We start from the raw sequence: 56,302 nt of genomic DNA on the forward strand, positions 1-56,302 counted from the left end.
CGAGCACCAGCAGCCGGTCGAGCCGCACCTCGCTGGGCCGGCCGCGGCCGTCCCACCCGCCGGTGCCCACGTCCATCCAGGACCGGCCGTGCCGCGCCTCGTCCCCGGCGTCGCGGTCGTGGTCCTTGCTGGTCAGCGCGAGCCCGACCAGCTCCTCGCCGCGGCGGCCGAGCACCAGCACCGGGCGGTCCTTGCCGCGCCCGTCGCCCTCCTCGTAGGGCACCCAGGTCCACACCACCTCGCCGGGGTCGGGGCGGCCGTCGGCGCGCGCCCGGTAGGCGGTGTCGATGCCCGGGGTCGCCCGCGGTGCCCGGCCTGCGCGCGCGGCGCGCGGGCGCGCGGGTGCCGCCACCCGGCGGACGACGGGGGCGGCGGCGGACACCAGCCGGGTGAGGACGTCGGCGAGTCGGCGGGCCATGCGGGCACCGTACGGACCGGGGTCGTCGTCGTCCCTGCCGTCTCGTTCGTCACACCTGTACCAATCCGAGCCGGTTCTGGTTGCGGAGCGTCCGGAGCGGGCACCATCGGGTCACGGGGCCGAAGCCGCCCGGCCCCGGGAGAGGGGGGCTCCCATGACCTCGGCCCAGCCCGTGATCCCTGCCGCGCCGCGCTCGCGCGAGGTGCGCGCCAGCGTCCTCGCGGCGTTCCAGCTCGTCGAGGACGCCCGCTACCTCGGCACCGAGCGCCGTCCCCGGCGCACGCGGGTCCGCCGGATCGCCGAGCGCACCGTGGTCAGCCGCCGCCTGGCGCGCGACGTCGAGCGCGCCTGACCCTCCTCGGCGCACGGCAGCTAGGCCACGCAGAACTCGTTGCCCTCGGGATCGGCGAGCGTCGCCCACTCCATGGGGCCGATCGAGGCCCGGTGCAGCTCCCGCGCGCCGAGGCCCACCAGCCGGGCGACCTCCGCCTCCCGCCGCTCCGCGCCCACGTGCAGGTCGAGGTGCACGCGGTTCTTGACCGTCTTGGGCTCGGGCACCCGCTGGAAGAGCACCCGTGGCCGCCCGGGGTCGGGCGAGGTGAGCGCCGCGCCGACCGCCCAGACCAGCGTGCCGCGGTGCGTCGTGGTGTCGGCCTCGGTGGCCTGCCCCTGCTCCACCATCCGCCGGATGAAGGCCTCGTCCTGGGGCTCCACCTGCCAGCCGAGCGCCTCGGCCCACCAGTCGGCGAGGGGGTGCGGGTCGGTGGAGTCGATCGTCACCTGGAACTCGGTCGCCATGCGCGGAGCCTGGCAGCAGCCGGTGACAGGACCACAGCTCGAGGACTACAGCTCCAGGGCGAGCCCCGCGCGGATGGTGGCGTCGTCGGGCAGCGGGGTCTCCAGCCCGCAGTGGTCGCGGATCATCGTGCCGAACGGCGGCAGGGAGCTGCGGTCGATCCGGCTCGCCGGGTCCCACAGGCCCGAGCGCATGACGGCCTTGGCGCAGTGCAGGTAGGCCCGCTGCACGGTCACCACCATGACCGAGCGCGGCTCCCGGCCGAACTCGGTGAGGTCGAGGCCGAGGGCGTCGGCGGGCAGCAGCTCGGCGGTGCCGAACACCTTGAGCGTCTCCTCGAGGCCGGGCACGAAGAACAGCAGCGCCACCCGAGGGTTCACCGCCACCTTGCGCAGGCTGTCGAGCCGGTTGTTGCCCTGCCGGTCGGGCAGCACCAGCCGGTGCTCGTCGAGCACCCGGACGAAGCCCGGGTCGCCGCCGCGCGGGGAGACCTCCGGCCAGCCGTCGGCGTCCGCCGTGGCCAGCGTGAGGAACGGCGACAGCCCGATCAGGGCCCGGCAGTGGACGTCGAGGTGGTCGATCTCCTTGTCCCGCACCAGCTGCGAGGGCGGGCGGTAGGAGGCGAGGACCGGGTCGGGCTGCACGCGACGACGGTAGCGGCCGCTAGCGTCGCGCCGTGCCGGTCACGTGGAGCTCCCCGGTCCGCTTCGTCGAGTGCGACCAGCAGGGCGTGGTGTTCAACGCCCACTACCTGGTCTGGGCCGACGAGGCCTCGATGGTGTGGTGGGCCGCGGTCGGGCTGCCGTGGGACGAGCTGGTGCCGCGCGCCGACCCGGTGGTCAAGGCCAGCTCCCTGGAGTGGTCCTCCGCGGCGCGCTGGGGGGACACGGTCACCGTCGACGCCGAGCCCGAGCGGCTCGGGCGCAGCAGCCTGACCGTGCGCTTCACCGTCCGCGTGGGGGAGCGCGTCTGCTGCGCCGTCCGCACCACCTACGTGGCCGTCGCCGACGGCGTCGCCACGCCCTGGCCCGACGACGTCCGCGCCCGGCTGGCGGACGCGCTCAGCGCGGGCTGAGCGCCCCCGGCGGCAGCAACGGCAGGTCCGCCGGCGGCCCCTCCTCGACCAGCCGCCACAGGGCGCCGGTGTCGGCGTGCTCGGCCACCAGGTCGCCGAGGGTGTCCAGGCGTGCCTCGCGCACCGCGGCGAACGAGGTGTCCGGCAACGGGAGGAACCGCCGCCCGCTCGCCCGGGCCACCTCGGCGAGGAAGGCGCGGCGGAAGCCGTCGTTCTCCATCGCCCCGTGCCAGGTGGTTCCCCACACCGACCCCGCGCGGCCGCCGTCGAGGAACGGCTCGGCGCCGCCCTCGTCGTAGGTCACCTGCCCGTGGTGGATCTCGTAGCCGTGCACCGGGTGCCCGAGCGCGTGGCCGGCCGGGCGGCCCAGGGTCTTCTCCCGCGCGAAGCGGACGTCGGCGGGCAGCAGTCCCAGCCCGGCGACCGTCCCGGCCCGCGACTCGACGTCGTCGGTGATGGTGCGGGCGAGCATCTGGTGGCCCCCGCAGATGCCCAGCACCGGGCGGCCCGCGGCGGCGTGGCGGGCCACCGCGTCGGCCAGCCCGCTCGCGCGCAGCCACGCGAGGTCGGGAACGGTGGCGCGGGTGCCGGGCAGCACCACGAGGTCGGCGTCGGCGAGCTCCTCGGGCCGGGTGACGAAGCGGACCAGCACGCCGGGCTCGGCGGCCAGCGCGTCGAGGTCGGTGGAGTTCGACAGCCGCGGCAGCCGGGCGACCGACACCCGGAGGACGTCCTCGCCGTGCGGCGGGCCGGCCGAGGAGACACCGGTGGGGATGCCGAGGGAGTCCTCGACGTCGAGCGCGGCGCCGGGCAGCCACGGCAGCACGCCCAGCGTCGGCCGCCCGGTGAGCTCGGCGAGCCGGTCGAGCCCGGGTCGGAGCAGCCGGACGTCGCCGCGGAACTTGTTGACCAGGAACCCGGCGACCAGCCGCTGGTCGGCCGGGGGCATGAGCGCGACCGTGCCGTAGAGGGCGGGGAAGACGCCGCCGCGGTCGATGTCACCGACGACGACCACCGGCAGGCCCGCGGCGGTGGCCAGACCCATGTTGGCGATGTCGTCGGCGCGCAGGTTGATCTCGGTGGGGGAGCCGGCGCCCTCGCAGACGACGACGTCGAAGCGCGACCGCAGGTCCGCCAGGCAGCCGAGCACCTGCTCGAGCAGCGCCGCCTTCATCGGCCGGTAGGACAGCGCGGTCACCTCGGCCACCGGCCGGCCCAGGACGACGACCTGGCTGGCGTCCTCCCCGCCGGGCTTGAGCAGCACCGGGTTCATCGCCGCCTCGGGGGGCACGCCGGCGGCGGCGGCCTGCACCACCTGCGCCCGGCCGATCTCGGCGCCGTCCGGGGTGACCACCGAGTTGTTGCTCATGTTCTGCGCCTTGAACGGCGCCACCCGCACGCCCTGGCGGGCCAGCCAGCGGCAGATGCCGGCGGTGACCACCGACTTGCCGGCGTCCGAGGTGGTGCCGGCGACGAGCAGGGCGCCGCTCACCCGACCTCGCGGGGCACGCCCCAGCCCGCCTTCTCCTGGCCGGAGAGGTCGGCGATCGCCTCCATGATCCGGTCGGTGACCTCCCGGCGGGCGCGGCCGTTGCCGGCCCGCCCGGCGTGCTCGGGGAAGGTCAGCGGCTCGCCGAAGACCACGGAGAACCGGTGGGGGCGCGGCCAGCGCGACCCCACCGGCTGGATGCGGTCGGTGCCGGTGACGGCGACCGGCACGACCGGGCAGCCGGCGGTGAGGGCCAGCCAGGCCACCCCGGTCTTGCCGCGGGCCAGCCGGCCGTCGCGGGAGCGGGTGCCCTCGGGGTAGATGCCGAAGCCCTCGCCCTGGCGCAGCACGCCGAGCGCGGTGTCGAGCGCGGCCTGCGCGGCGCGGTGCGTCTCGCGCTCGACGGGCATGGCGCCCAGCGCACCGAACAGGGTGCGGGTCAGCCAGCCGCCGACCCCGGACCCGGTGAAGTACTCCGCCTTGGCCAGGTAGTGCACGCGGCGCGGCGCGGAGAGGGGGATGACCATGCTGTCGATGAACGACAGGTGGTTGCTGGCGATGATGAACGCCCCCTCGGCCGGGACGTTGCCCCGGCCGCGCACCCGCGGCCGGAACACGAGCCAGAACAGCGGCCGCAGCACGAAGCGCGCCACGAGGTAGAACACGCCGGTCTCCCCTCCTCGGGCCGCGGGCCGGCGTCCGTCCCACCGGTCCGCGCCCCGGGCATCCTCCCCCGTCGCACCGCCCGCCGAGGAGGCAGGGCGCCGGGGGAGGCGGGGTCACCCGCGTGGCGCGGTCAGGGCACGCGGCGGTCGGGCGGGCAGGCGTCGCGCAGGATCGACCGCACGTCGGCGGGCAGCGGGCCCTGCCCCGACGCCGAGGCCACCAGCTCGAGGGCGACCTCGCGGACCTTGCGGTGGGTGTGGCTGGAGATGTGCGCCAGCAGGTCGAAGGCCACCTGGTCGCCGCAGCCGGTGAGCAGCATGAGCACGCCCTTGGCCTGCTCGATCGGTGCCCGGCTGGCCATCGCGGTGCGCAGCTGCGCCACCTCGGTCTCCAGTGCCCGCACCCGCTCCTCCGCCGTGGGGGAGCCGGCCGAGGGCGCCTCGACGACCAGCCCCTCGACCGCGGTCACCGCGCCGTCGTCGTCGAGCTGCGGCTCGCCGAGGAAGACGACGGGGCGCTCCCGGCCGCCGGTGGTCAGCCGGACCTCCAGGCAGAACGCCTGGGCGCCGGTGACGGCGGCCGACAGGGCGTCGATGGTGCGCGGGCGGTCGTCGGGGTGCTGGGCGGCGACGAGCACCTCGGTGCAGGGCCCGGGGGAACCGTCCGTCAGCCCGTGCAGCGCGGCCATCTCCTCCGACCACTCCCACGTGCCGCCGAGCCGGTCGTAGCGCCAGCGCCCGGCGAGGCGGGTGCGCCGCGTGGTCAGCGGGGAGGGGGCCGGGGGCCGGGGCAGCTGCGGGGCGGCCGGACGTGGCTCGGGGGCGGCGTGCCGGTGGACGGTGCGGGACATGGTCGACGTCATGGCGTGCTCCGGAGGACGCGCGCCGGGCGGGGCCCGGGGAGAGCGCCGCTCAGCCGTGGGTTCGACCTCAGGCGGTATGCCGGCTGGGCCGGCCGCTCGTGGCCTCCCTGACCTTAGTCGTCCCGGGCCCCGGGCGCGAGCTTTCGGGACGACCTGGTTCCTGCTCTCCGCCGGGCGGTGCCCGAGGGAGCACCCGCCCGGCGGCCGCGGACCAGCCGGGCGGTCGCGGCCAGGGCGGCCGCGGCCAGCCAGACGGCGCGGGAGAGCCGCACGGCGCGGACGACGTCGCCGCTGCCGGGAGCGCGGCCGTCCCCGAGCACCGGCCGGTCCTCGACCCGGGTGCCGTAGACGTTGCGCCCGCCCAGCCGCAGCCCCAGCGCGCCGGCCGCCGCTGCCTCGCAGCGCCCGGCGTTGGGGCTGGGGTGCGCGGCGCCGTCGCGGCGCCACACGCGCAGCGCCTCACGGGCCGAGCCGCCGACCAGCGGGGCGCCGGCCACGGTGAGGGCGGCGGTCAGCCGGGCGGGCAGCCAGTTGGCGACGTCGTCGGCGCGGGCGGCGGCCCAACCGAACCGGGCGTACCGGGGAGAGCGGTGGCCGACCATCGCGTCGAGGGTGTTGACCGCGCGGTACCCGAGCAGGCCGGGCAGCCCGGCGAGCGCACCCCAGACCAGCGGCGCGACGGCGGCGTCGGAGGTGTTCTCCGCGACCGACTCCACGGTGGCCCGGGCCAGCTCCCCCGCGTCGAGCGTGGACGGGTCCCGCCCGGCCAGGGTGGGCAGCAGCGCGCGGGCGGCGGGCAGGTCGCCGGCGTCCAGGACGCCGGCCATCGCGGTGGCGGCGCGGCCCAGCGAGGTGCCCCCGAGCACCGCCCAGGTGGCCAGGGCGACGACGGTCGTGCGGGCCGCCGGCCGCCGGCGGGTGGCCCGGTCCAGCCCCGCGCCGAGCCCGGCCGCCGCGGCCACGAGGACGGCCGCGTACCCGGCGCCGGCCGGCCGCGCGTCCCGCCAGACGCGCCGCTCCAGCGCCCCGGCGACCGTGCCGAAGCCGGCGACCGGGTGCCGGCGCCGCGGGTCGGCGAGCAGGAGGTCGGCGGCCGCGCCGAGGGCCAGGCCCACGGCGGTGGGGACGTCTCGGCGGGGCGGCACGGCGTCCATCCTGCCGAGGCCGGTTCCTAGGATCGCGGCCATGCGCCTGCCCGGCCGTTACGACGGCGTCGCCCGGCCGATCGTCACCTACGGCAGCAACGAGGTGCTGCACCGGCCGACCGCGCCGGTCACCGAGTTCGACGAGCGGCTGCGCCGGCTGGTGCTGGACATGTTCGCCTCGATGCGCGAGGCCGACGGCGTGGGGCTGGCGGCCAACCAGATCGGCGTCGACGCGCGGGTGTTCGTCATCGACTGCCCCGACGCGCGTGGCGCCGACGTCGTCGGCTACGTCGTCAACCCCTCGCTCACCCTGCTGGGACCTGCCGACGGCGAGCCCGCCGAGGAGGTCACCGAGGAGGGCTGCCTGTCCGTGCCCGGCCCCTACGCCGAGCTGCCGCGTGCCTTCCGCGCCCGGGTCGACGGCGTCGACGTCACGGGCAAGGCGGTGTCGATCGAGGCGACCGGGATGGCGGCGCGCTGCCTGCAGCACGAGGTCGACCACCTCGACGGCGTGGTCTACGTCGACCGGCTGCCCGCGGAGCTGCGGGAGCGGCTGCTGGCCGAGGCGGCCGGGCCCGAGGGCGAGCTCCCGGCGTGACCGGCACCGCGGACACGGCGGTCGCGCCGGTCGTCGTCGTCGGCATCGGCGCCGACGGCTGGGACGGGCTGCCCCCCGCCTCGCGCGCCGAGGTGGAGCGCGCCGAGGTGCTGATGGGCAGCGCCCGCCAGCTGGACCTGGTGCCGGCCGGCGTCGCCGCCCAGCGGGTGCCCTGGCCCTCGCCGCTCACCGAGGCGCTGCCCGGGCTGGTCGCGGAGCACGCCGGCCGGGCCGTGGTGGTGCTGGCCAGCGGCGACCCGATGCTGTCGGGGATCGGCACCACGCTCACCCGGCTGCTGGGCGCCGAGCGGGTGCGGGTGCTGCCGGCGCCGTCGTCGGTCTCGCTGGCCTGCGCCCGGCTGGGCTGGGCGGTCGAGGACACGGAGGTGGTCACGCTGGTGGGCCGCCCGATCGAGCTGCTGCACCCGCACGTGCAGCCCGGGCGGCGGCTGCTGGTGCTCGGGTCCGACGGGGAGACCCCCGCCCAGGTGGCGCGGCTCCTGGCCGAGCGGGGCTACGGGCAGAGCCTGGTCACCGTGCTCGGCGGGCTGGGCGGCCCCGACGAGGAGGTGCGCACCGGCACCGCGGCCACCTGGTCGCAGCCGGCGCCGGCGCTGGTGGTCACCGCCGTCGAGTGCCGGGCCGAGCGCGGCACCATGCCGCTGCCCACCACGCCGGGCCTGCCCGACGGCGCCTACGAGTCCGACGGGCAGCTGACGAAGGCGGAGGTGCGGGCGGTCACCCTGTCCCGGCTCGCCGCCGTCCCCGGGCAGCTGCTGTGGGACGTGGGCGCGGGCGCGGGCTCCATCGGCATCGAGTGGATGCGCGCGCACCCCACCTGCCGCGCCGTCGCCGTCGAGGCCTCCGCCGAGCGCGCCGAGCGGATCGCCCGCAACGCCGCGCGGCTCGGCGTCCCCTACCTGCGCGTGGTGCACGGCCACGCGCCGGACGTGCTGGCGCGGCTGGGCGCCCCCGACGCGGTGTTCGTCGGCGGCGGGCTGACCACGCCGCTGCTGGTGGAGACCTGCTGGGACGCGCTGCCGGTGGGCGGCCGGATGGTGGCCAACGCCGTCACGGTGGAGAGCGAGGCGGTGCTCGCCCGGTGGCACGCGGAGGTGGGCGGCGACCTGGTGCGGGTGGAGGTGTCGCGCGCGGAGCCGGTCGGGTCGTTCACCGGCTGGAAGCCCGCGATGCCGGTGACGATCTGGTCGGTGACCCGGTGGTGATGGGGCAACTCCGCGGAAGTGCCCCGTGCACTCCCGCGGAGTCGCACGGGGAGGTCGGCCCGTGACGGTGTTCTTCGTCGGGGCCGGCCCGGGCGCCGCGGACCTCGTCACGCTGCGGGCGGCGCGGGTCATCGCGAGCGCCCCCGTCTGCCTCTACGCCGGCGCGCTGGTGCCCCGCGAGCTGCTCGACACCGCCCCGCCGGGCGCCCGGCTGGTCGACACCGCCGACCTCGACCTCGACCGGATCACCGCCGAGCTGGTGGCCGCGCACGAGGCCGGGCTGGACGTCGCCCGGCTGCACTCCGGCGACCCGTCGGTGTACAGCGCGATGGCCGAGCAGATGCGCCGGCTCGACGCCGCCGGGGTGCCCTACGAGGTCGTCCCCGGGGTGCCGGCGTTCGCCGCGGCGGCCGCGTCGCTCAAGCGCGAGCTGACCGTGCCCGGGGTGGGCCAGACGGTGGTGCTCACCCGCACCAGCGCCCGGTCGACACCGATGCCGCGGGGGGAGGAGCTGGCCGCCTACGCCGCCACCGGCGCCACGCTGGTGCTGCACCTGGCCGTGCAGCGGATGGCCGAGCTCGCCCCGCAGCTGGCCGAGCACTACGGCCCCGACGGCCCGGTCGCCGTCGTGGCCCGGGCCAGCCGGGACGACGAGCTGGTGCTGCGCGGCACGCTCGCCGACATCGCCGGCCAGGTCGAGGCCGCGGGGGTCAGGCGGACGGCGGTCGTCGTCGTCGGCCCGGTGCTCACCGCCGCCGAGTTCCCCGACAGCCACCTCTACTCGACGACGCGATGCAGGTCTCAGGCCTGACCGACGATCGTCCCCGCGCGGTCGACCACCACGACGTCGACCGCGACGGGCGCCCCGCGCAGCACGCCGAGCGCCGTCTCCCGGGCGCCCGCGGCGACCAGGTCACCCAGCGGCAGCCCGGCGGCCTGGCACTGTCGCAGCGCGTCGAGCGCGGTGTTCGCCCCGCGCACGCCCGCGACCAGCTCGGGCGAGCCGCCCGCGCCGGCCACCCGCGTCGCGAGGGAGTCGAAGGAGACCTGCGAGCGGCCCGAGTGCAGGTCGAGGTGGCCGTCGGCGAGCTTGGCCAGCTTGCCGATGCCGCCGGCCACGGTCAGCCGTGGCACCGGGTGGCGGCGCAGGTACTTCAGCACCGCGCCGGCGAAGTCGCCCATGTCCAGCAGCGCGTCCTCGGGCAGGCCGTACAGCTCCTGCACCGTCCTCTCGCTGGTGGAGCCGGTGCACCCGGCCACGTGCTCGCGCCCCGCGGCGCGGGCGACGTCGATGCCGCGGCGGATCGAGTCGATCCACGACGAGCACGAGTACGGGACGACGACGCCGGTCGTGCCCAGCACCGACAGCCCGCCGAGGATGCCCAGCCGCGGGTTCCACGTCTTCCGGGCCAGCTCCGCGCCGTTCTCGATGGACACCTCGACGACGACGTCGCCGCTGCCGCCGTGCCGCGCCGCCACCGCCGCCACGTGCTCCCGCACGAACTGCCGCGGCATGGGGTTGATCGCCGGCTCCCCGACGGCCAGCGGCAGCCCGGGCTTGGTCACCGTGCCCACGCCCTCCCCGGCGCGGAACGTCACGCCGCTGCCCGGCCCGCCGTGCGTCACCCGGACGCCGACCAGCGCGCCGTGGGTGACGTCGGGGTCGTCGCCGGCGTCCTTGACGACGGCGGCGCTCGCGGCACCCGGCTCCAGCGACTCGCGGGCCAGGGCGAAGGCCGGGTGCCGGTCGCCCGGCAGGTCGATGGTCACCGGGTCGGGGAACTCGCCGGTGAGCAGCGCGGTGTAGGCCGCGGTGGTGGCCGCCGTCGCGCACGCGCCGGTGGTCCAGCCGTGCCGCAGCCCCGCGGCGCCGTCCCTGCTCACGGGCCCATGATCCCCGGCGCTCCGGCGTGAGCGGCCGGGTGCTGGTCCTCGGCGGCACGGGCGAGGCCCGGCGGCTCGCGGCGGCGCTGGTGACGGCCGGCGTCGACGTCCTGTCCAGCCTCGCCGGGCGGGTGGCCGACCCGGTGCTGCCCGAGGGCGGCGTGCGGGTGGGCGGCTTCGGCGGCGCCGACGGGCTGGCCGCGTGGCTGGCCACCCACCGGCCGCGGGCCGTCGTCGACGCCACCCACCCCTTCGCCGCGCGGATCACCGCGTCGGCCGCCGCGGCCGCGGCCCGCACCGGGGTGCCCCTGCTGCGGCTGCAGCGCCCCGGCTGGACGCCCGGGCCCGGCGACCGGTGGACGTGGGTGGACTCCCTCGCCGACGCGGCCGATGCGGTCCGGGACGCCGGCACCGTCTTCCTCACCACCGGCCGGCAGGGGGTGGGCGCGTTCGCCGGCCTCACCGGCCGGGTGCTGGTCCGCTCGGTGGACCCGCCCGACGGGCCGCTGCCGGTCGGGGCGGAGCTGCTGCTGGCCCGCGGCCCGTTCACGGTGCAGGCGGAGGTCGCGCTGCTGCGGGAGCACGGCGTCGACGTCGTCGTCAGCAAGGACTCCGGCGGGGCGATGACCGAGGCCAAGCTCGTGGCGGCGCGGGAGCTCGGGCTGCCGGTGGTGCTGGTCCGCCGCCCGCCGCTGCCCGCCGGGGTGCCGGTCGTGGCGACGGTCGAGGAGGCGGTGTCCTGGACAAACCGGTTGAGACGCACCCGTGCCGGAACGGAGGATCGCCCCTCGTGGAACCGATGACCGAGCAGCAGGTGCGGCGCTCCTTCGTGAACTGCTCGAAGGGCGAGGCCGGCGCCGCCACCCTCCCGCGCGACCTCGCCGACCTGCCGTGGGACGAGCTCGAGGTGCTCGGCTGGCGCGACCCGAAGGCGCCGCTGCGCGGGTACCTCGTCGTCCAGCGGGAGCACGGGCCGGTCGGCATCGCGCTGCGCGCCGCGGAGTCGCGGATGTCGGCCCGCCGCAGCGTCATGTGCCTGCTCTGCCGCTCGACGCACCCCGGCGACGCCGTCTCGCTGTTCACCGCGCGCCGCGCCGGGGCGGCCGGTCGCAACGGCGACACGGTGGGCACCTACGTGTGCGCCGACCTCGGCTGCGCCACCCGCGCCCGCACCGAGATCCCGCCGTGGCTGCGCGACCGCGACCCCGTCGAGGTGGGCGAGGAGCGGGTCGCCGAGCTGCGGGGGCGCGTGGCGGAGTTCGTCGACGCCGTGCTGCGGTGACCCCGCTGGTCCTGTTCGACCTCGACGGCACGCTGGTCGACTCGACGCCGGGCATCGCCGCCTCGGTGCGGGTCGCCGCGGCCGCCGTCGGCCTGCCCGAGCCGACGCCGGCGCAGCTGCGCGACCTCGTCGGCCCGCCGCTGCCGGACGGCTTCGCCACCGTCCTCGGCGTCCCGCCGGCCGACGTCGACCGCGCGGTCGCCGCCTACCGGGCGCACTACTCGGCCGGGGCGCTGTTCGACGTCACCGTGTACGAGGGCGTCCCCGACCTGCTGCGGACCCTGCGCGCCGCCGGCTCCGTGCTCGCGGTGGCCACCAGCAAGCCGGAGGCCTTCGCCGTCCGGGTGCTGGGGCACGTGGGCCTGCTGCGCGCCTTCGCCAGCGTGCACGGCGCCACGTTCGACGGGACGGTGCGGCACGAGGACCAGGTGGTGGCCGCGGCGCTGGCCGCCCACCCCGGCCGTCGGCCCGCCGTGCTGGTGGGCGACCGCGCGCACGACGTCCTGGGCGCGGCCGCGCACGGGCTGCCCTGCGTCGGCGCCGGCTGGGGTCCCGGTGGCGCGGACGAGCTGGCCGGGGCGGGGGCCGCGGCCGTCGCCGCGGTGCCCGGGGAGGTGCCCGCTGCACTGGCACGGGTAACGGGGCCCGCGACGGGCTAGACACCGGTCGTGACCGCGCCCCCGCTGACCGACGCGCTGCAGGAGCTGCACGACGCCGTCGCCGCCGCACCCCTGGGCCTGGCGACCCCGTCGCGCGACGCGACCCTGCGCACCGCCCGGGCGGTGGTCGACCAGGTCGACGACTACCTGCTGCCGCGGCTGCGCGACCTCGACGCGCCGCTGCTCGCCGTGGTCGGCGGCTCCACCGGCGCGGGCAAGTCCACGCTGGTCAACAGCGTGCTCGGCGCCCGGGTCACCACCCCCGGCGTGCTGCGGCCGACCACGCGCGCCCCCGTGCTGGTCTGCTCACCGGCCGACCGCGCCGCCTTCTCCGGCGACCGGGTGCTGCCCGGGCTGGCCCGCACCACGGGGGAGGGGGACGTCGCCGGCGGGCTGCGGCTGGTGGCCTCGGAGGCGCTGCCGGCCGGGCTGGCGCTGGTCGACGCCCCGGACGTCGACTCGGTGGTGGAGACCAACCGCGACCTCGCCGGCCAGCTGCTGTCGGCGGCGGACCTGTGGGTGTTCGTGACGACGGCGGCCCGCTACGCCGACGCCGTCCCCTGGGACCTGCTGCGGACGGCGCAGGAGCGGGGCACCGCCCTGGCCGTGGTCCTCGACCGGGTGCCGCCCGAGGCCGTCGACGAGGTGGCCGCCGACCTCGCCGGGATGCTGCAGCGCGGCGGGCTGGGCGCGGCCCGGCTGTTCGTCGTCGAGGAGCGGCCCCTGACCGACGGCTTCCTGCCCGAGGACCAGGTGGCCCCGCTGCGCGGCTGGCTGCGGGGCCTGGCCGCCGACCAGGAGCAGCGCGCCGCCGTCGTCCGGCAGACGCTGGCCGGGGCCCTGGAGAGCCTCGACGGCCGGGTGGCGGCGGTGGCGGCGGGCGTCGACGAGCAGGCCGCCGCCGCGGGGGCGCTGCGGTCGGCCGCCGACGCCGCCTACGACGGCGCCCGCGACGCGGTCAGCGAGGGCGTGAGCAACGGCAGCCTGCTGCGCGGCGAGGTGCTGGCCCGCTGGCAGGACTTCGTCGGCACCGGCGAGTGGATGCGCTCACTGCAGAACCAGGTGGGCCGGCTGCGCGACCGGCTCGCCGCGGCGCTGACCGGCCGGCCGACCTCGCCGGACTCGCTGCAGGGCGCGCTGGAGTCCGGCGTCGAGACCCTGCTGCGCGCCGAGGCCGACCGCGCCGCCGACCGCACGGTCACCGCCTGGCGGGCGCTGCCCGGCGGCCCGGGGCTGCTGGCCGGCCGGGAGGAGGAGCTCTCGGGCGTCTCACCGGACTTCGCGCCGGTGGCCGCCGAGGAGGTCCGCGACTGGCAGGGGTACGTGCTCGGCCTGGTGCGCGAGGAGGGGCGGGACAAGCGCTCGCAGGCCCGGCTGCTGTCGTGGGGCGTCAACGGCGCCGGCGCGGTGGTGATGGTCGCCGTCTTCGCCTCGACGGCGGGGCTGTCCGGCGCGGAGCTCGCCATCGCCGGCGGGACGACGGCGGTCGGCCAGCGGGTGCTCGAGGCGGTGTTCGGCGACGCCGCGGTGCGCGCGCTGGCCACCCGGGCCCGCGCCGACCTCGACGCCCGCGCCGACCGGCTGCTGCGCTGGGAGGAGGACCGCTTCGAGGAGCTGCTGGCCGACACCGCGGTCGCCGACGACGCCGCGGACCGGTTGCGGGCCGCCGTCGCCGCCCTGGCCGCCGCTCGCGGGGCCGCCGCGTGAGGGCGCGCGAGCTGTCGCTGGCCGACCGGCTGGCCGCGCTGCGGGAGGCGGTCGGCGTCGCGGAGGGCCGGCTGGAGGTGCCCGAGGTCGGCACCGCGCGGTCGCTGCTGGCCAAGGCCGGCGCCCGCGAGGCGCTCGGCGACGCCACGGTGGTGGCGCTGGCCGGGGCCACCGGCAGCGGCAAGTCCACGCTGTTCAACGCGCTGTCCGGCGCCGAGGTGAGCACGCCGGGGGTGCGGCGGCCGACCACCGGCGTGGCGCACGCCAGCGTCTGGGGCGAGCCCTCCTCCGGTGCCCACGGCGCCGACCGGTTGCTCGACTGGCTGGAGGTGCCGCGCCGGCACCGGGTGGCCGACCCCGACCCCGCGCTCGACGGGCTGGTGCTGCTGGACCTGCCCGACCACGACAGCGTGCGGCTGGAGAACCGGCTGGAGGTCGACCGGCTGGTGCAGCTGGTCGACGTCCTGGTGTGGGTGCTCGACCCGCAGAAGTACGCCGACGACGCCGTGCACACCCGTTACCTCGCGCCGCTGGCCGGGCACGCCGGGGTGCTGCTGGTGGTGCTCAACCAGGTGGACCGGCTCGACGAGGCCGCGGCCGTGGCCTGCCTGACCGACCTGCGCCGGCTGCTCGACGAGGAGGGCCTGGCCGGCACGCCGGTGCTGGCCACCGCGGCGCGCACCGGCGTCGGGCTGCCGGAGCTGCGCGCCGAGCTGGCCCGCCGGGTGGGGGCGCGCAAGGCGGCCACCGACCGGCTCACCGCCGACGCCCGCGCCGCCGCGGGCGCCCTGGCCGGGCACTGCGCGCCCGACCTCGGCCCCGACCGCGGACCCGGCCGGGCCGCCCGCGACGAGCTCACCGGCGCGCTGGCCGACGCCGCCGGGGTGCCGGCCGTGGTGGCCGCCGTGGAGCGCTCGGCCCGGCGCAGCGGCACCGCGCACACCGGCTGGCCGGTGCTGCGCTGGACGGCGAAGCTGCGCGGCGACCCGCTGGACCGGCTGCACCTGGGCGACGAGCGGGTGCGCACCTCGCTCCCGCAGGCCGGCGCGGTGCAGCGGGCCGGGATGGACGCCGCGCTGCGCCGCGCCCGCGACGACGCCGGCCGCGGGCTGCCGACCGCCTGGCGCGACGAGCTGCGCCGGACGTCGGAGGACACCGAGGAGCGGCTGGCCGACCGGCTCGACCGCGCGGTGGCCGGGACCGACCTCGGCCCGGACCGGACGCCGCTGTGGCAGCGCGCCGCCGGTGGCCTGCAGTGGCTGCTGGTGCTGACCGCGCTGGTGGGCGCGCTGTGGCTGCTGGCGCTGGCCGGACTCGGGTTGCTGCAGCTGGACGACGTCGTGCCGCTGCCGCGGGTGCAGGGCATCCCGCTGCCCACGCTGCTGCTGGTGGGCGGGCTGCTCGCCGGGCTGTTGCTGGCGCTGGTCTGCCGGCCGCTGGTCGCGGCGGGGGCCAGACGCCGGGCGCGGACGGCGCAGCGGCGGCTGGCCGCGCGGGTGGCCGAGGTGGCCGACGAGGAGGTGCTGGCGCCGCTGGCCGAGGCCCGCGCCGACCACGACCGGTTCTGCGCCGCGGTGGGTCGCGCACGATCCTGAGGTCGCCGTTCGGGGGCGACGGTGGGCGCGCGTGCGCGGTTTGGGGGCTGGAACGGTGCGTCGGCGCACACCGTCGCCGGCGGGCAGCCGCGACGTCAGGCGGCCAGCGGCTCGGCGGGCTCCTCGGCGAGGGCGGCGGCGGGCCGGCGGCCGGAGACCCGCAGGCCCACCGCCGCGCCCAGCGCGAGCAGGACGACGGCGGCGCCGTAGACCTCGGCGACCACCTGCAGCCCGACCGCGCCGACGGCGACGCCCGCGACGATCGCCGGGATGCTGAACGCCAGGTAGCCGACGACGAAGACGCTCGACAGCAGGCCGGCCCGCCTGCCCGGCGCGACGCCGGCGGTCACCAGCGCGACCGCCCCGAGGAAGGCCGCGCCGAAGCCGATCCCCGACACCGCGGCGGACAGGAAGAACAGCCACAGGCTCCCGGTGGCCACCGCGACGAGCAGGGCGCCCACCGCGACCGCGAACACGAGGCAGCCGGCCCCCATCGACCGGCGCGGCGGCAGGTCCCGGGCGAGCAGGCTGCCGAGCACGCCGGCGCCCTGCATGCTCAGGATGAGCAGGCTGCCCACGAGGTGGTCGGGAACCCCGAAGACGCCGGCGACCAGCGACGGGCCGAGGGAGAGCACCAGCCCGCCCATCGCCCACAGCGCGACGAGCGCCGGGACGGCGATCGCGAACGCGCGGCGCTGCGGCCGCGGCACCTCGACCCGGGGACGCAGCGAGGCCAGCGCCCCCGGCAGCCGCGGCGAGGACTCCGGCAGGGCGTACACCAGCCCGGCGCCCAGCACGAAGGCGACGGTGAGGACGCCGAACACCCACGGGGTCGGCTCGGCCAGGCCCTCGATCGCCAGGCCCGCGCCCACCGCGCCCAGCGACAGGCCCAGGCCGGGGGAGACGCTGTTGACCAGCGGCCCGAGCGGCCGCTCGCCGCGCTGCAGGTCCAGGAGGGTGGCGCCGAGCGACCCGGTGAGCGCCCCGGTCGAGAGCCCCTGCAGCACGCGCGCGGCCAGCAGCCAGCCCACGCCGTCGGCGGCGAGGAAGGCGACCATCGCGACGGCCTGCAGCAGCAGGCCCCCGGCCAGCACCGGCCGCCGTCCGACGTGGTCGGACAGCCCGCCCACCACCAGCAGCGCGGCCAGCAGCGCGAAGGCGTAGATGCCGAACACCAGGGTCAGCACGCCGGGGCCGAAGCCGAACTGCTCCTGGTAGACGCGGTAGAGCGGCGAGGGGACACCGGAGGCGGCCAGCACGAGCACCAGCAGCACCGCGGCGGTCCAGAACGCGGCCGGGTGGGGGAGTCGGGCGGTCGGCACGGGTCAGGTCAAGGCGCGCGCCCCGTCGGTTGTTCCCTGCAACGGCGTGTCAGGCCGGATAGCGGCGGGGCGTGTACACCTGGCCGGACGGCGTCACCCGCGTCTGCGACGACCCGACCAGCACCAGGCAGCGCATGTCGACCGTCTCGGGGTCGAGCTCGCCGAGGGTGGTGACGACCACGGACTCCTCCGGCCCGCCGACGTCCCGGCCGACGACGACCACGGTGCCGGGCTTGCGCACCTCGAGCAGGACGTCGAGCGCCTGGCCGAGCTGGTGCGGCCGCGCCCTCGACCGCGGGTTGTACAGCGCGATCACCAGGTCGGCGGCCGCGGCGTGGCGCAGCCGGTCGAGGACGACGTCCAGCGGCTTGAGCACGTCGGACAGGCTGATGACGGCGAAGTCGTGCCCCAACGGCGCGCCCACCCGCGAGGCCACGGCCTGTGCGGCGGTCAGCCCGGGCAGCACCCGCACCGCGACGCCGGCGTGCTCGGGCCGGGCCGCCACCTCGAGCACCGCGGCGGCCATCGCGAAGACGCCGGGGTCGCCGCTGGAGACCACCGCGACCCGCCGGCCCGACCGGGCCAGCTCCAGCGCCTGCGCGGCCCGGTCGGCCTCCACCCGGTTGTCGCTGGGGTGGCGGGTCTGCCGCGGGTTGGCCGGCACCCGGTCGAGGTAGGGGCCGTAGCCGACCAGGTCGTCGGCGGCGGCGACCGCGTCGGCGGCCTCGGGCGTCGTCCAGCCGCGGGCGCCGGGCCCGAGGCCGACGACGACCACCTCGCCGGTGCGCGGCGCGTCGTCCGGGCGCTCCGGCGAGTTGCCCGGACCGGTGAGCGGGCTGGGCAGCAGCGCGAGGGAGAAGTAGGGGACCGACTCCGGGTCGACGTCGGCCAGCGGCAGCGTGCGCTGGCGGTCGGTCGTGGCCCGCTCCACGTAGAGCGCGCGGTCGAGCACGCCGGCGGCGTCGAACGCCTCGCGCACCTGCGGGAACGTGCGGCCGAGCTTCAGCACCGCCGCCGAGTCGGTGGTGGCCAGCCACTCGGCGAGCTCGTCGGCGGGCAGCGTGCCGGGCAGCACGGTGAGCACCTCGTCGCGCTCGACCAGCGGGCGGCCGACCACCGCGGCGGCGCCGCTGACGCTGGTCACGCCGGGCACGACCTCGGTGGGGTAGCGGGAGGCGAGCCGCTTGTGCATGTGCATGTAGGACCCGTAGAAGAACGGGTCGCCCTCGGCCAGCACGACGACGTCGCGGCCGGCGTCGAGGTGGGCGGCCAGCCGGGCGGCGGCGGCCTCGTAGAACTCGTCGATGGCGCCCTGGTAGCCGCCGGGGTGGTCGGTGGCCTCGGTGGTGACCGGGTAGACCAGCAGCTCCTCGACCTGACCCTCGCGCAGGTACGGCTCGGCCACCGCGCGCGCCACCGACCGGCCGTGCTGCGCGGCGTGGAAGGCGACGACGTCGGCGGCGGCGATCAGCCGGGCGGCCCTCACCGTGACCAGCTCGGGGTCGCCGGGGCCCAGCCCGACCCCGTACAGGCGCCCCGTCACTCGACGTCGCTCGCGATCGCGTTCACGGCCGCGGCGGTGATCGCGCTGCCGCCCCGCCGTCCGCGGACGACGAGGAACTCCAGGTCCGAGGCCGCCAGCGCCTCCTTGGACTCGGCGGCACCGATGAAGCCGACCGGGATGCCGAGCACGGCGGCCGGCCGCGGCGCGCCGGCGGCGACCATCTCCAGCAGGTGGAACAGCGCGGTGGGCGCGTTGCCGATGGCGACGACCGCGCCGTCGAGCCGGTCGCGCCACAGCTCCAGCGCGGCGGCGGTGCGGGTGGTGGCGAGGTCGGCGGCCAGGCCCGGCACCCGCGGGTCGTCGAGCGTGCAGACGACGTCGTTGCCCTCCGGCAGCCGCCGCCGCGTCACACCGGCGGCGACCATCTGCGCGTCGCAGAGCACCGGGGCGCCGGCGTCGAGCGCCTCGCGGGCCCGGGCGACCACGCCGGGGCTGTGGGCCACGTCGTCGACCAGGTCGACCTGCCCGCAGGCGTGGATCATCCGCACGACCACCCGGCCGACGTCGTCGGGCAGGCCGTGCAGATCCGCCTCGGCGCGGATCGTCGCGAACGACTGCCGGTAGATGGCGGCGCCGTCCCTCTCGTACTCGTACACCGGCGCGAGGCTACGTCCCGCCGGGGAGCGGGTAGCGGGACGGGCATGGCCCTCCCTCGCGTGCTCGTCCTCGTGCTGGCCGGTGGCGCCGGCGGCCGGCTCCAGCTGCTCACGGAGAACCGCGCCAAACCGGCCGTCCCGTTCGCCGGCGTCTACCGGCTCATCGACTTCCCGCTGAGCAACTGCCAGCACTCACAGATCGCCGACGTGTGGGTGTCGATCCAGCAGCACCCGACCTCACTGGCCGAGCACCTGGCCAACGGCCGGCCGTGGGACCTCGACCGCACCACCGGCGGCCTGATGACGCTGCCGCCGTTCCAGGGCACCGAGCGCGGTGGGTGGAACACCGGCACCGCCAACTCGCTGTGGCGGCAGGCCGACCTGATCCGCGCGTTCGGCGCCGATGCGCTCGTCGTGGTCAGCGCCGACGCCGTCTACGAGCTGGACTACCGAGAGGTCGCCGACGCCCACCTGGCGTCCGGGGCCGAGGTGACGATGGTGACCACCGAGGTCGCCGCCGACGACGCCTCGCGCTACGGCATCGTGGAGGTCGACGGCGAGCGGGTGACCGGCTACGCCTACAAGCCCGACGAGCCGGCGACCACGACGGCCACCAACGAGGTGTTCGTCTTCCGCCCGGGGCCCACCCTGGACCGGCTCGAGCAGCTGCGGTCCGAGCACGGCGAGGAGGGGCTCGAGGACCTGGGCACCCACCTGCTGCCCGCGCAGACGCAGGACGGCGGGGCCCGCGCGCACCCGCTGCGGGGCTACTGGCGCGACGTCGGCACGGTGGAGTCCTACTGGGAGGCGCACCAGGACTTCCTGTCCGCCGAGCCGCCGATCGACCTCGACGCCCCGGACTGGCCGATCCACACCCGCGGGGGCCGGCGCAGCGCGGCCCGGGTGCTCGACGACGGCCGGATCGAGAACAGCCTGCTGTCCGGCGGCACCCGCGTCTCCGGCGACGTGCGCGGCTCGGTGCTCTCGCCCGGCGTGGTGGTGGAGGCCGGCGCGACCGTCGTCGACTCGGTGCTGCTGCCCGGCGTGCGGGTCCGCTCGGGGGCGACGGTGACGCGCGCGGTGGTCGACGACGGCGTCGACGTAGGCCGCGGGTGCACGGTCGGCGGTGACGGCGACGTCACCCTGGTGGGCAGGCGGGCGCAGCTGGCCGAGGGCACGGAGATCGCGGCCGGCGCCCGCTACCCGGAGGACGAGCCGACGCGGTAGCCGTCGGGGGTCGCGACGACGTCGAGGACCTCGCCGCGGGGCCGGCCGCAGCGGCGCTCGCACCCGGCCCAGTGCACGCGGACACCGCCGGGCAGCGTCCCGCCGCCGACCGCGGCGGCCGCGTCGGCCCGCACGTCGGCCAGCGACCTCGCGCACCCGGGGCGGCCGGCGCAGGCGGTCACCCGCGTCCACGGGCTGTCGGCGTCGAACACCACGCCGGTGCGGTGCAGGTCGACGGCGGCGTCGTCCACGCGGTCCTCGGCGAGGTCGGGGACGACGACGCTGCGCCAGGGGGTCAGCTGCACCTCGTCGGCGAGCGAGGCGAGCAGGTCGGCCTGGCCGGCGGAGAGCCGGCCCAGGGGCAGGACGCCGACCAGCGCCGTCCGGCCGTCGGCCTGCGCCTCCGCGCCGACGGGGCCGGCCTCCGGCGCCCCGGGCAGGCCGGCCGGGGTGACACGGGGGCCGGGCAGCCGGGCCGCCACCCGCGCGGGGCCCTCGTCGAGCTCGGCCAGCCGCCACGCGGTGCCGCCCTGCGCGGCGCGCTCGGCGGAGAAGGCGCGGGTGGCGGCCAGCAGCAGGCCGATGGCGTCCGCGGGGGCCGCGCGCAGCCCGCTGTCGGTGCCCGCGAGCACCAGGGCCACCGAGGCGGGGGACAGCGCGAGCAGGCCGACGTCGCCCCCGAGCCCGGTCACGTCGCCGCGGCCGTCGTCGAGGGTGGCGAGGAAGCGGCCGGGGAGGCCGGCGAGGGCGGGGTCGGCGCACAGGCCGGCGTCCAGGGCGGTGACCCACGGCCGCGCGTCGAGGTGCCCGCCGGCCCGGCCGGTGAGCGCGCTGGCCAGCACGTTGCGCACCCGCTCGTGGCTCTCGCTGGGCAGCAGGCCGGCCGCGGCCAGCCGGGCGCCGAGCGCGGCCGGCGCACCCGGTGCGAGCCCGCGCAGCTGCAGGTTGCCGCGGCTGGTCAGCTCCAGCGCGCCGTCGCCGAGGTCCCGCGCGGCGGCGGCGAGCACCCGCAGCTGCGCCGCGGTGAGCAGGCCGCCGGGGACGCGCACGCGGGCCAGTTCGCCGTCGGCGGCCGGGTGGGTCTGCAGCGCGCCGGGGCAGGCGTCGGCGCGGGCACGGGCGGTGGTCCGGGCTGCGGTGGTCATGGCGCCCGCGAGGCTACGACGCGGGCGCCACGACCCCGCGGGGTTCAGGCCTGGTGGCGGGCCCGGTCGAAGGACATCCACACCTCGCGGCGCTCCTTGCGGGTGGTCACCTGCCCCATCGCGGCCACGCGGCGGCGCTGCTCGAAGGAGGCCACGTGCTGGACGACGGCCACCTCGGCGGCGCGCATGGCCCGCTCGGCGGCGAACTCGGCCGGCGTCGACGGGTACTCGTCGGCCGAGACCGGGGAGACGTCGTCGTCGGCGGACTCCCGCGCGTACGGGCTGTCGGGCGGCAGGTGGCCGCCGACCCGGCCGTAGGCGCCGAGCAGGAGCAGCACCGCCCCGGCGACGACGGAGAAGCCGACGTTGCTCAGTCCGAACGCCAGGACGTTGAGGTCGGTGTTGAGCACGGCGAGGTTGGCCAGCGCGGAGACGAGGAACAGCACGCCGATGACGATCATGACCGTCGAGGCGGTGCGCGGGCTGCGGAAGGCGGCGACGACCAGCACGACGGCGGTCACGATCGAGATCGTCGACAGCAGGCCGTTCGAGGACAGGCCGAGGACCTGCTCGCCGTCGGTGGAGAAGAACGCCAGCCCGTTGGCGAAGCCGAGGACGCCGAAGACGGCGATCACCCCGGCGACGGCGAACGCGCCGATGCGCTGCACGGTGTAGACGCGGGCGCCCTGCCCGGCCGGGGCGTCGGCGGGCCCGTCGGCACCCGGCTCGGCGGCACCCGGCTCGGTCGCCGGGGACGCCCCGGTGGCGGGCGGCTCGGCGGGGGTGGAGGTGGAGCGGGCGGTCGCCGGTGCGCGGTCGGCCGTCCGGTGGCGGTGCAGGGACAGGGCCATGACGGGGCTCCTCGGGTTCGGGTGGTGCCGTACCGGTTGTTCCCAACTCGATGGCGTACGGATGCACCTGGTTCCGGACTCCCTCGTCCCGTGTTCCACCCGGGCGTGTCGGACCGGGAAGAGGCGGAGCGGGGACGCGGTTGACCGGCCGTGACCCAGCGGAACGACCTCGATCTGCACTCGGAGTTCCTGCGCGCCGACCTGTTCTTCTCGATGGGCCAGCCCGTCGAGGCCGCGCGCCTGCTCGAGCCGCTGGTGGCGGCGGAGCCGGGCAACGCGGCGGCCCTGGAGCTGCTCGCCCGCAGCTACTTCGGCTCCGCGCAGCTGCGGCGGGCCGAGGCGGCGCTGCTGCGCCTGGTCGACCTGGCGCCGGCCAACGGGTGGGCCCGCCGCGCGCTGGCCCGCACGCTGGAGCGGCAGAACCGCCCGGCCGAGGCGCGGGTGCACCACCGCCTGGCCGACGCCCTCGGCGCCGGCTGACCCCCGTCGCGGCGCCGGTCGCGCGGCGGCCGGCGCCGCGACGGGCGGTAGCGTCTGACCGCGTGTTCGTCCTGCTGTCCACCAGCGACACCGATCTGCTCTCCGCCCGCGCCAGCGGCGCCGACTGGCGGCTGGGCAACCCCGCCCGGCTGGGCGACGACGGCACCGCCGCGCTGACCGAGGGCGCGCAGCTGGTCGTCGTCCGCCTCCTCGGGGTGCGCCGGCAGTACGAGGAGCTGCTCGCGCCGCTGCTGGCCGGGCCCGCGCCGGTCGTCGTCCTCGGCGGGGAGCAGGTGCCCGACGCCGAGCTGATGGAGCTCTCGACCGTCCCGATGGGCGTGGCCACCGAGGCGCACGGCTACCTGGCGCAGGGCGGCCCGGACAACCTCGTGCAGCTGCACCGGTTCCTCTCCGACACGGTGCTGCTCACCGGGGAGGGCTTCGAGCCGCCGTCGGTGGCGCCGGACTGGGGGGTGCTGCAGCGGCCGTCGTCCGGCACCGGCCCGCGGGTCGCCGTCCTCTACTACCGGGCGCACCACCTCGCGGGGAACACCGCCTTCGTCGAGGCGCTGTGCGGGGCGATCGAGGAGGCCGGCGGACAGGCGCTGCCGGTGTTCACCTCCTCGCTGCGCAGCGTGTCCGACGAGCTGCTCGACGTGCTGCGCACCGCCGACGCGCTCGTCGTCACCGTGCTCGCCGCCGGTGGCTCCCGGCCGGCCACCGCGCAGGCCGGCGGGGACGACGGCGCGTGGGACGTCGGCCAGCTCGCCGCGCTGGACGTGCCGGTGGTGCAGGGGCTGTGCCTCACCCGGTCGCGGGCGGAGTGGCTGGCCGACGACGACGGCCTCTCACCGCTCGACGTCGGCAACCAGGTGGCCATCCCCGAGTTCGACGGCCGGCTGATCAGCGTGCCGTTCTCCTTCAAGGAGACCGACGTCGACGGGCTGACGCACTACGTCGCCGACCCCGAGCGGGCGGCGCGGGTGGCCGGGACGGCGGTGGCGCACGCGCGGCTGCGGCACACCCCGCCCGCCGAGCGCCGGATCGTGGTGATGCTCAGCGCCTACCCGACCAAGCACGCGCGCATCGGCAACGCCGTCGGGCTGGACACCCCGGCGTCGGTGGTGCGGCTGCTGGCCGCCATGCAGGGGCAGGGCTACGACACCGGCCCGTTCGACGGCCCCGACGCGCTGCCCGGTGTGGCCGACCTCGACGGCGACGCGCTGGTCCACGCGCTCATCGCCGCGGGTGGCCAGGACGCCGACTGGCTGACCGAGGAGCAGCTGTCGGGCAACCCGGTGCGCATCCCCGCCGCGGACTACCGGCGCTTCTTCGACACCCTGCCGGCCGACCTGCGCGGCGCGATGGTCGAGCACTGGGGCGAGCCGCCGGGCTCGCTGTTCGTGGACGACTCGGGACCCGACGGCCCCGCCGTCGTCTTCGCCGCGCTGCGGGCCGGCAACGTCGTGGTGATGGTGCAGCCGCCGCGCGGCTTCGGCGAGAACCCGATCGCCATCTACCACGACCCCGACCTGCCGCCCTCGCACCACTACCTGGCCGCCTACTGGTGGCTGCGGTCGGTCTTCGGCGCGCACGCGCTGGTGCACGTCGGCAAGCACGGGAACCTGGAGTGGCTGCCGGGCAAGACCGTCGGCCTGTCGGCCTCCTGCGGGCCGGACGCCGCGATCGGGGACCTGCCGCTGGTCTACCCGTTCCTGGTCAACGACCCGGGGGAGGGCTCGCAGGCCAAGCGCCGCGCGCACGCCACGCTGGTCGACCACATGGTCCCGCCGATGGCCCGGGCCGACTCCTACGGCGACATCGCGCGGCTGGAGCAGCTGCTCGACGAGCACGCGAACGTCGCGGCGATGGACCCGGCGAAGCTGCCGGCGGTCCGCGCGCAGATCTGGACGCTGCTGCAGGCCGCGAAGCTCGACCACGACCTCGGGCTGGCCGAGCGCCCGGAGGACGACCACTTCGACGAGATGATCCTGCACGTCGACGGCTGGCTCTGCGAGATCAAGGACTCGCAGATCCGCGACGGCCTGCACGTGCTCGGGACGCCGCCGTCGGGTCAGGACCGGGTCGACCTGGTGCTGGCGATGCTGCGGGCGCGGCAGATCTGGGGCGGCGCGGTGGCGCTGCCGGGGCTGCGCGAGGCGCTGGGCCTGACCGAGGACGGCAGCGCCGGCCTGCGGGCCACCGACGCCGTCGAGGCGCAGGCGGAGGCGCTGGTCGCGGGCATGGAGGCCGCCGGCTGGACGGGCGGCGCCGTCGGGCCGGTGGTGCGCTCCGTGCTCGGGCGGGAGGACGCGACGGTCGCCGACGTGCTGCGGTTCGCCGTCGACGAGGTGGTGCCACGGCTGGAGCGCACGACCGACGAGCTCGACGCCACGCTGCACGCCCTCGACGGCGGGTACGTGCCGGCCGGGCCGTCGGGGTCGCCGCTGCGCGGGCTGGTCAACGTGCTGCCGACCGGGCGGAACTTCTACTCGGTCGACCCCCGGGCGGTCCCGTCCCGGCTGGCCTGGGAGACCGGCCAGGCGATGGCCGAGTCGCTGCTGGAGCGCTACCTGGCCGACACGGGGGAGTACCCGCCCTCGGTGGGCCTGTCGGTGTGGGGGACGTCGGCGATGCGGACCTCCGGTGACGACGTCGCCGAGGTGCTCGCGCTGCTCGGCGTCCGGCCGGTGTGGGACGACGCGTCGCGGCGGGTGACCTCGCTGGAGCCGGTGCCGCTCGACGAGCTCGGCCGGCCGCGGATCGACGTCACGGTGCGGATCTCGGGCTTCTTCCGGGACGCCTTCCCGCACGTGGTGACCATGCTCGACGACGCGGTGACGCTGGTGGCGGGGCTCGACGAGCCGGCGGCGCGGAACTTCGTGCGCGCCCACGTGGAGGCCGACGTCGCGGGGCACGGCGACCGGCGGCGGGCGACCACCCGGGTGTTCGGCTCCAAACCGGGCGCCTACGGGGCCGGGCTGCTCTCGCTGATCGACTCCCGCGACTGGCGCGGCGACGCCGACCTGGCCGAGGTCTACGCGGTGTGGGGCGGCTACGCCTACGGCCGCGACCTCGACGGCGTGCAGGCCCGGCCGGACATGGAGGCGGCCTACCGGCGCATCGCGGTCGCGGCGAAGAACGTCGACACCCGCGAGCACGACATCGCCGACTCCGACGACTACTTCCAGTACCACGGCGGGATGGTGGCCACGGTCCGCGCGCTCACCGGGCGGGCACCGGCGGCCTACGTCGGCGACTCCACCCGCCCCGAGCAGGTGCGCACCCGGTCGCTGACCGAGGAGACCTCGCGGGTGTTCCGGGCGCGGGTGGTCAACCCGAAGTGGCTGCAGGCGATGCGCCGGCACGGCTACAAGGGCGCCTTCGAGCTGGCCGCGACCGTCGACTACCTGTTCGGCTACGACGCCACGACCGGCGTGGTGGCCGACTGGATGTACGAGCAGCTCACGCAGACCTACGTGCTCGACCCGGAGAACCGGGAGTTCCTGGAGCGGTCCAACCCGTGGGCGCTGCACGGGATGGCCGAGCGGCTGCTCGAGGCGGTCGACCGCGGGATGTGGGCCGAGCCGGACCCCGCGGTGCTCGCCGGGCTGCGCCAGGCGTACCTCGACACCGAGGGTGACCTCGAGGGTGGGGAGACGCCGGCCCAGCAGGGCGCCGCGACCTGAGCCGACACCCGCGCGCAGCGTGACGGCGCGCCGGGATCTGGCCGGAACCGACGCGTAAACCCTGTGCGCTGGGTAACCCCGGGCGCATGGGCATCCTCAACCGACTCCTCGGAACTGCTGAGACCACGGCTCGTCGGGGCGCCGCCGGTGGCCGCGCCGCTGCGGGTCGCACCGCGGCCGGCGGCCGTGGGATGGGCGGCCGCGGCATGGCCACCGGCCGTGGGATGGGCCGCGGGATGGGCCGCACCCGCATGGCCACCCCGCCCCGGCGCACGGGCCGCGGGGTGCCGAGCACCGCGGCCTCCGGTGGCCTGGGCCGGCTGCTCGGGTCGCTGACCGGCCGCCGCTGAAGCAAGGGCCACCCTCCTCGCACGCTCGGCGCGGGGGAGGGTGGCCGTTCCAGCACCTCACCTCCCCGCACTCGCTCCGCTCGTGCCGGGGCCCTGCGAGGGGGCCGTTCGCTCACGTCACCGAGGTGGCGGCGACCAGCAGGACGACGGTCGCCGCCACCTCGCCCATCGCCCCCATCACGTCCCCGGTCACCCCGCCGAGGCGGGTCGTCGCGCGGGCCCGGAGCCACTCGGCCGCGAGCAGGCCCACGACCCCCCCGGCGACCAGGACCGCCGCCGCGGCCGGCCCCGCGACCGACCACGCCGCCGTCCCGGCCAGCGCCGCGGTGACCACCAGCCAGCCGCCCAGCCACGGGCGCGACACCGTGCCCGCCACCGCCTGACCGAGGGAGGACCCCTCGGCGGTGCGGACGCCGGGCAGGCCCGTGCGCGCCATCGCCAGCCGCGCGACGACCACGGCCGCCCACAGCGCCAGCCAGCCGCCGTCCCGCCCGAGCAGGGCCGCCGCGGCCGCCGCCTGCAGCAGCAGGACCAGCACCAGCGTGACCACGCCGAACGGGCCGACGTCGCCCCGGTGCATCACCTGCAGCGCGCGCTCCCGGCCGCGCAGCGGACCGAGCCCGTCGGCGGTGTCGGCCAGCCCGTCGAGGTGCAGGCCGCGGGTGAGGACGGCGAGCACGGCCAGCGCCGCCACCGCCCCGGTCAGTGGGGACACCAGCCGGGCCCCGAGCACACCCGCCCCGGCCGCGACCGCGCCGAGCCCCAGCCCCACCAGCGGCGCCCACGGCAGCACCCCGCGGGTCGACGCCGCCGCCGCGGCCGGCACCCGTACCACCGTCAGCAGCGCCACCGACTCCAGCGGGCCGGCCCACCTCGGCCGGGCGCTCACCGCAGCCGCTGCGGCAGGCCCGCGACGACGAACCACACCTCGTCGGCGGTGCCGGCCAGCCGCTGGTTGACCTCGCCGAGCGCGTCGCGGAACAGCCGCCCGGCCCGGGATTCCGGGACCACGCCCAGGCCGACCTCGTCGCTCACCGCCACCACGTGCGCCGGCGTCATCGCCCAGGCGTTGACCAGGGCGTCGACGCGGCCGGCCAGCCGGTCGGGGGCGCCGGGCTCCTCGCGCCACACGCCGGTCTCGTCCATGAGCGCGGCCACCCACGTGGTGACGCTGTCGACCAGGACCGTGCCGCCGCGCAGCAGGTCGCTGGGCGCCGTCGTCTCCACCGTCGTCCAGCCGACCGGGCGCCGGGCCCGGTGCGCGGCCACCCGGCGGGCCCACTCGGCGTCGTCGGCGACGGGGGCCGAGGTGGCCAGGTAGACGACGTCCGCGCGGTCGGCGACCAGCGACTCGGCGTGCGCCGACTTCCCCGACCGCGAGCCGCCGAGGACCAGCACCCGGCTCACGGCGCGGGCTCCCCGGCGAGCTCGAGACGCGTCACCGTGCCGTTGTGCGGGGTGACGGCCGGCAGGTCGGCCGGGCCGCGGCCGGCCGCCACCGCCTGCGCCGCCCGGATGGTGTCGCCGTGGGTGACCAGCGCGACGACGTCGGCCGGCGGGTCGGCCGAGAGCCGGGCGAGGAGGTCCGCGACCCGCCCGTGCAGCTGGGCCAGGCTCTCGCCGCCCTCGGCCGACCAGTGCGGGTCGGTCCAGTCGACGACGTCCCACAGCTCGCGGGACGGCCGGCCCTCCAGCACGCCGTAGCCCTGCTCGCGCAGGGCGGGCGTCGTGGTGAACGGCAGCCCGACGGCGCGGGCGCAGTGCTCGGCGGTCTGCACCGCCCGCAGCAGGTCGCTCGACAGCACCGCCCCGGGCCGGAGCGCGGCCAGCTCGGCGGCCGCGGCGGCGGCCTGCCGGTGCCCCAGCTCGGTGAGCGGCACGTGCGCGGTCTGGCCCTGCATGAGCCCGGCGGCGTTCCACTCGCTCTGGCCGTGCCGGACGAGGAGGAGGGTGAGCGGGCGCGCCATGGTGGTCGCCGAGCGTAGGGCAGGCGACGGCGGGGTCCGGCCGGGGTGCTCGTACCGTCGGGGCGTGACCATCCCCGTCCGCCCGGGCGCCGCCCGTCCCGCCGGCCGGCCCGCGGGGCCCGACCCGCTGGCGCCGCTGCTCGACCTCCCCGGCGTGCGGGAGGCCGCCGACGCCGCACGCGCGGGCATCGACCGGCTGCTGGCGCACCGGCTGATGCGCAACCGGTCGGCCGAGGTCAGCACCGAGTCGGCGCTGCGCGGCGCCCGGGCGTCGGCCGCCCTCGACGGGGTCGACGTCCCGCTGGCCGACCTCCGCGCCGGCTCGGTCGACGACCCGGTGGTGCAGGGCTCGCTGCGCGTCTCGGTGGCGCTCGGGTCGATGGTCGACACCTGGTCCCGCGCGCCCGGGCAGGTGCTCGCCCGGCTGCACGTCCTGGCCGCCGCCGACCTCGCCGACCGCGCCGACCTCGGCCGGCCCGCGCCGCACGCCGGCCCCCGGCTCACCGGGCTGTTCCAGCTCGTCACCGGCACCTCGACGGTGCCCGCGGTCCTCGTCGCCGGCCTCGCGCACGGCGAGCTGGCCGCGCTGGCGCCCTTCGGCACGGCCGACGGCGTCGTCGCGCGGGCCGCCGGCCGGCTGACCGTCATCGGGCGGGGGCTGGACCCCAAGGCGGTGTCGGTGCCCGAGGTCGGGTTCGCCGAGCTCGGCGCCGAGGAGTACCGGGCGAGGCTGGCCGGCTACGCCTCCGGCGGTCCCGAGGGCGTGGCCGCCTGGCTGGTGCACTGCTGCCGCGCCACCGAGCTCGGCGCCCGGGAGGGCCTGGCGATCGCCGAGGCGATCCTGCGCGGCTGACGCCGGCCTGCGCCCCGCACCGGCCCGGGGGACAGTGGGCCGGTGCGGTACCTCGACGTCGACGGGCTCGGCCGGGTCAGCCGGATCGGGCTGGGGACCTGGCAGTTCGGCTCCCGGGAGTGGGGCTACGGCGAGGAGTACGCCACCGGCGCGGCGAGGGACGTCGTGCGCCGCGCCCGCGACCTCGGCGTCACCCTCTTCGACACCGCGGAGGTCTACGGCTTCGGCCGCAGCGAGCGGATCCTCGGCGAGGCGCTGGGCGACGAGCGCGCCGAGGTCGTCGTCGCGTCGAAGCTGTTCCCGGTCGCGCCGTTCCCGCCGGTCGTCCGGCGCCGGCTCGCGGGCAGCGCGCGGCGGCTGGGCCTGCAGCGGGTCCCGCTCTACCAGGTGCACCAGCCCAACCCCGTCGTCCCGGACACGGTGACGATGCCCGGGCTGCGCACGCTCCTCGGCGAGGGCCGCATCGGCGCCGTCGGCGTCTCCAACTACCCGCTCGGGCGCTGGCGGGCCGCCGACGCCGCGCTCGGCCGGCCGGTGACCAGCAACCAGGTCCAGTTCTCCCTCGCCCGGCCGGGCGCGCTGGACGACCTGGTGCCCTTCGCCGAGCGCGAGGGCCGGGTGGTCATCGCCTACAGCCCGCTCGCGCAGGGACTGCTCGGCGGCCGGTACGACGCCGACCACCGGCCCGGTGGCGTGCGGGCGGCCAACCCGCTGTTCGGCACCGAGAACCTGCGTCGCGTGCAGCCGCTGCTCGACGTCCTCCGCGAGGTCGCCGGTGCCCACGGCGTCCGGCCGGGGACGATCGCCCTCGCCTGGTTGGTGTCGCTGCCCCGGGTGGTGGTCATCCCCGGGGCCTCGAGCGTGGAGCAGGTGGAGGCCAACGCGGCGGCCGGAGAGATCGACCTGCGCGCCGACGAGCAGGCAGCGCTCACGGCGGCCGCACGGGCGTTCACGCCGGTCTCGGCCGCACGCACGCTGGTCGACGGCGTCCGGGAGCGGCTGGGGGTCTAGGGGACGGCCCTCCCTCAGGCCCCGCGGCGCCGCCAGCGCCCGGGGGGCGGCACGGGGAGCGCGACGGGTGCCGCGGCGACGACGCGCAGCGCCCGTCGCCGCGCGTACCAGGCCAGCCCGGCCACCGCGGCCCCCACGCCCACGGCCGCGCCGCGCACCACCGGCGCCGGTGGCACCGGGAAGCGGGAGCGCATGGCCACCGGCCGGGTGAACTCCAGGACCGGCCAGCCGCGCTCGACCGCGGCCCGGCGCAGCGCCCGGTCGGGGTTGACCGCCGTGGGGTGGCCGACCGCGGTGAGCATGGGCAGGTCGGTCATCGAGTCGCTGTAGGCGTAGCAGTCGGCCAGGTCGTAGCCGCTCTCGGCGGCCACCTGCCGCACCGCCACGGCCTTGTTCTCCCCGTAGGCGTAGAAGTCGATCTCGCCGGTGTAGTGGCCGTCGGCGGTCACCATCCGGGTGGCCACCACCCGGTCGGCACCGAGCATCTCCCCGATGGGCTCCACCATCTCCGCACCGCTGCTGGAGACGATGACGATCTCCCGCCCGGCCGCCCGGTGCTCCTCGATGAGGTCGGCGGCCTCGGCGTAGACCAGCGGGTCGACGATCTCGTGCAGCGTCTCCCGGACGATCTCGTGCACCGTGGCGACGTCCCAGCCGGTGGCCATCCGGGTGATCTGCGCCCGCATCCGCTCCATCTGCTGCGCGTCGGCGCCGGCGAGGGAGAAGGTGAACTGCGCGTAGGCGCCCTTGAGCACGGCGCGGCGGTTGATCAGCCCGCCGGCGAAGAACGGGCGGCCGAAGGCCAGCGTGCTGGACTTGGCGATGACCGTCTTGTCCAGGTCGAAGAACGCCGCAGCGCGGGTCACAGCTCACGACTGTAAGCGGGCCGGCGGGGTGTGACGGGGATCGCGCCGCCGTCCACACCCGTCCGGGTCATCCACAGGTCGCGGCGGCTCGGTCGCGGAGCACCCGCACTGCGCTGGGCTCGGGCGCGTGCCCGCTCGCCACGCCCCGACCGCCCACCCGTCCCCGCCGGCCCGACCGGTGGTCGTCAGCTCCGACGAGGAGCTGCTCGACGACGTCCTCCGCCTGCTCGCCACGGCCGGGACCGAACCGGAGGTCGCCACCGGCGGCCCCGCCCTGCGCCGCGCCCACCGCGACGCCGCCCTGGTGCTGCTCGGCGCCGACGCGCTGGCCGGTGCCGCGGTGCGGGCGCTGCCCCGCCGCCCGGGCGTGGTCGTGGTCGCGGCCGACCCGCTGCCGCCGGCGGCGTGGGCGGCCGCGGTCGAGCTCGGCGCCGAGCGGGTCGCGGTGCTGCCCGCCGACGAGGCGTGGCTGGTCGCGCGGGCCGCGGGCGCGGTGCGCTCGCCGGTCGAGCGGGGACGGCTGGTGGTCGTCGGCGGCAGCTGCGGAGGCGCCGGCGCGAGCACGCTGGCCGCCGCGCTCGCCCTCACCGCCGCCGCGGAGAGCGGGGGAGCGCTGCTGGTCGACGCCGACGTGTGGGGCGGGGGCCTCGACCTGCTCCTGGGCGCCGAGGACGCCGCGGGCCTGCGCTGGCCGGCGCTGGCCGGCACCCGCGGGCGGGTGGCCGGCGACGCGCTGCTCGCGGCGCTGCCGGAGGCGGAGGGCGTCCACGTGCTGGCCGCTTCCCGCGAGGACCCGGCGCCGCTGCTGCCCGAGGCGCTGACCGCGGTCGTCGACGCCGCCCGGTCGGCCGGGCGGTCCGTCGTGGTCGACCTGCCCCGTCCCGGGCCGGGCGGGACGGGCCTGGCCGAGGCGGCGCTCGCCGAGGCCGACCTCGCCGTCCTGGTGGTGCCCGCCCGGCTGCGCGCCGCCTCGGCCGCCCGGCTGCTGGTGTCCGGACCGCCCGGCGGGCCGGCACCCTGGTCGGCCGCCCGCCTCGTCGTGCGCCCGGTCCCCGGCGGGCTGTCCGCCGAGGACGTCGTGGCGGTGACCGGGCGCCCGGTGGCCGGCGAGCTGCCCGCCGACCGCGGGCTCGCGGCGCGCGGCGAGCGCGGGGAGCCGCCGCCGGTCGCCCCGCGCAGCCCGCTCGGTGCGCTCACCCGCCGGCTGCTCGGCGAGCGGGTGGGCCGGGAGCGGGCGGCGTGAGCGCGCTGCCCCTCGTCGAGCGGGTCCGCGCCCGCCTGGCCCTCGAGCCGGGCCCGCCCAGCCGGGCCGCCGTCGCCGCGCTGGTGCGGGAGGAGGCCGGCCTGCTCGGGGACCCCGACGTCCTCGACGCGGTGCGCGACGCGGTGCACGAGCTGGCCGGTGCGGGGCCGCTCGAGCCGCTGCTGCGGGAGCCCGGCGTCACCGACGTGCTGGTCAACGGACCCGACGAGGTCTGGGTCGACCGCGGCGCCGGCCTGGAGCGCGCCGGCCTGCGCTTCCCCGACGAGGACGCGGTCCGCCGGCTGGCCGTGCGCCTGGCGGCCGGTGCCGGGCGCCGGCTCGACGACGCCGCGCCCTGGGTGGACGCCGGGCTGCCCGACGGCACCCGGCTGCACGCGGTCCTCCCGCCGGTCTCCGGTGCGGGCACCTGCCTGTCGCTGCGGGTGCTGCGCCGCTGCTCCCTCGATCTGGCCGACCTCGCCGACCGGGGCACGCTCCCCGGTGGGTCGGCCGACCTCCTGCGGGGCCTGCTCCGGGCCCGGCTGGCCTTCCTCGTCACCGGCGGAACGGGCTCGGGCAAGACCACGCTGCTGTCCGCGCTGCTCGGTGAGGTCCCCGCGGGCGAGCGGATCGTCCTGTGCGAGGACGCCGCGGAGCTCACCCCGGCCCACCCGCACGTCGTCCGGCTGCTCACCCGCCCACCCAACGTCGAGGGCGTCGGGCAGGTGACGCTGCGCGACCTCGTCCGCCAGGCGCTGCGGATGCGGCCCGACCGGCTGGTGGTCGGCGAGGTCCGCGGCGCGGAGGTGACCGACCTGCTCGCGGCGCTCAACACCGGCCACGAGGGCGGCTGCGGCACCCTGCACGCCAACCGGCCCGGCGAGGTCCCGGCCCGGCTCGAGGCGCTCGGCGTGGCCGCGGGGCTGGAGCGCCGGGCGGTGCACAGCCAGGCCGCGGCGGCGCTGGCCGTGGTGGTCCACCTCCGTCGGACGGGGGCCGGCCGGCGGGTGGAGGAGGTCGGTGTGGTGCGCCGCGACGGCGACCTGGTCGCCGTGGAGCCCGGGTGGCGCGCCGACGGCGGCCCGTGTCCGGGGGAGCGCCGGCTGGCCGCCCTGCTCGCGGGCGGGACGACGGCGTGACCGCCGCGCTGCTGCTGGTCGCGGTCGCGGCGCTGCTGTGGCCCGGAGGGGCGGCGCTGCGACGACGGCGCCTCCGGCGGCTCACCCGCGGGCACCGGCCGCCGGGGCGCCCCGCGCTGCCACCCCCGGCCTGGCCCGCGCTCGCCGGTGCCGCGGCGGGAGCCGGCGGGCTGCTGGTGAGCACCCCGCTGGTCGCCGCCCTCGCGGCCGCGGTCGCGGGCGCGGGGGTCCGGGCGCTGCTGCGGCAGCGGGAGGGCCGCCGGGACGAGGAACGGCTCGACGCCCTCGCCGACGCGCTGGCCGCTCTCGCCGCCGAGCTGCGCAGCGGCCGGCCGCTGGAGGCCGCCACCGCGTCCGCGGTCACCGTCTGCGCCGACGACGGCAGCGGCGCGGCGCTCGCCCGGGCGCTGCGGGCGCCGGGCAGCGGCGCGGAGGCGCTCGGGACCGACCTGGACCGGGCGCTGACCCGGGTGGCCGCGGCGGTGCGGCTCAGCGAGCGCACCGGCTGCTCGCTGGCCGCCGTCGTCGGTGCCGTCGAGGACGACCTGCGCGCCCGGCGGCGACAGCGGCTGGAGCTGCGCTCGGCGACCGCCGGCCCCCGGGCGAGCGCCGCGCTGCTGGCCGGGCTGCCGCTGCTGGGGCTGGCCATGGGCAGTGGCATCGGCGCCGACCCGTGGGCGGTGCTGACCACCACGGTCGCCGGGCAGGTGCTGCTCGTCCTCGGGGTGGCGCTGGAGGCGGCCGGACTGAGCTGGTCGGCGCGGCTGGTGCGCCGCGCGCTGCGGTGAGCGGTCCGCCGGCACTGGCCGCCCTGCTCCTGGCCGGTGCCCTGCTCGCCTGGCCGCCGGCGAGCGCGCGGGTGGCGGCCCGGGTGCGCACGGTCGGCGGGGCGCCGTCCCGGCCGCGCGCCGGCCGCCCGCCCGGGCCGGCCGGGCCACCGCCGGCCGGGGTGCGCCGCCTCCTGCTGCCGGCGGCGGCCGGGCTGGCGACCGCGCTGCTGCTCGGCGGTGCCGCAGGGGTGGCGGCGGGGGCCGGCGTCGCGGTGCTGGCCGACCGGGTGCTGCGGCGGTCCGGACGCGAGGTCGACGCAGCGGCGGAGCTGGTCCCGGAGCTGCCGGTGGCCTGCGACCTGCTGGCCGTCTGCCTCGCGGCCGGGCTGCCGGTCGCCGGTGCCCTCGCCGCCGTCGCGCCCGCCCTGCCCGGGCCGCTGGGGGACGCCCTGACCGGCGTCGCCGGACGGCTCCGGCTGGGCGCCGCGCCACGGGTCGCGTGGAGCGCCGCGCCGGGCCCGCTGGCCGGGCTCGGCCGGGTCCTGGTGCGGGCGGGGGAGTCCGGCGCCGCCGCGGTACCGGCGCTGCGGGTGCTCGCCGCCGAGGCGCGGACCGCGGCGCGCAGCCGGACCGAGGCCGGCGTGCGCCGGGCCGGGGTGTGGGTGCTCGCCCCGCTGGGCCTGTGCTTCCTGCCCGCCTTCGTCTGCCTCGGGGTGGCGCCGCTGGTCATCGGGATCGCCGGGCAGGTGTTCGGGTGACCACCGTCGCGCGCGGCCGGGGTGCGCCGGGGAGGGCCACCGGGTAGCCGGGCGGCATGGACCTGCTGGCGATCCCCCGTGCCCTCACCTCGACCACCCTCGCCCTCGGCACGGCGCTGCGCGGTTCCCGCGTCGTCCACCCGCGCGGCCGGGCCTGCGCCGCGAGGGTGGTGGCCGACGGGGACGGCGCCTGGGGCGCCCGGGTCCTCGACGAGGCGGGCACGCACGACGTCGTGGTCCGCGTCTCCCGCGGAGCCGGGCTGCCCCGGCCGCTGCCCGACGTGCTCGGCCTCGCCGTCCGGTTCCCCGGCCGGGGGCGGGACGGCGGGCCGCTGGACGTGCTGGTCAACACCGCGGGCAGCGCGCCGGGGCTGCGGCACGTGTTCCTGCCGCACCCGCTCGGCCGGACGTACTCCTCCGTGCTGCCCCACCGCACCGGCACCGGGCGCCTCGTGGTGCTCGGCGCCCGCGCCGACGACAGCGGTACCGGCTGGGAGCTGCTGGCGGCACCGCTCACCGGCGGCTGGACGCGCTGGGGGCGGCTGACCCTCGGGGCGGAGCTGCCCGCCACCGAGGCCGAGCGGCTGCGCTTCCGGCCCACCCTCGGCGCCGACGACCTGCGGCCGGTGGCGTTCCTCCGCGAGGTGCGCGACCGGTCCTACCGGGAGAGCCAGGCGCTGCGCCGCTGAGCCGTCCACAGGGACGGTCCCCGCCCACAGGTCCGCGCGAGTGCTGGAACGGGGCGGGGCGCGGCCGCAGGGTCGGGTCGTGCCCCGCAGCGGCGGGGCGGACCCGAGGAGGACCCCGTGACCGTCGACACCCGCACCCCCGACCCGGCCGGCGACGACGTCGCCCCGCCCCTGCCGACGCGCGCCCCGCGGCGGGGGCTCGCCGCCCGCTGGCGACGCGTCCGTGCCGAGCCGGAGGCCGGGATGAGCACCGCGGAGTACGCCGTCGGCACCGTCGCGGCGTGCGCCTTCGCCGCGGTGCTGTACCAGGTGGTCACCGGCGGCTCCGTCGTCAGCGCCCTCGGCGAGCTGGTCGAGTCCGCGCTGACCGTCCTGTCCTGACCGTGCGCCCGTCCCGGACCGGGGGACGGCGGGAGGCCGGGATGGTCACCGCCGAGACCGCGGTCGTGCTGCCCGTGCTCCTGCTGGTGCTGGCCGCCGTCGTGGCCGCGGTGGTGGTGGTCGGCGCGCAGCTGCGCTGTGTCGACGCCGCCCGGGAGGGCGCCCGCGCCGCGGCCCGCGGAGAGGACGCTGCCGTCGTCCGCGCGGTGGCCGCCCGCGCGGCTCCCGACGGCGCGGTGACCACGGTGGCGGTCGCCGGCGGCGAGGTCCGGGTGACGGTCAGCGCCGAGGTGGTCCCGGTCGGGCCGGTGCGCCTCGGCGTCGAGGTCGGCGCCACCTCTGTCGCGCGGCTCGAGCCGGGGGTCGGCGCGTGACCGCCGACCGGGAGCGGGGCTCGGCGACCGTGTGGACCGTGGCGCTCGCCGGGGTCCTCGTCGCGGTCGGGCTGGCCGCGGTGCTCGTCGGTGCCGCCGTCGTCGCCCGGCACCGGGCCGGCGCGGCCGCCGACCTGGCCGCCCTGGCGGGCGCCGCCCGGGCGGTGGCCGGCGACCCCGCCGCGTGCGACACCGCCGGCGAGGTCGCCCGGGCCAACGGCGCCGCGCTCACCGCGTGCACCGTCGCCGACGGCGCCGTCGTCGCGGTGACCGTCGAGGTCGCGGTCCGGCTCGGGCCACTCGCCAGCCGGACGGCCCAGGGGCGGGCCCGGGCCGGTCCGGTGGCGCCGTGACCCGGCCTACCCGGCGGGCGCCGGCGCGGGCGAGAGGTGCTCGTGGACCGCCAGCCACCGCCCGGGCGCCTCGCGCTGGAAGACGATGGTCTCCCGCTCGCGCAGCTCCTCGCGCCCGGCCCGGGTGGAGACCGTGGTCTGCACCTCGTGGGTCAGCACCGCGGTGTCCCCGAGCACCTGCACGCGGGTGCCGGAGGTCCGGCAGCCGAGGACGTGGAAGTCGTCGTCGCGCACCCAGGCGGCCCACTCGCGCCGGTACTCCTCCCGGGAGGGCAGGAGCCGGTCGGTGCCGTGGAACAGGAACGTCGCGTCCTCGCGGAAGCAGGCGAGGTAGCGGTCCACGTCGTCAGCGCCGAAGGCCGCGACGAGCGCGCCGGCGGCCTGCAGCACCTCCGCCTCGGCGCCGGGGGCGGCGCTCACCGGTCCACCGACTCGGCGGTCGGGGCGAGCGGGGTGCGCCGGCCCGCACGGTGGACCGACGCGCGCGGGTCGTCGGTCACCGGCGGCGGCACGGCCTCCCGCGCCGGGACCAGCCGCGGGCCGGCCGGGCCGAAGACGTACCGGGGCTCGGGGAAGGCGAACAGCAGCGCCAGGTAGACGACGGCGGCCAGCCCCAGCGACATCGGCAGGCTGACGTCCACCCCACCGGCCGCGTTGCGGAACGGGCCCTCGATGAGCGGCGGGTAGTTCGCGAAGAGCAGGCCGACGACCGCCGAGGGGATCCAGGCCGCCATGCCGCGCCAGTTGACGCCCTCGGAGAACCAGTAGCGCCCGCCCACCCGGCCCTGGTTGAAGACCTGCACGTCGGCGGGGGAGTAGTGGCCGCGCCGCACCCAGTAGCCGATCATCATGATCACCATCCACGGCGTCGTGCAGATGACGATCGCGCCGATGAAGGCGTTGACGCTGGCGAGCAGGTCGAACACCAGCCGGCCGACCAGGATGAAGACGAAGGCCAGCGTCCCGATGACCAGCGAGGCCTGCACGCGGTTGAGCCGGGGGAAGACCGAGGAGAAGTCCAGCCCCGTCCCGTACAGCGAGGTGACGCCGGTCGACATGCCGCCGAGGAAGGCCACGACCATGAGCAGGACCGCGTACCACAGCGGGGAGACCTGGATCAGCGCGAACACGTAGTCGGCCTCACCGGCCACCAGGGTCGCCGTCCCGACGCCGAACAGGAACGGCACCAGGGTGGCCAGCTGGCCGACGAAGGTGGCGCCGAGCAGCCGCGACGGGCGGGTGTCGGCGGGGATGTAGCGCGACCAGTCGCCGAGGAACGCCCCGAAACTGACCGGGTTGCCCATGACGATCAGCGCCGAGAGCACGAACGTCGGCCAGAAGCCGCCCAGCGCGTACGCCTCGGGGCCCGGGTCGTAGGAGAAGTCGAACAGCGTGGCGTAGGCGACCAGGCCGAGCAGCATCAGCACCGTGTTCGCCAGCACCACGACCTTGTTGACCAGCAGCATCAGCTGGTAGCCGAAGACCACCACGACGATGACCAGGGCGCCGAGGACGGCGTAGATGACGCCGCGGAGCAGGTCGGAGTCGCCGGTGCCGAACAGCCGGGTCGAGGCGCCCACCAGTGCGTCCCCGCTCACCCAGACCGAGATCGAGTAGAAGGAGATCGCGGTCAGCAGGGACAGGAACGAGCCCAGGACCCGGCCGCGGACGCCGAAGTGCGCGCCCGAGGAGACGGCGTTGTTCGTGCCGGTGCGCGGGCCGAACAGCCCCATCGGCATGAGGATCAGCGCCCCGACGACCACGCCGGCGACCGTCGCGGCCACCGCCTCGACCAGGTCGAGACCCAGCAGCACCGGGAAGGTGCCGAGGATGACGGTGGCGAAGGTGTTGGCCCCGCCGAACTGGATGCGGAACAGGTCGAAGGGCCTCGACGTCCGCTCGGCGTCGGGGATCGTGTCGATCCCGTGCTGCTCGACCTCGGTGGCCCGCGGCCGCCGCTGCTCGGCCGCCAGCCCGGCGACCTCCGCTCCGCTCATGTGCACCACTCCCCGGGAAGGCGGTGGTCGGACCACCGCGGTGCGCAGAGGGTAGAGGCGGGTTGCCCCCTGGACAACAGCCGTTGCACGGGAGTTGACTCCGCGGGGCGACGGGACGCCAGGGACGACGAGGGGGACGGCATGGCGGGGGAGGTCCGGCGGTTCACCCGGCCGCACGACGCGGCCGACGCGCTGGTCGGTGCACGGCTGCGCGCCGCCCGGCAGGCGGCGGGCCTGACTCTCGCGGCCGTCGCCGACCGGGCCGGGCTCACCAAGGGGTTCCTCAGCCGCCTCGAGCGCGACGAGGTCTCGCCGTCGGTCGCCTCCCTCGTGGCGGTGTGCAGCGTGCTCGGCATCGGCGTCGGGCAGCTGTTCGAGCCGCCCGCCACCTCCCTGGTCCGCGCCGGCGAGGCCCCGCCCACCAACTTCGGCGGCGCCGGCGTGCGGGAGGTGCTGCTCACCGCCGGGACCCAGCGGGCGCTGCACGTCATCCGCTCGGTGGTCGAACCCGGCGGCGGGGGCGGCGACGAGCTCTACGCCCTGGCCTGCGACGTCGAGTTCGTCCACGTGCTGCGCGGCCGGCTGCGGCTGCTGCTGCCGGGCGAGGTGGTCGACCTGCACGAGGGGGACGCGTTCACCATGCCCGGCACCACCCCGCACACCTGGCTCAACCCCTCGACGGCCCCCTGCGAGGTCCTGTGGGTCCTCACCCCCGCCCCCTGACCGCCGTCCCCCGAGGAGCCCCGGTGACCCGCCCCGAACCGCCCGTCCGCGACATCGTGGACCTCTCCCACCCCCTCGACGACGACACCCCGGTCTACCCGGGGGACCCGGTCGCCCGGTTCAGCCCGGCCACCACCGTGGCGGCCGACGGCTACAACGTCCTGCACGTGCGGATGGGCTCGCAGACGGGGACGCACGTGGACGCGCCGTACCACTTCCTCGAGGACGGCCTCCGCATCGACGAGGTCCCGCTCGACCACTTCCTCGGCCCCGCCGTCGTCGCCGACGTCCGCGGCAAGCCACCGCACGGCCGGATCGAGTGGGCCGACCTCGCGCCGTGGGCCGACCGCCTCGGCCCGGGACGGATCCTGCTGCTGCACACCGGGTGGGACGCGCACTGGGGCACCGACGCCTACTTCGACCACCCCTACCTCACCGGCGACGCCGCCGCCCGGGTGGTCGCCGCCGGCGTGCGCACCGTCGGGCTGGACGCGCTGAGCCTCGACGAGACCGTCCTCGGCGGTGAGCCCGCCGACGGCTTCGCCGCCCACCTCGCGGTGCTCGGCGCGGGAGGCGTGATCGTCGAGAACCTGCGCGACCTGGGCCGGGTGCCCGCCGTCGACCCGGTCGTCAGCGTGCTGCCGCTGCGGCTGGCCGGTGCCGACGGCGCCCCGGTGCGCGCCGTGGCCTTCCGCACCGGCGGCTGAGGGGACCGGTCAGCCGACGCGGGCCGCGGTGGACGGCGCGAGCGACCAGGCCGCGGGCACCGCCTCGGGGGCGAGGGACGCGGGGGCGGGCGCCAGGTCGAGCACCATCCGCGTGGGCTGGAAGGCCTCGGCGTAGCCGATCCGGGCGTGCGCCCCCCAGTGGCGCGCCGAGGCCACGACGGCGTCGGGCTCGACCATCGCGGACATCTCGACCTGGGAGGCGTGCGCGGCGAGGGCGGTGAGCTTGCCGGTGACGTAGGCGGTGACGTCGACGTAGACGGTCGGCGTGAACGCGAGGGTCGAGGGGCTCTGGTAGTGCAGGACGCGGGGCAGCCGCCGGGCCGCGGCCAGGGTGGCACCGGCCACCGCGCGGTGGTCCTGGTGGCTGTCGTCCGGAGCGTGCACGTAGACGAGGTCGGCCTGCGTCGCCTGCAGCACCTGCTCGATGCGGCGGACCGTGCGGGAGTCGGCCGCGACCTCGCAGTCCTGGAGGCCACCCCACACCAGCCGGGCGCCCAGCAGACCCGCCGCCCGCTCCTGCTCGGCGCGGCGGCCGGCGACGCGGACGTCGTCCCCGGGACCGTTCTCCCCACCGGTCACGACCAGCATCGTCACCGTGTCCCCCGCCGCGGCGTGGGCCAGCAGCGCGCCGCCGCACCCGAGCTCGATGTCGTCGGGGTGCGCGCCGATCGCCAGGACGCTGCGTCCCGTGCTCCCCGTCCGTCCGCCGTCCATGGCCGGTGTCCTCCACGACTCGAGGCGGCCAGCCCGCCCGACACCTCCTCATCGGCGGGTCCGGCGTCCCGGTGCAGCACGACGGCCGGCCCTCCCCCCTCCGGGTGAGGACCGGCCGTGGTGGCGTCCGGGTCGCGGGCGGCGTCAGGCCGGCGGCGCGCCCGCCCCCGGGGGACCCGGGCGACGGCGCCGGGACACCGCGAGGGACGCGGCCCCGACGAGACCGGCGGCGGCCAGCACCATCGGGGCGCCCAGGCCGTTGCCGTCGGCCGGCAGCTCGGTCTCGGACGGGCAGCGGGTGCTGCCGTCGCGCGAGGCGGTGACGCTCCGGCTGTGCACCTGCCACTCGACGCTCGGCGTGGACGCCGGCACCCGCACGGAGAAGGCGCCGTGGTGGGTGCCCGGCGCGAACGAGGTGACCTGGGGGCCGTCGAGGGCGGCGGGGGTCAGCTCGTTGTCGAAGCCGCGCGACTCGTCCCAGGTCAGCGGGGTGGGGTTCTCGTAGCCGAAGACCGCGGTCCACGACCCGTCCTGCACCGGGAGCACGCAGGTCACCAGCGGTTTCATCGGGCCGCCGGCGGCCGACCCCACCCCGGGTGTCCCGAGCACGACGACGGCACCCGCCGCCGCGGTCACCGCCAGGCGCGTCCCGAGGGACGGCCGCCGGTGCCGCCTGTTACCTGCCATGGTCGAACCCCTCCTGACCGGGCGCACGACCGCCCACCAGGGGGCCATCGGCCGGCGGGGCCGGGGACTGCAGGGCTGCGCCCCCGGGTTCACCCCGTGGGGTGATCAGCTCGCGGCGGGGCACCGCCGGCCGGTGCCGCGCAGCACGGCGAGGGCGAGGTCCGCGGCGGCGGGGAAGGAGTCGGTGACAGCCCACGCGGCCGGCCGGTCGGGCGCCGCGGCGTGCTCGCCCTGCCGGACGCGGATCGCCCGCGCGCCCACGGCGGCGGCGACGGCGACGTCCTTGCCCGGCCGGTCACCGATCACCAGCAGCCGGTCGGCGGGGACCCCGAGGCGGCCGGCCAGCTCCAGGAGCCCGGCGGGGGCGGGCTTGCGCGCGGCCCGGCCGCCGAGCGCGTCGGTCACCACGACGCCGCCGAGCAGCGGGCCGAGCCCGGTCGCGGCCACCTTCGCGGCCTGGATCACCGGGTTGCCGTCGGTGAGGCAGCCGACCGGACCGACCTCCGCGAGGGCGGTGAGCGCCGCGACGACCCCCGGGTAGGGCGCGAGGACGGCGGGCGCGTGGGCGGTGAACGCCGCCACCAGCGCCGGGACCCGCGCCGGCACCTCCGCGGCGGGGACCCCGGCGGCCAGCAGCGCGCGGTCGATGGTGCCCCCGGTGTCGGAGCCCGCGGCGAGCTCGCGCAGGAGCGCGGCGTGCACCCGACCGCCGTCGAGCCCGGCCGCCGTGGCGGCCGCGCCCACGGCCGCGGCGGCGCCGGCCAGGTAGGCGGCCTGCGGGTAGAGCGTGTCGTCGAGGTCGACCACCACGCCCAGCGGCGGGGGTCCGGTCCACGGCGGTGCCGGTCGCGCGCTCACCAGGGCAGCCGCCCGTCGGAGAAGTCCGGCTCGTCGAGGGCCAGCAGCGCGTCGGTCGCCGCGTCGGCGAGCAGGGCCGCGACCTGCCGGCCGGTCGTCCCGTCACCGTAGGGGCAGGGCAGCGTCGCGGCGCGGGCCTGCCCCTCGGCGGAGGTGTGCCGCGCGGCGGCCGCGAGGACGGCGTCGGCCGCGGCGTCGTCGGCCAGGCTGGCCAGGGTGGTGGTGCCGGCCTCGACGCCCTCCCAGCGCGGCGTGGACCCCCGCAGCACCACGACGGGGACGCCGAGGAAGGCCGCCTCCTCCTGGATGCCGCCGGAGTCGGTGACCGCGAGGCGCGCCGACGCCAGGGCAGCCAGCAGCGCGTCGTACCCGACCGGGCCGGTCACGCTGATCCGCGGGTGCGCCAGCCCGGCGTCCAGGCCGGTGGCCGCGAGCCGGGCGGCCGTGCGCGGGTGCACCGGGAAGGTCACCGGCCCGACCCGGTCGGCCAGGGCGCGCACCACCCCGACCAGCCGCGCCAGGCGCCCGGGGTCGTCGACGTTGGTGGGCCGGTGGGCGGTGACCAGCACGCCGGACCGCTCGCCGGCGGGCACCGGGCGGACCCCGCGGGACACCAGGGTGTCGACCACCGGGTTGCCGACGACGAACACCCGCTCGGCGGGCACCCCCTCGGCCGCCAGGAAGGCGGCCGCCCGGCGGGTGGGGGCCAGGTGCAGCGCGGCGACCGCCGCGGCCACCCGCCGGTTGACCTCCTCGACGCTGCGCGGGTTGAGGCTGCGCAGCCCGGCCTCCAGGTGCGCGAAGGGGACCCCGGCGCCGCGGGCGGCCAGCGCGTAGGCGGGGACGGTGTTCGTGTCGCCGAGGGCCAGGACGACGTCGGGCCGGTCGCCGGCCAGCGCCCGCGCCGCATCGGCGTGCAGCGCCCCGAGCCGGGCGGCGGGGTCGCCGTCCGGCAGGGTGAACCGGCGGCCGGGGGCCAGGCCCAGCGCCTCCTGCAGCCGCGACGACAGCGCCGGGTCGGTGTGCTGGCCGGTGTCGACGACGTCGACGTGGTGTCCCGCGGCGGTGAGCGCGGCGACCACCGGGGCGAGCTTGACCACCTCCGGCCGGGTGCCGAACGGGACCAGGACGCGGCGGCTGCGGGTCACGCCCGCACCCGCGCCGGCCGGCAGGGGTCGGGGACCGCGGCGCCGTCGTCGGCGGTGTAGACCTCCGCGAAGTACCGGCTCATCCGGACGCCGGGGGTGAACCACAGGTGGGGGAGGTCCGCGCCGGGGTCGCGGACGCCGGTCAGATAGGCGCTGACGACGTCCGCGCCGGCCGCCAGCGTCAGGGGCAGCCCGCCGGAGAAGCGCGGGTTGACCTCGACGACGGTGGCGCGGCCGTCGTCGGCCACGAAGCCCTGCACGTTGGCCGGGCCGGTGAGCCGCACGGCCTCCAGCGCGCCGGCGACCACGTCGGTCACGGCCGGGGAGTCGAAGGTGGTGCCCTTGACCGAGATGCCCGCCCGGGTGTCGTCCCGCCACCGGGGCACCACCGTGAGCAGCCGGCCGTCGCGGGCCACGAGGGCGTCGGCGGTGAACTCCCGGCCGCCCAGGCGCGTCTGGGCGATCAGCGAGGGGTCCTCGCGCAGGGCGTCGGCCACGGCGGCACGGGAGTCGAGCAGCCGCACACCGCGACTGCCCCGGCCGGCGCGGGGCTTGACCACCCACGGCCCCGGAACCGCGGCCAGGCCCGCCCCGGTGTCCGTGGTGGCGGGGTGCGGCACGCCGGCCGCGTGCACCGTCCGGGCGAACGCGGCCTTGTCGCAGCACAGCGCCACGGCGGTGGGGTCGGGCAGCCACGTGGCCACCCCGGCCCGGGCCAGCTGCGCGGCGCCGGCGGCGAGGGCGGGGAGCTCCTCGGCCACCGTCCCGACGAGGGCGTCGGCCCCGTGGGCCGTGGCGACGCCCACGAGCGCGTCGACGAAGCGGGCGTGGTCGGCGCGGGGGACGGTCGCCCCGGCGGTGGCCAGGGCCGTGCCCGCGGCCGTCGGGTCGGCGTCGACCGCGACGACCCGGTGGCCCAGCGCCACGAGGCGGCGGACCACGGCGACGCCGGCCGGGCCGCCGGCGCCGGTGACGAGCACCGCCGGGCCGCCCGGGTCCTGCGGCCGCCCCGGGGTGGGCGGGGTCGGCGAGGCCGGCCGGGCCGGCAGGGTCGAGGTCACCGGGGAACCTCCGGGAGGTCGGGCGTGCGGGGCGGGCGGGCGAACGTGGCGGGGCGCGGGGGAGGGACGGCGTGCGCCGGCGGGCGCTGCGAGGGGACCGGCGTCGCCGCCGTCGTCGGACGGGCCGGGGGCAGGGGGACGGCGATCCGGCAGACGGGGACGGTGACGTGCGTCCCCGCGGGAGACGCCGGCAGGGGGTCGGGGCCGGCGTCCTGCGGTCCCCGGGCCATCAGCCACCCCCGGGCCCACAGCCGCAGGGCGGCCACGCGGTCGCCGGTGACCGGTTCCCACTGGCGTGCGGCCACGGCCTCGGCGAGGGCGTCGAGGACCACCGGGTCCTGCTCGTAGGTGGCCACCGCGACGAGCGACGCGGCGTGCGCCCCCAGCCCGTCGGCGACCAGCTCGCCGATGCGCTGCACCCGCTGGTGCGCGGGCAGGTGCCCCAGCCGGTAGTCGATGCGCCGGGCCTCCCGGCGGGCGGCCAGCCACGCGGAGAGCCGGGCCGGGAACACGTAGCGGTACAGGAGCCCGGTGACCGTGACCCGCCGCCGTCCCCCGTGCCGGACCTCGTCCCCCGCCGCCCGGTAGCCCAGCCCGGGCCGGGCCCAGCTGTCGGGACGGCGCGCGGTGTGCCGGCCCTCGACGTCCTGCTCCGCGCGGTCGAGCGCGGGGAGGGCGATCCACACCATGAGCAGGAAGCCGCCGAGCGTCGCGACCAGGTTCCACAGCGTGCCCACCCAGTCGTGGAACCCGACGAGGGCGTCCTCGCCCCACCACAGGCCGGCGAGGGCGGACAGCAGCAGCCGGCCGTGGTTGAGCACCAGCAGCGCGGCGACGGCGACGAGCAGGCCCGCCACCGCGTGCAGCCCGCGTCCGCGGAGCACCACGGCGGTCAGGGCGACCAGGCCCAGCACCGACAGCACGGACGAGCAGGACAGCGTGACGACCGCGTCGATGATCTCGCCGTCGCCGCGGAACAGCAGCACGTGCGTGGGCACGACGCCGGAGGCCTGCCCCGGGGCGAGCCACCCCAGGACGCGGGCGAGGACGGCCGCCTCGAGCTCCTGCAGGGGCCGGGCCAGGTAGCGGAAGCCCAGCAGGCAGATGGCCGTGGCCAGCACCAGGTCCAGCGCGACCGGCAGCAGCCGCCGGTTGGCGCCCCGCCACGGGCTGCGCCGGGCCGGCGGGAGGGCCACGCCCCCGGCGGTCACGGTCGCTCCCCGGGCCGGCCGGGACCAGCGGCGGCGACGGCGGCGGCGGCGAAGGAGCGCGGCCGGGTCGCGGTGGTGGGGGCCATGGGGTCCGTGGCGGCGGGCGCCGGGTCCACCGTCGAGACGGCGCCGGACCGCGTCGTCTTCACCCAGGTGTAGGGCCGGCCGAGCATGCCGTCGACGTAGGCGCGCGAGGTGATCCAGATGGACAGCGCGAAGGCGGGCAGGAAGCCGAGCAGCCGCCACGCCGACCGCCGCTCCACCCGGCCGACCAGCAGGCCCACGCACAGCTCGGCCAGCGGGCCGATGAACAGCAGCATGGACAGCGGCAGCAGGCCGACCAGGGGCAGGTCACCGATCCCGAACGCCCGCAGCACGGTGAGCAGCAGGCCCAGGCCGCTGAGCATCGGCACGTGGTAGACGGCGAGGAAGAGGGAGGTCTCCACCTTCTCCAGCGGTGAGAGGTGCGGCGTGCGCATCAGCGGCCACCAGTAGTCGCGCAGGCACTTCTGGTGCCCGCGCGCCCAGCGGTAGCGCTGCTTCCAGAAGCGCTGGGCGCTGACCACCGCCTCCTCGAAGTCGATCGCCGAGACGTCGTAGCGCACCCGCTGCCCGGCCGCGAGGATGCGCAGCGTCAGGTCGGTGTCCTCGGTGACCGTCTCGGGGTTCCAGCCGCCGAGCGCGCGCAGCGTGGACATGCGGACGGCGCAGTTGGCGCCGCCGTAGGCGGGCAGCTCGAACAGCGCCTGGCGGCCGTACTCGTTGACGAGGTAGCCGGAGAGGTAGTCGACGAAGACCGTTCCGGCCATGTGCGAGTCCCGGCCGTTGCGGATCACGCAGCGGCCCATGACGGCGCCGACGACCGGGTCGCGGAAGTGCCGCACCAGGCGGCGCAGGGCCGAGGACTCGGGCTCGTGGTCGGCGTCGAAGACGAGCACGACCTCGGCCTCGACCAGGGCCAGCGCGTCGTTGAGCGCGCCGGACTTCCCCCCGCCGGAGCCGGGTGGCCGGTGCAGCACGCGCAGCCGCGGCTCCCGGGCCGCCCAGGCGTCGAGCTTGGCGCCGGTGGCGTCCTCGGAGCCGTCGTCGACCACGACGAGGGTGAGCCGGTCGGGCGGGTAGTCCAGCGCCAGCAGCGCCGCGACCATGCTGTCGACGACCAGTTCCTCGTTCTTGCACCCGACGAGGACGGCGACCGGCGGCGTGTAGGTGTCCAGGCCGACGTCGGCGGCGAGCAGGTCGCGCTCGGCCCAGCGGGCGGCGGCGACGGCGAAGGCCAGGTGCCGGCAGAAGTAGACGCCGAACACGACGTTGAGCGCGCCGGCGAGCACACCGAGGACGGGGTCGAGCCCGAAGACCAGCGCGGCGACCGGGGTGAGGACGACGTAGCCCGCGAGGACCAGCGGCCGGCCCTCCGGGCGATCGGTGCCGTGTGCCACGGGTCCTCCTCCTGCAGGCGGCGGGAACGCGCCTGCGCCGCCTCACGGGTGGATCGGCAGCGGGAGGGCCCGGCTCAAGCGGAAGGAGCGGCCCGGTGGTGCGCGTCCGCGGTCTGCGGCGGTCGCCCGGTGCGGGCCGTCAGAAGACGAGGCCGTCCTCCTCGTGACCGGCGGGAGCCGGCGTGGCGTCGGACGCCGGTGCGGGGTCGGGAGCCGGTGCGGCGGCCGGCCGGCCGGTGACCGGGCGGCGCAGGAGGCCGCGCACCGGGCCGGTGCGGACCTCGGTGAGGCCGTCGGCGTCGTCGTCGGCGTCGCCCGGTGCCGCCTCCGCGGCGGCCAGCTCGTCGAGGACGACGTCGAGGACGCGGACGGCGCCGGCCTTGTCCAGCGGGTCGTTGCCGTTGCCGCACTTCGGGGACTGGACGCAGGAGGGGCAGCCGGCCTCGCACTCGCAGCTGGCCACGGTGGCGCGGGTGGCGGTGAGCCACCGGCGCAGCGCGGCGAAGCCCCGCTCGGCGAAGCCGGCGCCGCCGGGGTGGCCGTCGTAGACGAACACGGTCGCGGTGCCGGTGTCGGGGTGCAGGGCCGTCGACAGGCCGCCGAGGTCCCAGCGGTCGCAGGTGGCCAGCAGCGGCAGGATGCCGATGGCGGCGTGCTCGGCCGCGTGCAGCGACCCGGGCAGCGCGAGGTCGTCGACGTCGGCGCGGGCGACCGCCTCGGCGTCCAGGGTGAGCCAGACGGCCCGGGTGCGCAGCTGCCGCGGCGGCAGGTCCAGCGGGAACTCGGCCAGCACCTCACCGGTGCCGGCCCGCCGCCGCTGGTAGGCCACCACCTGGTTGGTCACGTCGACGACGCCGGTGTGCGCGGTGACGGTGCCCAGCCGGCGGGTGCGGTCGGTGGACACGATCCCGAGGTCGGTCACGTCGCGGGCGACGGTGGTCCACTCCGGCGCCTCGGCGTGCACCACGGCGCAGGCGTCGTCGAGGTCGAGCTCGTCGACCACGTAGGTCTCGCCGCGGTGCACGTACAGCGCGCCGGCGTGCATGGTCGCGTGCGAGGCGCCGCCGTCGACGGTGCCCAGCAGGCGGCCGGTCTCGCCCTCGATGATCGCCACCGGCTCGCCGCCGCTGCCGCGGATGTCGACGTCGGGACGCCCCCGGCCGGCCCAGTACCAGCCCGCGGGCCGCCGGCGCAGCTCGCCGGCGGCGACCAGCTGCTCGAGCTGCGCCTCGGCGACGGGACCGCCGAAGTCGGGCAGGTCCTCGGGGGTGAGCGGCAGCTCCGCGGCCGCGCAGCACAGCTGCGGTCCGAGGACGTAGGGGTTGGCGGGGTCGGTGACGGTGGCCTCGACCGGCCGGCCGAAGACGGCGCGCGGGTGGTGGGCCAGGTAGTGGTCGAGCGGGTCGTCCCGGGCGACGAAGACGACCAGCGACTCCCGCTGGGCGCGGCCGGCCCGGCCGGCCTGCTGCCACAGCGAGGCCAGCGTGCCCGGGTAGCCGGCCAGCACGACCGCGTCCAGCCCGGCGATGTCGATGCCCAGCTCGAGGGCGTTGGTGGTCGCCACCCCGAGCAGGTCGCCGGCCGACAGCGCGCGCTCCAGTTCGCGCCGCTCCTCGGGCAGGTAGCCGCCGCGGTAGGAGTCGACCCGGCGGAGCAGGTCGTCGCGGCCCCGCTCGGCGAGCAGCCGCCGCGTCTGCTCGGCGACCGACTCCGCGCTGCGCCGGGAGCGGACGAACGCCAGCGTGCGCGCGCCCCGCTCGACGAGGTCGGCGAGCAGCCCGGCCGCGTCGGCCGCCGCCGAGCGGCGCAGCGGCGCACCGTGCTCGCCGGTGCGCTCGGTCAGCGGCGGCTCCCACAGCGCGAACGTGGCGCCCGGCCGGGGGGAGCCGTCGTCGGTGACCGCGACGACCGGCGCCCCCACCAGGCGGGTGGCGGCCGCAGCCGGCTCGGCCACGGTCGCCGAGGCGAGCACGAAGACCGGGTCGGCACCGTAGCGGCGGCAGATCCGGCGCAGCCGGCGCAGCACGTGCCCGACGTGCGAGCCGAACACGCCCCGGTAGGCGTGGCACTCGTCCACGACGACGTAGGCCAGCCGGCGCAGCGTCGAGCTCCAGCGCTGGTGCGCCGGCAGGACGCCGCGGTGCAGCATGTCGGGGTTGGTGACGATCCACCGCGAGTGGCGGCGGACCCAGTCGCGCTCCTCGGCGGGGGTGTCGCCGTCGTAGGCCGCCGGGCGGACGGAGGGGTCGGCGAGCGCCGCGACCGACGCCAGCTGGTCGCGGGCCAGCGCCTTGGTCGGTGCGAGGTAGAGCACGCAGGCGCGCGGGTCCTCCGCGAGCCGGGTCAGCGCGGGCAGCTGGTAGGCCAGCGACTTGCCCGAGGCCGTGCCGGTGGCCACGACGACCGACGTGCCGTCGTGCGCCAGCTGGGCGGCCTCCACCTGGTGCCGCCACGGTTCCCGGACCCCGGCCTCCTCCAGCCGCAGGCGCAGGCCGGGCTCGACCCACGCCGGCCAGGGCAGGGTGCGGCTCTCCCGCACGGCGAGGCGGTGCACGTGCGTGACGGGCCGCTCCTCGTCGGCGGTGCCGGCGAGGAGGTCCTCGAGGAGCTCGCTGCCGGGCGGGACCGCCGTCGACGGGGGACCCGCGGACCCGTGCGACGCCGCCGCGGTGTGGACCGCCGGGGTGCCCGGTGCCGGGTCCCGGCGGGCGTCGTCCCGGCGGTCGTCGTCGTGGCCGGCACCGTCGTGGCCGACACCGTCGTGGCCGGCCTCGTCGTGGCCGGCACCGCCCCCTGGAGCACCCTCCTGGCCGGTTGGGGGAGCAGCCGGCCGGACCGGGTGGAGCGTGGTCACCCCACCACTCTCACACCCGTGGGCAACTCCCCGCCCGGCTCCGACCGCGCTGTGCGACGGGGGTCGGAGGAAGGGGGCTTCCGCAGAGTGTGATTCCCGTTACATTGGCGCGACGTCCGCGGGGTGAGCCCCTACCCCGGGGCGAGCTCTCCGCCGACCGGGGCCGCGGGGCCGCCCGGTGGCACCCGACCGCTGGGAGGTCTTGATGCCGGACAGTCATCTCTCCGGCGGGGACGTCGTCCTCGTGACGGCAGCCCTCGTCGTCTCGCTCGCCGCACTGCTCTTCGCCGGGTCCCTGGTCAGAGCCGTGGTGGCCGCCGACCAGGGCACCGCGCGCATGCGGGACATCGCGCGGGCCGTGCAGGAGGGAGCGGGGGCCTACCTGCGCCGCCAGTTCCGCACCCTGGGCGTCTTCGCGGTCATCGTGTTCCTCCTGCTGCTGGTCCTGCCGGTGGCCGAGGGCGGCTGGGGGACGCGGATCGGCCGGGCGGTGTTCTTCCTCGTCGGCGCCCTGTTCTCCGCGTCGGTCGGGTTCATCGGGATGACGCTGGCGACCCGCGGCAACGTGCGGGTGGCGGCAGCCGCGCGCACCGGGGGGTACCGGCCGGCCTTCCGGATCGCGTACCGCACCGGCGGGGTCTGCGGGATGATCACCGTCGGCCTGGGGCTCTTCGGTGCCGCGCTGGCGCTGCTGCTGTTCGACGACACGGCGCCCGTCGTGCTCGAGGGCTTCGGCTTCGGCGGCGCCCTGCTGGCCATGTTCATGCGGGTCGGCGGCGGCATCTTCACCAAGGCGGCCGACGTCGGCGCGGACCTGGTCGGCAAGGTCGAGGCGGGCATCCCCGAGGACGACCCGCGCAACGCCGCGACGATCGCCGACAACGTGGGCGACAACGTCGGAGACTGCGCCGGGATGGCCGCCGACCTGTTCGAGTCCTACGCCGTCACCCTGGTCGCCGCGCTCATCCTCGGGCAGGTCTTCTTCGGCGCCGTCGGCATGGTCTTCCCGCTGGTCGTGGCCGCGATCGGGGTGCTCGCCTCGGTCGTCGGCATCCTCGCCAGCAACCCGGGCAAGAACGACTCCAGCGGCCTGGCCCCCATCAACCGCGGCTTCTTCACCTCCGCGGTCGTCTCCCTCGTGCTCGTCGCCGCCGCGGCCTTCACCGTGCTGCCCAGCGTCGCCGACGTCCCCGACTCGGTGGTCGACCCGCAGGTCCTCGGCTTCGTCGCGGTCCTCATCGGCATCGTCCTGGCCGCGGCCATCCAGCTGCTCACCGGCTACTTCACCGAGACCAGTCGCAAGCCGGTGCGCGACGTCGGCCGCAGCTCGCTGACCGGCCCGGCCACCGTCGTTCTCTCCGGCATCTCGCTGGGCCTGGAGTCGGCCGTCTACGCGGCCGTGCTCATCGGCGGCGCCGTCTACGGCGCCTTCCTCATCGGCGGCGGCGCCGCGCTCTACGCCGTCGCCCTGGCCGGCTGCGGCCTGCTCACCACCGCGGGCGTCATCGTCTCCATGGACACCTTCGGCCCGGTCAGCGACAACGCGCAGGGTATCGCGGAGATGTCGGGGGACATCGACGAGGACGGCGCACGCGTGCTCACCGACCTCGACGCGGTCGGCAACACCACCAAGGCGATCACCAAGGGCATCGCGATCGCGACGGCGGTGCTCGCCGCCACCGCCCTGTTCGGCTCCTACAACCAGCAGGTGCTCGTCGCGCTGGAGGGCGTCGACCTCGGCGAGGCGTTCAGCCTGGTCGAGCCGGACAACGTCGTCGGCGCGGTGATCGGCGCGGCCGTCGTGTTCCTCTTCTCCGGCCTCGCCATCAACGCCGTCTCCCGCGCCGCGGGGCGGGTCGTCTTCGAGGTGCGCGAGCAGTTCCGCACCCGCCCGGGGATCATGGACTTCTCCGAGCGGCCGGACTACTCCGCCGTCGTCGACATCTGCACCAAGGACTCGCTCCGGGAACTGGCGACGCCGGGCCTGCTCGCCGTGCTGGCCCCCGTGGCGGTCGGCTTCGGCCTCGGGTTCGGCCCGCTCGCGGCGTACCTGGTCGGCGCCATCGCGGCCGGGACGCTCATGGCGGTCTTCCTCGCCAACTCCGGCGGTGCCTGGGACAACGCCAAGAAGATGGTGGAGGACGGTGCCTTCGGCGGGAAGGGCAGCGAGGCGCACGCCGCGACCGTCATCGGCGACACCGTCGGCGACCCGTTCAAGGACACCGCCGGCCCGGCGATCAACCCGCTGATCAAGGTGATGAACCTGGTGGCGCTGCTCATCGCCCCGGCGGTGGTCGGGCTCTCGGTCGGCGAGGACGCCAACACCACGGTGCGCCTGCTCATCGCGGCGGCCGCCACGCTCGTGGTCGTCGGTGCCGTCGTGTTCTCCAAGCGCCGGTCGGTCGTCGTCGGCGGGACCACCGACGAGACCACCGGGTCGCTGACCACGAGCGCTCCCTGACACCACGCCGCGAGCCTCCGCCCGGCACCTGCCGGGCGGAGGCCCGCGGCGCGGGCTGTGGACGGGCACCCCGGCTGTGGACGACCCGGCGCCGTCCGGCCCCACCCGCTCCTAGCGTCCGCGGCGCCGGTCCACCCCGGGCCGGCGCCGACGCCGGGAGGATCCCTTGTCCGTGGAGATCGCCGTCCAACTCGACGCCGTCCAGGCGCTCGGTGCGGAGCTGACCGCCCTCGCCGCCGAGCTGTCCGGGGACGCCGACCTGTGCCGGTCCACCGCCGGGTCCCTGGCGACGGCGACGCCCGGCGAGGTGGCCGAGCACGCCGGCGCCACCGGGCAGGCGTGGGTGACGCTCGTCGACGCCGTGGTCGCCGGGGCCGACGCCGCGGGGCGGACGCTGCTGGCCGCGGTGCACGCCTACCGGCTGCTCGACGCGGCCGTCTCCGATCGGCTGCTCGCCCAGCGGGCCGCGCCCGTCGCCGCGGCGACGGCGTGAGCGCGCCCGGCCTGACGGCCGTCGCCGCCTGGGACACCGCCCTGCTCGACGGCGCCGTCTTCACCCTCGAGGCGGTCGGCGAGCGGCTGCCGCCCTGGCGGGCGCGGGTGGAGGCCGTCGCCCGTGCCCTCGCCGACGCCGAGTGCTGGTCCGGCCCGGCCGCGCAGGAGGCCGCCCGGGCCCTCGGTGAGGTCTCGGCGGTGGTCACGGCGGTGACCGGTGCGCTGGGCACCTCCCTCGACCGGCTGTGGGACACCGCGCGGCAGGCGCGCACGGCGCAGGAACTGGCCGGCCGGGCACTCGCCGAGGCCGCGGCCTCGGGCGTGACCGTCGACGAGGACGGCGGTGTCGTGACACCCGCCCGGGTCGCGCCCCCGGCGGGCGCCTCGCCGGAGGCGCTGGCCGCCCACCACGCCGGCGCGGCCGAGGAGGTGGCCGCCGCCGAGCGGGTCGCGCGGCTGGCGGCGGACGCGCTGCACGCGGCGGCCGCGGCCGCGGCGCACGCGGCGGGCACGGGCGAGCCGCTGGCGGCGGTCGACGCCGTCACCGCCGGGGTCCCGGCGGACTTCGCCGGGCTGTCCGCGGCCGTCGCCCGCGCGGGCGTGTGGCAGCCGTCCTGCCTCCCGGTGGCCGGGACGTCCCCCGCCGCGGTGGCCGCGTGGTGGGCGGCCCTGTCCGACCCGGCCCGGCAGTTCCTGGTGCGGGCCGAGCCCCGCCTGGTGGGCGGCCTCGACGGGCTGCCGGCGTGGGCCCGCGACCGGGCCAACCGGCTGGTGCTGGAACGCACGCTGGCGGACCCGGACAGCACCGGCCACGCGGCCGCCCGGGCCGCTGCCGCGGAGATCGCGGCCGAGGAGGCGGCCGGCCGGCCCGTGCAGCTGTGGGTGTTCGACCCGTGGCTGGAGCGGGCGGCCGTCGCCTACGGCGACCTCGACACCGCCGACACCGTCGGGGTGCTGGTGCCCGGGATGACCAACGTCGTCGGCGAGGACCTCGACGCGCTGGGGGAGAGCGCGCAGGCGGTCGCCGCCGCCACAGTCGACGCCGCACCGGCCGCGTCGGTGGCCACCGTGGCGTGGTTCGGGTACCGACCGCCGGCGGGCGTGGGCTCGTGGCGGGCCCTGCTCAGGGGCGCGGCCGAGCAGGGCGGCAGGGCGCTCGCCGGCGACCTCGCCGGGCTGGCGGCATCCCGGGCGGCGGACCCCGTGCGCGCCGGTGACCCGAGGGTGACCGTCATCGGGCACAGCTACGGGACCCTGGTGGTGGACGAGGCCGCGGACGTGCGCGGTGTGCTCGCTGCCGACGCGGTGGTGCTCCACGGCAGCCCCGGCATGGAGAACGACGCCGCGGGTCTCGAGGCCGCCGAGGTGTACGAGGCGTCCTCGCCCGCCGACCCGATCACCTGGCACGACGCCCACGGCGGGTACCCGACGTGGCGCGAGGACTTCGGCGCCGTCGCGCTCCCCACGGGGCCGGTGATGATGCACTGGGAGTACTACGACGCGGCCTTCCCGACGCTGACGGCGACCGGCGAGGTGGTCGCCGGGGTCCACCGGCCGGCGTGAGGGAGCGGACCGGGAACAGGCAGCGGACTGCGCCGTTGGTGCGGGTGACGGCACGCCCACGCGGGGTCGCCAGCCGGTGTCGTTCCGTCGGCGTGGCCTACCGTGGCCCGCCGAGGGGGCGCACCGGAGCCGACCACCGCGCACCGCGCCGCCACGAGACAGCACCACCGACAGGAGCACCGTGCCCACGAAGACCGCGAAGAACGGCGAGAGCGCCGGCCGCACCGCCGGCGGTACCAGCACGCCCGCCCGGCGCCGGACCGCCGCCACCGGGGCCGGCCGGCCGCTGGTCATCGTGGAGTCGCCGACCAAGGCCGGGAAGATCGCCGGCTACCTCGGCAGCGGCTACGTCGTGGAGGCCAGCGTCGGGCACATCCGCGACCTGCCCCGCAACGCCGCCGACGTGCCGGCCGAGCACAAGGGCGCGTCGTGGGCGCGGCTCGGCGTGGACGTCGACAACGCCTTCGAGCCGCTGTACGTGGTCAGCCCCGACCGCAAGCAGCAGGTCACCCGGCTCAAGCAGCTGGTCAAGGACGCGAGCGAGGTCTACCTCGCCACCGACGAGGACCGCGAGGGCGAGGCGATCGCCTGGCACCTGGTCGACACGCTCAAGCCGCGGGTGCCGGTGCGCCGGATGGTCTTCCACGAGATCACCCCCGAGGCCATCGCCCGGGCGGTGGCCAACCCGCGCGAGCTCGACACCGCGCTCGTCGACGCGCAGGAGACCCGCCGCATCCTCGACCGGCTCTACGGCTACGAGGTCAGCCCGGTGCTGTGGAAGAAGGTGCTCCCCAGGCTCTCCGCCGGCCGCGTGCAGTCGGTGGCCACCCGCATCGTGGTCGAGCGGGAGCGGGAGCGGATGGCGTTCACCGCGGCCGACTACTGGTCGCTCGACGGCGTCTTCGCCGTCCCCGGCCGGACCGGTGCCGACGCGGGGGAGCCGACGACGCTGCGTGCCCGCCTGGTCAGCGTCGACGACAGCCGCGTGGCCACCGGCCGCGACTTCGACCCGGCCACGGGGCAGGTCACCGGCGACGTCGTGCACCTCGACGAGGCCGGCGCCCGCGGACTGGCCGCCCGGCTCGAGGGCCGCCAGGTCACCGTGAGCCGGGTCGACGAGAAGCCCTACCGGCGCCGTCCCTACGCGCCGTTCACCACCTCGACCCTGCAGATGGAGGCCGGTCGCAAGCTCGGCTGGTCGTCGGCACAGGTCATGCGGGTGGCGCAGCGGCTGTACGAGAACGGCCACATCACCTACATGCGGACCGACTCGACCAACCTCTCCACCGAGGCGATCAACGCCGCCCGCACCCAGGCCCGGGAGCTCTACGGC

The 56,302-nt window shown here is 77.7% G+C and carries 57 protein-coding genes (2 of these 57 running past the window's edge); 30 read left to right on the plus strand and 27 right to left on the minus strand.

All coding sequences use genetic code 11. The features are described 5' to 3' along the window. Positions 1–418 carry the 5' portion of a type II toxin-antitoxin system PemK/MazF family toxin gene (locus BLQ97_RS06800; RefSeq protein ID WP_091364500.1) on the minus strand. The gene continues 92 nt to the left of window position 1, outside the view, so only the first 418 of its 510 coding nucleotides appear in the window; its start codon is at positions 416–418; its stop codon lies beyond the left edge, outside the window. Between the two features lie 154 nt (positions 419–572). Between BLQ97_RS06800 and BLQ97_RS06805 the strand changes: the two genes are divergently transcribed. Next, complete coding sequence (locus tag BLQ97_RS06805; protein ID WP_091364501.1) at positions 573–770, plus strand: hypothetical protein; 198 nt, start codon at positions 573–575, stop codon at positions 768–770. A gap of 20 nt (positions 771–790) precedes the next feature. On the opposite strand, the gene BLQ97_RS06810 is transcribed toward BLQ97_RS06805, so the two are convergent. Both BLQ97_RS06810 and BLQ97_RS06815 read right to left on the minus strand, forming a co-directional pair. After that, the gene (locus BLQ97_RS06810; protein WP_091364502.1) at positions 791–1,216 is read right to left on the minus strand and encodes a VOC family protein; all 426 of its coding nucleotides are present in this window, start codon (positions 1,214–1,216) and stop codon (positions 791–793) included. Positions 1,217–1,261: 45 nt separating this feature from the next. Then, positions 1,262–1,858, minus strand: coding sequence for an MSMEG_1061 family FMN-dependent PPOX-type flavoprotein (locus BLQ97_RS06815; protein ID WP_091364503.1), 597 nt, complete (start codon positions 1,856–1,858; stop codon positions 1,262–1,264). A 32-nt stretch (positions 1,859–1,890) separates the two neighbouring features. Here BLQ97_RS06815 and BLQ97_RS06820 point away from each other — a divergent pair, with 32 nt between their 5' ends. After that, the gene (locus BLQ97_RS06820) at positions 1,891–2,289 is read left to right on the plus strand and encodes an acyl-CoA thioesterase (RefSeq protein ID WP_091364504.1); all 399 of its coding nucleotides are present in this window, start codon (positions 1,891–1,893) and stop codon (positions 2,287–2,289) included. On the opposite strand, the gene BLQ97_RS06825 is transcribed toward BLQ97_RS06820, so the two are convergent. From BLQ97_RS06825 to BLQ97_RS06840, 4 genes are all read right to left on the minus strand, one after another. Next, positions 2,276–3,781: a cobyric acid synthase gene (locus BLQ97_RS06825; RefSeq protein WP_091364505.1), complete on the minus strand. Its 1,506-nt coding sequence runs from the start codon at positions 3,779–3,781 to the stop codon at positions 2,276–2,278. The genes BLQ97_RS06820 and BLQ97_RS06825 overlap by 14 nt on opposite strands. Next, positions 3,778–4,443, minus strand: coding sequence for a lysophospholipid acyltransferase family protein (locus BLQ97_RS06830; protein ID WP_091364594.1), 666 nt, complete (start codon positions 4,441–4,443; stop codon positions 3,778–3,780). Before BLQ97_RS06830 ends, BLQ97_RS06825 begins: the two co-directional genes overlap by 4 nt. Positions 4,444–4,574: 131 nt before the next feature. Further along, on the minus strand, positions 4,575–5,306 hold the full coding sequence (locus tag BLQ97_RS06835) for an ANTAR domain-containing protein (protein ID WP_091364596.1): 732 nt from the start codon (positions 5,304–5,306) through the stop codon (positions 4,575–4,577). A 113-nt stretch (positions 5,307–5,419) separates the two neighbouring features. Next, positions 5,420–6,460, minus strand: a complete 1,041-nt coding sequence (locus BLQ97_RS06840) for a cobalamin biosynthesis protein (protein WP_091364597.1) — start codon at positions 6,458–6,460, stop codon at positions 5,420–5,422. Between the two features lie 31 nt (positions 6,461–6,491). On the opposite strand from BLQ97_RS06840, the gene def reads away from it, so the two are divergent. From def to cobM, 3 genes are all read left to right on the plus strand, one after another. Then, positions 6,492–7,049 (plus strand): peptide deformylase, encoded by a 558-nt coding sequence (gene def / locus BLQ97_RS06845; protein ID WP_091364599.1) that lies wholly within the window; start codon positions 6,492–6,494, stop codon positions 7,047–7,049. Further along, positions 7,046–8,275, plus strand: coding sequence for a precorrin-6y C5,15-methyltransferase (decarboxylating) subunit CbiE (cbiE, locus tag BLQ97_RS06850; protein ID WP_091364601.1), 1,230 nt, complete (start codon positions 7,046–7,048; stop codon positions 8,273–8,275). The genes def and cbiE overlap by 4 nt, the downstream gene beginning before the upstream one ends. A 61-nt stretch (positions 8,276–8,336) precedes the next feature. Next, positions 8,337–9,086, plus strand: a complete 750-nt coding sequence (gene cobM, locus BLQ97_RS06855; RefSeq protein WP_091364603.1) for a precorrin-4 C(11)-methyltransferase — start codon at positions 8,337–8,339, stop codon at positions 9,084–9,086. Here cobM and BLQ97_RS06860 read toward each other — a convergent pair. Beyond that, positions 9,077–10,159 (minus strand): cobalt-precorrin-5B (C(1))-methyltransferase, encoded by a 1,083-nt coding sequence (locus BLQ97_RS06860; protein WP_091364605.1) that lies wholly within the window; start codon positions 10,157–10,159, stop codon positions 9,077–9,079. The two genes, cobM and BLQ97_RS06860, sit on opposite strands and share 10 nt — an antisense overlap. 26 nt (positions 10,160–10,185) lie before the next feature. Between BLQ97_RS06860 and BLQ97_RS06865 the strand changes: the two genes are divergently transcribed. Genes BLQ97_RS06865 through BLQ97_RS06885 form a run of 5 tightly spaced genes read left to right on the plus strand, consistent with a single transcriptional unit; the run spans position 10,186 to position 15,402 of the window. Then, positions 10,186–10,962 (plus strand): cobalt-precorrin-6A reductase, encoded by a 777-nt coding sequence (locus BLQ97_RS06865; RefSeq protein WP_091364607.1) that lies wholly within the window; start codon positions 10,186–10,188, stop codon positions 10,960–10,962. Beyond that, on the plus strand, positions 10,959–11,441 hold the full coding sequence (locus BLQ97_RS06870) for an FBP domain-containing protein (protein ID WP_245692040.1): 483 nt from the start codon (positions 10,959–10,961) through the stop codon (positions 11,439–11,441). Before BLQ97_RS06865 ends, BLQ97_RS06870 begins: the two co-directional genes overlap by 4 nt. Then, positions 11,438–12,100, plus strand: coding sequence for an HAD hydrolase-like protein (locus tag BLQ97_RS06875; protein ID WP_091364611.1), 663 nt, complete (start codon positions 11,438–11,440; stop codon positions 12,098–12,100). Before BLQ97_RS06870 ends, BLQ97_RS06875 begins: the two co-directional genes overlap by 4 nt. A 9-nt stretch (positions 12,101–12,109) precedes the next feature. Further along, positions 12,110–13,807, plus strand: a complete 1,698-nt coding sequence (locus BLQ97_RS06880) for a GTPase family protein (protein WP_091364613.1) — start codon at positions 12,110–12,112, stop codon at positions 13,805–13,807. Then, on the plus strand, positions 13,804–15,402 hold the full coding sequence (locus BLQ97_RS06885; protein ID WP_091364615.1) for a GTPase: 1,599 nt from the start codon (positions 13,804–13,806) through the stop codon (positions 15,400–15,402). The genes BLQ97_RS06880 and BLQ97_RS06885 overlap by 4 nt, the downstream gene beginning before the upstream one ends. Before the next feature lie 95 nt (positions 15,403–15,497). Here the strand turns inward: BLQ97_RS06885 and BLQ97_RS06890 are convergent, their stop codons facing one another. Genes BLQ97_RS06890 through BLQ97_RS06900 form a run of 3 tightly spaced genes read right to left on the minus strand, consistent with a single transcriptional unit; the run spans position 15,498 to position 18,884 of the window. After that, on the minus strand, positions 15,498–16,724 hold the full coding sequence (locus BLQ97_RS06890; RefSeq protein WP_091364617.1) for an MFS transporter: 1,227 nt from the start codon (positions 16,722–16,724) through the stop codon (positions 15,498–15,500). A 49-nt stretch (positions 16,725–16,773) separates the two neighbouring features. Then, a complete protein-coding gene (locus tag BLQ97_RS06895; RefSeq protein ID WP_091364619.1) occupies positions 16,774–18,267 on the minus strand; it encodes a precorrin-2 C(20)-methyltransferase in 1,494 nt (497 codons plus the stop codon). After that, the gene (locus BLQ97_RS06900) at positions 18,264–18,884 is read right to left on the minus strand and encodes a precorrin-8X methylmutase (RefSeq protein WP_091364620.1); all 621 of its coding nucleotides are present in this window, start codon (positions 18,882–18,884) and stop codon (positions 18,264–18,266) included. Before BLQ97_RS06900 ends, BLQ97_RS06895 begins: the two co-directional genes overlap by 4 nt. A 45-nt stretch (positions 18,885–18,929) precedes the next feature. On the opposite strand from BLQ97_RS06900, the gene BLQ97_RS06905 reads away from it, so the two are divergent. After that, positions 18,930–20,111, plus strand: coding sequence for a glucose-1-phosphate adenylyltransferase family protein (locus BLQ97_RS06905; protein WP_091364622.1), 1,182 nt, complete (start codon positions 18,930–18,932; stop codon positions 20,109–20,111). On the opposite strand, the gene cobG is transcribed toward BLQ97_RS06905, so the two are convergent. Together cobG and BLQ97_RS06915 are read right to left on the minus strand one after the other, a co-directional pair. Continuing rightward, entirely contained in the window at positions 20,084–21,256 is a 1,173-nt protein-coding gene (cobG, locus tag BLQ97_RS06910; protein ID WP_091364624.1) for a precorrin-3B synthase, read from the minus strand. The genes BLQ97_RS06905 and cobG overlap by 28 nt on opposite strands. 44 nt (positions 21,257–21,300) lie before the next feature. Then, a complete protein-coding gene (locus BLQ97_RS06915) occupies positions 21,301–22,107 on the minus strand; it encodes a DUF4383 domain-containing protein (protein ID WP_091364625.1) in 807 nt (268 codons plus the stop codon). A 150-nt stretch (positions 22,108–22,257) separates the two neighbouring features. On the opposite strand from BLQ97_RS06915, the gene BLQ97_RS06920 reads away from it, so the two are divergent. The 3 genes from BLQ97_RS06920 (at position 22,258) to BLQ97_RS23820 (ending at position 26,626) form a co-directional block, all read left to right on the plus strand. Beyond that, complete coding sequence (locus tag BLQ97_RS06920) at positions 22,258–22,587, plus strand: tetratricopeptide repeat protein (protein ID WP_091364628.1); 330 nt, start codon at positions 22,258–22,260, stop codon at positions 22,585–22,587. A 62-nt stretch (positions 22,588–22,649) separates the two neighbouring features. Beyond that, positions 22,650–26,276 carry a cobaltochelatase subunit CobN gene (cobN, locus tag BLQ97_RS06925; protein ID WP_091364630.1) on the plus strand — a complete coding sequence of 1,209 codons (3,627 nt, stop codon included), beginning with the start codon at positions 22,650–22,652 and terminating at the stop codon, positions 26,274–26,276. Between the two features lie 206 nt (positions 26,277–26,482). Then, the gene (locus BLQ97_RS23820; protein WP_245691937.1) at positions 26,483–26,626 is read left to right on the plus strand and encodes a hypothetical protein; all 144 of its coding nucleotides are present in this window, start codon (positions 26,483–26,485) and stop codon (positions 26,624–26,626) included. Between the two features lie 112 nt (positions 26,627–26,738). Here BLQ97_RS23820 and BLQ97_RS06935 read toward each other — a convergent pair whose 3' ends face one another. The 3 genes from BLQ97_RS06935 to BLQ97_RS06945 are packed head-to-tail and all read right to left on the minus strand — an operon-like array spanning position 26,739 to position 28,593. Continuing rightward, a complete protein-coding gene (locus BLQ97_RS06935; RefSeq protein WP_091364634.1) occupies positions 26,739–27,515 on the minus strand; it encodes an adenosylcobinamide-GDP ribazoletransferase in 777 nt (258 codons plus the stop codon). Next, a complete protein-coding gene (gene cobU / locus BLQ97_RS06940; RefSeq protein WP_091364636.1) occupies positions 27,512–28,033 on the minus strand; it encodes a bifunctional adenosylcobinamide kinase/adenosylcobinamide-phosphate guanylyltransferase in 522 nt (173 codons plus the stop codon). The genes BLQ97_RS06935 and cobU overlap by 4 nt, the downstream gene beginning before the upstream one ends. Further along, entirely contained in the window at positions 28,030–28,593 is a 564-nt protein-coding gene (locus tag BLQ97_RS06945) for a histidine phosphatase family protein (RefSeq protein WP_091364638.1), read from the minus strand. Before BLQ97_RS06945 ends, cobU begins: the two co-directional genes overlap by 4 nt. 64 nt (positions 28,594–28,657) lie before the next feature. Between BLQ97_RS06945 and BLQ97_RS06950 the strand changes: the two genes are divergently transcribed. Together BLQ97_RS06950 and BLQ97_RS06955 are read left to right on the plus strand one after the other, a co-directional pair. Continuing rightward, entirely contained in the window at positions 28,658–29,446 is a 789-nt protein-coding gene (locus BLQ97_RS06950; RefSeq protein WP_091364641.1) for a Fic family protein, read from the plus strand. Positions 29,447–29,488: 42 nt separating this feature from the next. Further along, entirely contained in the window at positions 29,489–30,457 is a 969-nt protein-coding gene (locus tag BLQ97_RS06955; protein ID WP_091364642.1) for an aldo/keto reductase, read from the plus strand. A gap of 14 nt (positions 30,458–30,471) precedes the next feature. On the opposite strand, the gene BLQ97_RS06960 is transcribed toward BLQ97_RS06955, so the two are convergent. Further along, complete coding sequence (locus BLQ97_RS06960; protein WP_091364644.1) at positions 30,472–31,323, minus strand: HAD family hydrolase; 852 nt, start codon at positions 31,321–31,323, stop codon at positions 30,472–30,474. A 127-nt stretch (positions 31,324–31,450) separates the two neighbouring features. Between BLQ97_RS06960 and ssd the strand changes: the two genes are divergently transcribed. The 8 genes from ssd (at position 31,451) to BLQ97_RS07000 (ending at position 37,030) form a co-directional block, all read left to right on the plus strand. Further along, positions 31,451–32,566: a septum site-determining protein Ssd gene (gene ssd, locus BLQ97_RS06965; protein ID WP_217637083.1), complete on the plus strand. Its 1,116-nt coding sequence runs from the start codon at positions 31,451–31,453 to the stop codon at positions 32,564–32,566. Beyond that, positions 32,563–33,705 carry a TadA family conjugal transfer-associated ATPase gene (locus BLQ97_RS06970; protein WP_091364649.1) on the plus strand — a complete coding sequence of 381 codons (1,143 nt, stop codon included), beginning with the start codon at positions 32,563–32,565 and terminating at the stop codon, positions 33,703–33,705. The genes ssd and BLQ97_RS06970 overlap by 4 nt, the downstream gene beginning before the upstream one ends. Continuing rightward, positions 33,702–34,493, plus strand: a complete 792-nt coding sequence (locus tag BLQ97_RS06975) for a type II secretion system F family protein (RefSeq protein WP_091364651.1) — start codon at positions 33,702–33,704, stop codon at positions 34,491–34,493. Before BLQ97_RS06970 ends, BLQ97_RS06975 begins: the two co-directional genes overlap by 4 nt. Then, positions 34,490–35,233: a type II secretion system F family protein gene (locus BLQ97_RS06980; RefSeq protein WP_245691939.1), complete on the plus strand. Its 744-nt coding sequence runs from the start codon at positions 34,490–34,492 to the stop codon at positions 35,231–35,233. The genes BLQ97_RS06975 and BLQ97_RS06980 overlap by 4 nt, the downstream gene beginning before the upstream one ends. Before the next feature lie 56 nt (positions 35,234–35,289). Then, a complete protein-coding gene (locus BLQ97_RS06985) occupies positions 35,290–35,922 on the plus strand; it encodes a hypothetical protein (RefSeq protein WP_091364652.1) in 633 nt (210 codons plus the stop codon). 117 nt (positions 35,923–36,039) lie between these two features. Beyond that, the gene (locus BLQ97_RS22870) at positions 36,040–36,303 is read left to right on the plus strand and encodes a DUF4244 domain-containing protein (protein ID WP_139173496.1); all 264 of its coding nucleotides are present in this window, start codon (positions 36,040–36,042) and stop codon (positions 36,301–36,303) included. Between the two features lie 41 nt (positions 36,304–36,344). Further along, positions 36,345–36,677, plus strand: a complete 333-nt coding sequence (locus tag BLQ97_RS06995) for a TadE family type IV pilus minor pilin (protein WP_091364654.1) — start codon at positions 36,345–36,347, stop codon at positions 36,675–36,677. Then, entirely contained in the window at positions 36,674–37,030 is a 357-nt protein-coding gene (locus BLQ97_RS07000; protein ID WP_091364656.1) for an Rv3654c family TadE-like protein, read from the plus strand. Before BLQ97_RS06995 ends, BLQ97_RS07000 begins: the two co-directional genes overlap by 4 nt. A 6-nt stretch (positions 37,031–37,036) precedes the next feature. Here BLQ97_RS07000 and BLQ97_RS07005 read toward each other — a convergent pair whose 3' ends face one another. Then, positions 37,037–37,450 carry a YybH family protein gene (locus tag BLQ97_RS07005; RefSeq protein ID WP_091364658.1) on the minus strand — a complete coding sequence of 138 codons (414 nt, stop codon included), beginning with the start codon at positions 37,448–37,450 and terminating at the stop codon, positions 37,037–37,039. Beyond that, on the minus strand, positions 37,447–39,027 hold the full coding sequence (locus tag BLQ97_RS07010) for a purine-cytosine permease family protein (protein ID WP_091364659.1): 1,581 nt from the start codon (positions 39,025–39,027) through the stop codon (positions 37,447–37,449). The genes BLQ97_RS07005 and BLQ97_RS07010 overlap by 4 nt, the downstream gene beginning before the upstream one ends. Before the next feature lie 141 nt (positions 39,028–39,168). On the opposite strand from BLQ97_RS07010, the gene BLQ97_RS07015 reads away from it, so the two are divergent. Together BLQ97_RS07015 and BLQ97_RS07020 are read left to right on the plus strand one after the other, a co-directional pair. Next, positions 39,169–39,750, plus strand: a complete 582-nt coding sequence (locus BLQ97_RS07015; RefSeq protein ID WP_091364661.1) for a cupin domain-containing protein — start codon at positions 39,169–39,171, stop codon at positions 39,748–39,750. Positions 39,751–39,773: 23 nt separating this feature from the next. Then, positions 39,774–40,457 (plus strand): cyclase family protein, encoded by a 684-nt coding sequence (locus BLQ97_RS07020; RefSeq protein ID WP_091364662.1) that lies wholly within the window; start codon positions 39,774–39,776, stop codon positions 40,455–40,457. Between the two features lie 9 nt (positions 40,458–40,466). Here BLQ97_RS07020 and BLQ97_RS07025 read toward each other — a convergent pair whose 3' ends face one another. The 8 genes from BLQ97_RS07025 to BLQ97_RS07060 all read right to left on the minus strand — a co-directional run bounded on the left by BLQ97_RS07025 (position 40,467) and on the right by BLQ97_RS07060 (position 50,450). Beyond that, positions 40,467–41,192 (minus strand): PIG-L deacetylase family protein, encoded by a 726-nt coding sequence (locus BLQ97_RS07025; protein ID WP_091364665.1) that lies wholly within the window; start codon positions 41,190–41,192, stop codon positions 40,467–40,469. A 144-nt stretch (positions 41,193–41,336) separates the two neighbouring features. Then, positions 41,337–41,879 (minus strand): hypothetical protein, encoded by a 543-nt coding sequence (locus tag BLQ97_RS07030; RefSeq protein WP_139173498.1) that lies wholly within the window; start codon positions 41,877–41,879, stop codon positions 41,337–41,339. A 105-nt stretch (positions 41,880–41,984) separates the two neighbouring features. Continuing rightward, on the minus strand, positions 41,985–42,737 hold the full coding sequence (locus BLQ97_RS07035; protein ID WP_091364668.1) for an HAD family hydrolase: 753 nt from the start codon (positions 42,735–42,737) through the stop codon (positions 41,985–41,987). Beyond that, positions 42,734–43,885, minus strand: a complete 1,152-nt coding sequence (gene wecB, locus BLQ97_RS07040) for a non-hydrolyzing UDP-N-acetylglucosamine 2-epimerase (protein ID WP_091364670.1) — start codon at positions 43,883–43,885, stop codon at positions 42,734–42,736. Before wecB ends, BLQ97_RS07035 begins: the two co-directional genes overlap by 4 nt. After that, entirely contained in the window at positions 43,882–44,946 is a 1,065-nt protein-coding gene (locus BLQ97_RS07045) for an ATP-grasp domain-containing protein (RefSeq protein WP_091364672.1), read from the minus strand. Before BLQ97_RS07045 ends, wecB begins: the two co-directional genes overlap by 4 nt. After that, positions 44,943–46,157, minus strand: coding sequence for an exosortase/archaeosortase family protein (locus tag BLQ97_RS07050; RefSeq protein WP_091364673.1), 1,215 nt, complete (start codon positions 46,155–46,157; stop codon positions 44,943–44,945). Before BLQ97_RS07050 ends, BLQ97_RS07045 begins: the two co-directional genes overlap by 4 nt. Next, complete coding sequence (locus BLQ97_RS07055) at positions 46,154–47,596, minus strand: glycosyltransferase family 2 protein (protein ID WP_091364676.1); 1,443 nt, start codon at positions 47,594–47,596, stop codon at positions 46,154–46,156. Before BLQ97_RS07055 ends, BLQ97_RS07050 begins: the two co-directional genes overlap by 4 nt. A gap of 139 nt (positions 47,597–47,735) precedes the next feature. Next, positions 47,736–50,450, minus strand: a complete 2,715-nt coding sequence (locus BLQ97_RS07060) for a DEAD/DEAH box helicase (RefSeq protein WP_245691940.1) — start codon at positions 50,448–50,450, stop codon at positions 47,736–47,738. 205 nt (positions 50,451–50,655) lie between these two features. Between BLQ97_RS07060 and BLQ97_RS07065 the strand changes: the two genes are divergently transcribed. The 4 genes from BLQ97_RS07065 to topA all read left to right on the plus strand — a co-directional run. After that, positions 50,656–52,911 carry a sodium-translocating pyrophosphatase gene (locus tag BLQ97_RS07065; RefSeq protein ID WP_091364678.1) on the plus strand — a complete coding sequence of 752 codons (2,256 nt, stop codon included), beginning with the start codon at positions 50,656–50,658 and terminating at the stop codon, positions 52,909–52,911. A gap of 172 nt (positions 52,912–53,083) precedes the next feature. After that, positions 53,084–53,404 (plus strand): hypothetical protein, encoded by a 321-nt coding sequence (locus tag BLQ97_RS07070; protein WP_091364681.1) that lies wholly within the window; start codon positions 53,084–53,086, stop codon positions 53,402–53,404. Beyond that, positions 53,401–54,969 carry an alpha/beta hydrolase gene (locus BLQ97_RS07075; RefSeq protein WP_091364682.1) on the plus strand — a complete coding sequence of 523 codons (1,569 nt, stop codon included), beginning with the start codon at positions 53,401–53,403 and terminating at the stop codon, positions 54,967–54,969. Before BLQ97_RS07070 ends, BLQ97_RS07075 begins: the two co-directional genes overlap by 4 nt. A gap of 181 nt (positions 54,970–55,150) precedes the next feature. Beyond that, on the plus strand, positions 55,151–56,302 hold the 5' portion of the coding sequence (gene topA / locus BLQ97_RS07080; protein WP_091364686.1) for a type I DNA topoisomerase. The gene runs 1,725 nt beyond the window's last position; the window shows 1,152 of its 2,877 coding nt (coding positions 1–1,152); it begins with the start codon at positions 55,151–55,153; its stop codon lies beyond the right edge, outside the window.

This window comes from Geodermatophilus telluris, from assembly GCF_900102745.1.
Lineage (GTDB): Bacteria > Actinomycetota > Actinomycetes > Mycobacteriales > Geodermatophilaceae > Geodermatophilus > Geodermatophilus telluris.

Bases quoted from the DNA above. Each gene is read 5' to 3' on its own strand.
- BLQ97_RS06905 (WP_091364622.1), top strand. From the start codon at position 18,930: ATGGCCCTCCCTCGCGTGCTCGTCCTCGTGCTGGCCGGTGGCGCCGGC.
- def (WP_091364599.1), top strand. From the start codon at position 6,492: ATGCGCCTGCCCGGCCGTTACGACGGCGTCGCCCGGCCGATCGTCACC.
- BLQ97_RS07015 (WP_091364661.1), top strand. From the start codon at position 39,169: ATGGCGGGGGAGGTCCGGCGGTTCACCCGGCCGCACGACGCGGCCGAC.
- BLQ97_RS06945 (WP_091364638.1), bottom strand. From the start codon at position 28,593: ATGGCGCGCCCGCTCACCCTCCTCCTCGTCCGGCACGGCCAGAGCGAG.
- BLQ97_RS06870 (WP_245692040.1), top strand. From the start codon at position 10,959: ATGACCGAGCAGCAGGTGCGGCGCTCCTTCGTGAACTGCTCGAAGGGC.
- BLQ97_RS06805 (WP_091364501.1), top strand. From the start codon at position 573: ATGACCTCGGCCCAGCCCGTGATCCCTGCCGCGCCGCGCTCGCGCGAG.
- BLQ97_RS07010 (WP_091364659.1), bottom strand. From the start codon at position 39,027: ATGAGCGGAGCGGAGGTCGCCGGGCTGGCGGCCGAGCAGCGGCGGCCG.
- BLQ97_RS06835 (WP_091364596.1), bottom strand. From the start codon at position 5,306: ATGACGTCGACCATGTCCCGCACCGTCCACCGGCACGCCGCCCCCGAG.
- cobG (WP_091364624.1), bottom strand. From the start codon at position 21,256: ATGACCACCGCAGCCCGGACCACCGCCCGTGCCCGCGCCGACGCCTGC.
- BLQ97_RS07065 (WP_091364678.1), top strand. From the start codon at position 50,656: ATGCCGGACAGTCATCTCTCCGGCGGGGACGTCGTCCTCGTGACGGCA.
- BLQ97_RS23820 (WP_245691937.1), top strand. From the start codon at position 26,483: ATGGCCACCGGCCGTGGGATGGGCCGCGGGATGGGCCGCACCCGCATG.
- BLQ97_RS06810 (WP_091364502.1), bottom strand. From the start codon at position 1,216: ATGGCGACCGAGTTCCAGGTGACGATCGACTCCACCGACCCGCACCCC.
- BLQ97_RS06840 (WP_091364597.1), bottom strand. From the start codon at position 6,460: ATGGACGCCGTGCCGCCCCGCCGAGACGTCCCCACCGCCGTGGGCCTG.
- BLQ97_RS06915 (WP_091364625.1), bottom strand. From the start codon at position 22,107: ATGGCCCTGTCCCTGCACCGCCACCGGACGGCCGACCGCGCACCGGCG.
- BLQ97_RS06995 (WP_091364654.1), top strand. From the start codon at position 36,345: ATGGTCACCGCCGAGACCGCGGTCGTGCTGCCCGTGCTCCTGCTGGTG.
- BLQ97_RS07030 (WP_139173498.1), bottom strand. From the start codon at position 41,879: ATGGCAGGTAACAGGCGGCACCGGCGGCCGTCCCTCGGGACGCGCCTG.
- BLQ97_RS06985 (WP_091364652.1), top strand. From the start codon at position 35,290: ATGGACCTGCTGGCGATCCCCCGTGCCCTCACCTCGACCACCCTCGCC.
- BLQ97_RS07025 (WP_091364665.1), bottom strand. From the start codon at position 41,192: ATGGACGGCGGACGGACGGGGAGCACGGGACGCAGCGTCCTGGCGATC.